Source organism: Microcoleus sp. Pol17C6 (assembly GCF_036701145.1).
GTDB lineage: Bacteria > Cyanobacteriota > Cyanobacteriia > Cyanobacteriales > Microcoleaceae > Microcoleus.
Genome location: NZ_JAUBQH010000048.1, coordinates 1 through 50,706, shown reverse-complemented (window position 1 = coordinate 50,706; position 50,706 = coordinate 1). Strand labels below are relative to the sequence as shown.

The 50,706-nt window shown below is 45.7% G+C and carries 41 protein-coding genes; 21 read left to right on the top strand and 20 right to left on the bottom strand.

All coding sequences use genetic code 11. The annotated features are described in order from the left end of the window. The coding region (locus QUA25_RS21280) for a helix-turn-helix domain-containing protein (protein ID WP_333041128.1) at positions 1-203 on the bottom strand (203 nt) is incomplete at its 3' end. A 244-nt stretch (positions 204-447) separates the two neighbouring features. Here QUA25_RS21280 and def point away from each other — a divergent pair. The 3 genes from def (at position 448) to QUA25_RS21265 (ending at position 2,723) form a co-directional block, all read left to right on the top strand. Next, on the top strand, positions 448-1,008 hold the full coding sequence (gene def, locus QUA25_RS21275; RefSeq protein ID WP_190659061.1) for a peptide deformylase: 561 nt from the start codon (positions 448-450) through the stop codon (positions 1,006-1,008). Continuing rightward, positions 1,008-1,208 carry a hypothetical protein gene (locus tag QUA25_RS21270; RefSeq protein WP_199292547.1) on the top strand — a complete coding sequence of 67 codons (201 nt, stop codon included), beginning with the start codon at positions 1,008-1,010 and terminating at the stop codon, positions 1,206-1,208. Before def ends, QUA25_RS21270 begins: the two co-directional genes overlap by 1 nt. 177 nt (positions 1,209-1,385) lie before the next feature. Beyond that, a complete protein-coding gene (locus QUA25_RS21265; protein WP_333041125.1) occupies positions 1,386-2,723 on the top strand; it encodes a PrsW family glutamic-type intramembrane protease in 1,338 nt (445 codons plus the stop codon). Between the two features lie 36 nt (positions 2,724-2,759). Here QUA25_RS21265 and QUA25_RS21260 read toward each other — a convergent pair whose 3' ends face one another. Further along, on the bottom strand, positions 2,760-3,413 hold the full coding sequence (locus QUA25_RS21260; RefSeq protein WP_333041123.1) for a hypothetical protein: 654 nt from the start codon (positions 3,411-3,413) through the stop codon (positions 2,760-2,762). 638 nt (positions 3,414-4,051) lie between these two features. Between QUA25_RS21260 and QUA25_RS21255 the strand changes: the two genes are divergently transcribed. Continuing rightward, positions 4,052-5,104: a Gfo/Idh/MocA family oxidoreductase gene (locus QUA25_RS21255; RefSeq protein ID WP_333041122.1), complete on the top strand. Its 1,053-nt coding sequence runs from the start codon at positions 4,052-4,054 to the stop codon at positions 5,102-5,104. A gap of 282 nt (positions 5,105-5,386) precedes the next feature. On the opposite strand, the gene QUA25_RS21250 is transcribed toward QUA25_RS21255, so the two are convergent. After that, positions 5,387-6,373, bottom strand: a complete 987-nt coding sequence (locus QUA25_RS21250) for a GDSL-type esterase/lipase family protein (RefSeq protein ID WP_333041121.1) — start codon at positions 6,371-6,373, stop codon at positions 5,387-5,389. Between the two features lie 407 nt (positions 6,374-6,780). On the opposite strand from QUA25_RS21250, the gene btpA reads away from it, so the two are divergent. The 4 genes from btpA to QUA25_RS21230 all read left to right on the top strand — a co-directional run bounded on the left by btpA (position 6,781) and on the right by QUA25_RS21230 (position 12,325). Beyond that, positions 6,781-7,668, top strand: coding sequence for a photosystem I biogenesis protein BtpA (gene btpA, locus QUA25_RS21245; RefSeq protein WP_333041132.1), 888 nt, complete (start codon positions 6,781-6,783; stop codon positions 7,666-7,668). Between the two features lie 260 nt (positions 7,669-7,928). After that, positions 7,929-8,852, top strand: a complete 924-nt coding sequence (locus QUA25_RS21240; RefSeq protein ID WP_333041119.1) for a vitamin K epoxide reductase family protein — start codon at positions 7,929-7,931, stop codon at positions 8,850-8,852. 517 nt (positions 8,853-9,369) lie between these two features. Next, positions 9,370-11,481 (top strand): CHASE2 domain-containing protein, encoded by a 2,112-nt coding sequence (locus QUA25_RS21235; protein WP_333041117.1) that lies wholly within the window; start codon positions 9,370-9,372, stop codon positions 11,479-11,481. A gap of 580 nt (positions 11,482-12,061) precedes the next feature. Beyond that, entirely contained in the window at positions 12,062-12,325 is a 264-nt protein-coding gene (locus tag QUA25_RS21230; protein WP_333041115.1) for a hypothetical protein, read from the top strand. Between the two features lie 21 nt (positions 12,326-12,346). Here the strand turns inward: QUA25_RS21230 and nadB are convergent, their stop codons facing one another. After that, complete coding sequence (nadB, locus tag QUA25_RS21225) at positions 12,347-13,999, bottom strand: L-aspartate oxidase (protein WP_333041113.1); 1,653 nt, start codon at positions 13,997-13,999, stop codon at positions 12,347-12,349. A 95-nt stretch (positions 14,000-14,094) separates the two neighbouring features. Here nadB and QUA25_RS21220 point away from each other — a divergent pair, with 95 nt between their 5' ends. Beyond that, positions 14,095-14,262: a hypothetical protein gene (locus QUA25_RS21220; protein ID WP_333041111.1), complete on the top strand. Its 168-nt coding sequence runs from the start codon at positions 14,095-14,097 to the stop codon at positions 14,260-14,262. Positions 14,263-14,336: 74 nt separating this feature from the next. On the opposite strand, the gene psbU is transcribed toward QUA25_RS21220, so the two are convergent. The 4 genes from psbU to QUA25_RS21200 all read right to left on the bottom strand — a co-directional run bounded on the left by psbU (position 14,337) and on the right by QUA25_RS21200 (position 17,513). After that, positions 14,337-14,771 (bottom strand): photosystem II complex extrinsic protein PsbU, encoded by a 435-nt coding sequence (gene psbU, locus QUA25_RS21215; RefSeq protein ID WP_006635850.1) that lies wholly within the window; start codon positions 14,769-14,771, stop codon positions 14,337-14,339. Between the two features lie 255 nt (positions 14,772-15,026). Then, entirely contained in the window at positions 15,027-15,986 is a 960-nt protein-coding gene (locus tag QUA25_RS21210; protein ID WP_333041108.1) for an adenylate/guanylate cyclase domain-containing protein, read from the bottom strand. 598 nt (positions 15,987-16,584) lie between these two features. Further along, complete coding sequence (locus QUA25_RS21205; RefSeq protein WP_333041106.1) at positions 16,585-17,043, bottom strand: zinc ribbon domain-containing protein; 459 nt, start codon at positions 17,041-17,043, stop codon at positions 16,585-16,587. A 230-nt stretch (positions 17,044-17,273) separates the two neighbouring features. Next, positions 17,274-17,513 (bottom strand): hypothetical protein, encoded by a 240-nt coding sequence (locus QUA25_RS21200; RefSeq protein ID WP_333041105.1) that lies wholly within the window; start codon positions 17,511-17,513, stop codon positions 17,274-17,276. Positions 17,514-17,840: 327 nt separating this feature from the next. Between QUA25_RS21200 and QUA25_RS21195 the strand changes: the two genes are divergently transcribed. The 5 genes from QUA25_RS21195 to QUA25_RS21175 all read left to right on the top strand — a co-directional run bounded on the left by QUA25_RS21195 (position 17,841) and on the right by QUA25_RS21175 (position 27,266). Then, positions 17,841-20,828, top strand: coding sequence for an amino acid adenylation domain-containing protein (locus QUA25_RS21195; protein ID WP_333041103.1), 2,988 nt, complete (start codon positions 17,841-17,843; stop codon positions 20,826-20,828). A 179-nt stretch (positions 20,829-21,007) separates the two neighbouring features. Continuing rightward, positions 21,008-23,854: an ATP-binding protein gene (locus QUA25_RS21190; RefSeq protein ID WP_333041102.1), complete on the top strand. Its 2,847-nt coding sequence runs from the start codon at positions 21,008-21,010 to the stop codon at positions 23,852-23,854. A 48-nt stretch (positions 23,855-23,902) separates the two neighbouring features. Next, entirely contained in the window at positions 23,903-25,135 is a 1,233-nt protein-coding gene (locus QUA25_RS21185) for a hybrid sensor histidine kinase/response regulator (protein ID WP_333041101.1), read from the top strand. A 557-nt stretch (positions 25,136-25,692) separates the two neighbouring features. After that, positions 25,693-26,484, top strand: a complete 792-nt coding sequence (hisF, locus tag QUA25_RS21180; RefSeq protein ID WP_333041100.1) for an imidazole glycerol phosphate synthase subunit HisF — start codon at positions 25,693-25,695, stop codon at positions 26,482-26,484. Between the two features lie 440 nt (positions 26,485-26,924). Beyond that, on the top strand, positions 26,925-27,266 hold the full coding sequence (locus tag QUA25_RS21175) for a low temperature-induced protein (protein WP_333041098.1): 342 nt from the start codon (positions 26,925-26,927) through the stop codon (positions 27,264-27,266). A 161-nt stretch (positions 27,267-27,427) separates the two neighbouring features. Here QUA25_RS21175 and QUA25_RS21170 read toward each other — a convergent pair whose 3' ends face one another. Further along, a complete protein-coding gene (locus QUA25_RS21170) occupies positions 27,428-28,444 on the bottom strand; it encodes a sulfate/molybdate ABC transporter ATP-binding protein (protein ID WP_333041096.1) in 1,017 nt (338 codons plus the stop codon). Positions 28,445-28,761: 317 nt separating this feature from the next. Here QUA25_RS21170 and argC point away from each other — a divergent pair, with 317 nt between their 5' ends. Next, the gene (gene argC / locus QUA25_RS21165; RefSeq protein ID WP_333041095.1) at positions 28,762-29,820 is read left to right on the top strand and encodes an N-acetyl-gamma-glutamyl-phosphate reductase; all 1,059 of its coding nucleotides are present in this window, start codon (positions 28,762-28,764) and stop codon (positions 29,818-29,820) included. 143 nt (positions 29,821-29,963) lie between these two features. Here argC and eno read toward each other — a convergent pair whose 3' ends face one another. Continuing rightward, entirely contained in the window at positions 29,964-31,244 is a 1,281-nt protein-coding gene (gene eno, locus QUA25_RS21160) for a phosphopyruvate hydratase (protein ID WP_445242244.1), read from the bottom strand. A gap of 302 nt (positions 31,245-31,546) precedes the next feature. On the opposite strand from eno, the gene QUA25_RS21155 reads away from it, so the two are divergent. Both QUA25_RS21155 and QUA25_RS21150 read left to right on the top strand, forming a co-directional pair. Further along, positions 31,547-32,452 (top strand): calcium-binding protein, encoded by a 906-nt coding sequence (locus QUA25_RS21155; RefSeq protein ID WP_333041094.1) that lies wholly within the window; start codon positions 31,547-31,549, stop codon positions 32,450-32,452. Positions 32,453-32,753: 301 nt separating this feature from the next. After that, positions 32,754-33,656, top strand: a complete 903-nt coding sequence (locus QUA25_RS21150) for a calcium-binding protein (protein ID WP_333041092.1) — start codon at positions 32,754-32,756, stop codon at positions 33,654-33,656. Between the two features lie 91 nt (positions 33,657-33,747). On the opposite strand, the gene QUA25_RS21145 is transcribed toward QUA25_RS21150, so the two are convergent. The 3 genes from QUA25_RS21145 to QUA25_RS21135 form a co-directional block, all read right to left on the bottom strand. Further along, the gene (locus QUA25_RS21145) at positions 33,748-34,395 is read right to left on the bottom strand and encodes a nucleoside triphosphate pyrophosphatase (RefSeq protein ID WP_333041088.1); all 648 of its coding nucleotides are present in this window, start codon (positions 34,393-34,395) and stop codon (positions 33,748-33,750) included. A gap of 175 nt (positions 34,396-34,570) precedes the next feature. Continuing rightward, complete coding sequence (psbP, locus tag QUA25_RS21140) at positions 34,571-35,110, bottom strand: photosystem II reaction center PsbP (RefSeq protein WP_333041087.1); 540 nt, start codon at positions 35,108-35,110, stop codon at positions 34,571-34,573. A 143-nt stretch (positions 35,111-35,253) separates the two neighbouring features. Beyond that, on the bottom strand, positions 35,254-35,466 hold the full coding sequence (locus tag QUA25_RS21135; protein WP_193973911.1) for a chlorophyll a/b-binding protein: 213 nt from the start codon (positions 35,464-35,466) through the stop codon (positions 35,254-35,256). Positions 35,467-35,792: 326 nt separating this feature from the next. Here QUA25_RS21135 and QUA25_RS21130 point away from each other — a divergent pair, with 326 nt between their 5' ends. Further along, the gene (locus QUA25_RS21130) at positions 35,793-36,404 is read left to right on the top strand and encodes a hypothetical protein (protein ID WP_333041085.1); all 612 of its coding nucleotides are present in this window, start codon (positions 35,793-35,795) and stop codon (positions 36,402-36,404) included. A 365-nt stretch (positions 36,405-36,769) separates the two neighbouring features. Here QUA25_RS21130 and larB read toward each other — a convergent pair whose 3' ends face one another. From larB to trmD, 6 genes are all read right to left on the bottom strand, one after another. After that, positions 36,770-37,573, bottom strand: a complete 804-nt coding sequence (larB, locus tag QUA25_RS21125; protein WP_333041084.1) for a nickel pincer cofactor biosynthesis protein LarB — start codon at positions 37,571-37,573, stop codon at positions 36,770-36,772. Between the two features lie 35 nt (positions 37,574-37,608). Then, positions 37,609-39,384 (bottom strand): ABC transporter substrate-binding protein, encoded by a 1,776-nt coding sequence (locus QUA25_RS21120; protein ID WP_333041082.1) that lies wholly within the window; start codon positions 39,382-39,384, stop codon positions 37,609-37,611. 28 nt (positions 39,385-39,412) lie between these two features. Then, positions 39,413-39,985: a PIN domain-containing protein gene (locus QUA25_RS21115; protein WP_333041081.1), complete on the bottom strand. Its 573-nt coding sequence runs from the start codon at positions 39,983-39,985 to the stop codon at positions 39,413-39,415. Beyond that, entirely contained in the window at positions 39,963-40,511 is a 549-nt protein-coding gene (locus tag QUA25_RS21110) for a hypothetical protein (protein WP_333041079.1), read from the bottom strand. Before QUA25_RS21110 ends, QUA25_RS21115 begins: the two co-directional genes overlap by 23 nt. Before the next feature lie 45 nt (positions 40,512-40,556). Further along, positions 40,557-41,036, bottom strand: a complete 480-nt coding sequence (gene ispF, locus QUA25_RS21105; RefSeq protein WP_015178243.1) for a 2-C-methyl-D-erythritol 2,4-cyclodiphosphate synthase — start codon at positions 41,034-41,036, stop codon at positions 40,557-40,559. Positions 41,037-41,595: 559 nt separating this feature from the next. Next, on the bottom strand, positions 41,596-42,291 hold the full coding sequence (gene trmD / locus QUA25_RS21100; protein ID WP_333041077.1) for a tRNA (guanosine(37)-N1)-methyltransferase TrmD: 696 nt from the start codon (positions 42,289-42,291) through the stop codon (positions 41,596-41,598). 331 nt (positions 42,292-42,622) lie between these two features. Here trmD and QUA25_RS21095 point away from each other — a divergent pair, with 331 nt between their 5' ends. The 3 genes from QUA25_RS21095 (at position 42,623) to QUA25_RS21085 (ending at position 50,387) form a co-directional block, all read left to right on the top strand. Further along, the gene (locus QUA25_RS21095; RefSeq protein ID WP_333041076.1) at positions 42,623-43,516 is read left to right on the top strand and encodes a cyanophycinase; all 894 of its coding nucleotides are present in this window, start codon (positions 42,623-42,625) and stop codon (positions 43,514-43,516) included. 335 nt (positions 43,517-43,851) lie between these two features. Beyond that, entirely contained in the window at positions 43,852-46,572 is a 2,721-nt protein-coding gene (gene cphA / locus QUA25_RS21090) for a cyanophycin synthetase (RefSeq protein WP_333041075.1), read from the top strand. Positions 46,573-46,967: 395 nt separating this feature from the next. Then, positions 46,968-50,387: a DNA methyltransferase gene (locus tag QUA25_RS21085; protein ID WP_333041073.1), complete on the top strand. Its 3,420-nt coding sequence runs from the start codon at positions 46,968-46,970 to the stop codon at positions 50,385-50,387. 17 nt (positions 50,388-50,404) lie between these two features. Here the strand turns inward: QUA25_RS21085 and QUA25_RS21080 are convergent. Next, positions 50,405-50,706, bottom strand: a 302-nt coding sequence (locus tag QUA25_RS21080) for a type II toxin-antitoxin system VapC family toxin (protein WP_333041072.1), incomplete at its 5' end; no start/stop codon positions are given.

Here is a 50,706-nt window from a genome sequence, read left to right as displayed (position 1 = left end):
AGTGTTTCTTCGGCTTTCTTTAGTTTTGGTAAAAAGGCATTGAGTGCTGACTGACCAAGGCTTTTACCCGTTTCTTTATAAGTCTCAATTGACTTATTTAGACCATAGTTCCACCACCATCTGGCACAGCCAAAGTGCTGAGACAGTAGGGCTTGTTGCTCTACTGTTGGATAAAGTCGAACCTTGATGGCAGTATGCAGCATTTCATTACCTCCTTACTGTATTATACATATTCCAGTAAAATATCTACAAAAATAAAGATTTGGAGATTTCCGTACCTACAATGTCCCTGCCTTTCATCCCGCCGAAGACACTGGGTACAGTTATAGCGGGGGACAACAGGAGCGAGGAGTTAAAATTAGATTAATATTGGAAATAATAGTATTGGTTCCAATTTCATTCCCCAACAGCTTTCGTTGGGGCTTTCCAAACATCCCGCGAGGTTCTATGACGGCTCAGGTCTTGATTGAAAAGAAAAAGTTAGAAAAACCGCCCCTAACAATACACACATTAGGCGATCGCGTCCTGCGGCAGCCAGCCAAGCGCGTCAAAAGCGTCGATGCAGAAATTCGGCAGCTAGTCCGAGAAATGCTGCAAACCATGTACAGTGCCGACGGTATCGGTTTGGCAGCCCCCCAAGTCGGAGTCCACAAACAAGTAATTGTCCTCGACTGTGACCCGGAAAACCCCGCCACACCCCCAATTGTTTTGATCAACCCCACCATCAAAAGTAGCAGCGGCGATATTTGCATCTTGCAAGAAGGGTGTTTGAGCATTCCGGGAGTTTATTTAGAAGTCAAACGCCCAGAAGTCATTGAAGTATCCTACCGCGACGAATACGGCCGCCCACAAACCCTGATAGCAACAGAGTTACTGTCGAGGGCAATTCAGCACGAAATGGATCACCTCAACGGAGTGCTGTTTGTAGACAGAGTAGAAAACAAGCTGGCACTGAATGAAGCATTAGTCAAGCATAAATTTTCGCCAAAGGCAGTAAAATCAGTATGATGGCAGGAACTCCGAAAAGTGGTTTACTCTTAGCTCTTTCGTGCATCACTGCGATCGCGGCAGTCGGCTCGATCTTTGAGCTGTCATCGGGAGAAGCTCAACTTGGCAATTTAGTCACGGGCATCATCCTCGCCTTGAGCGTACCGCTAACTGGCATATTTTTCTATGCAGCCGTTCAGGATGCCAGGGCAAATCTATAAGCAGAGTGATTAGTCATTAGTCATTAGTCAGCAGTTATTAGTAATTAGTAATTAGTAATTAGTCAGCAGCTAACAACCAATAACTGTGGAATAAAGACTGCTCAAAAATAACATCAGCTAACAGCTCGCGAGCTCATGACCAATGACTAATGACTAATGACTAATGACTCATAACTCATGACTAATGAAATCGGATTTCTGCGACAAGTGCCAGCCAAAGACGCTCTAGGAACCCCAGTATCCAAGTACCAACTTTCTGAAGAAGGGGAATTGCTCATCGGACGCGATCGCAATTGTCAAATAGCTTTAGAGTCGATCGGTCACGGCATGGTTTCCCGTCGCCACGCCATGATCCGTCCCCTAACTCAGGGTACTTTGACGAGATGGGAAATTTGCGACCTCAACAGCGCTAACGGAACTTATATCAACGGAAAAAAGCTCTCTGGCTGCCAAACTTTAGAAACAGGCGATCGCATCAGTCTCGGCCTTGACGGCCCTGAATTTATATTTGAATCTCCCGTAACCCCTTACCAAAATCAACCCGGATTAAGAGCACCACAAACAGGCAATTTTGCGGCTAGCGAAAAAGATGCTCTCACTTTAACTCAATTATTCCCCATCGCCTCGACGGGCAAACAATTAAGCCAAAAAGCTTACTTATATCCAGGTATTGCCACAGTTATTGTTGTCGTGTCGATGTTTGTCGCCGTTGGCAATTCTGCAGCGTTCAACTTGCTGCTGTCAGCTTACCTCGCCGGTGCGGCTTACTACTTTATCTATCAACTGTGCGGCAAACACAAACCGTGGTGGGTATTGCTTGGTTCGGCTTTAGCTACTGTCCTGATTGTGATCAGCCCCCTATTGATTGGATTTATATTAGTATTTAGAGAAATTTTGCCCGGTCGCCTGCCAGCCGAAGGCGAAGCAATCAGTTTTTTGCCTTTTTTGACCAGAATGTTTTTCGGGGCGGGTCTAATGGAAGAATTGCTGAAAGCCCTGCCCGTTTTGGGAGCGATGTTGCTGGGAAATTGGCTGCGAAATCCGTGGCGCGATCGAATCGGCGTTTGGGAACCTTTAGACGGAATTCTGTTAGGAAGTGCCTCGGCAGTCGGCTTTACACTGTTAGAAACTCTGGGACAGTACGTTCCCAATGTCATCCAAAATGTCACCCTGCAAGCAGGGCCCGACGCCGGACAATTAGTAGGATTGCAGTTGCTAATTCCCCGCATTTTGGGTTCCGCCGCCGGACACATGGCTTACAGCGGCTATTTGGGATATTTTATCGGTTTGAGCGCCCTCAAACCCAGGAAGCGCTGGCCTATTTTGGGCGTAGGTTATTTCAGCGCTTCGGCACTTCACGCTTTGTGGAATGCGTCAGGAGCAGCCAGCGTACTTTTGCTGGCGTTGGTGGGAGTTTTGTCCTATGCGTTTTTGGTAGCCGCGATTTTGAAAGCCAGAGCTCTTTCTCCGAATCGGGAGCAAAATTTTGCAACTCGAATATTCTTGGAAAAGTGACTTCTGAGTGCTTAATTGTTGATGTGCCAGGGCACCTCAAGCTGCCATTTTTTTCTTGTGTTTTAACCAGCTTAAACCTGCCAATGCTAAAGCTGCCGCCCCAGCAGTGAGAGGTTCGGGAACTGGTTCGGCTTCGGTATTCACTAGGGTGTAAGAAACATCAGAGTACCCCCACCCTCTAGAGTATGGAATATAGCTATCGACGATGAGCAATCCATCGTCTATATATGATTGATAGTTCATGTATCTGTACACAGTCTCGTGACTCCACGAGAAATATCTCAATCCCATAGACCAAGATTCGTAGCTCTCATACACCCAGTAAAAAGGCCCTCCTGGTTCGTCTGGAGGACTGATATATTCATTCATCACACTGTAGCCGCCACTTGCATACAGTCCGCGAAAAGCTCCTTGCTCAAAAGAAGCTGTAGCCCCTGCCAAATTGTAATCTTTTTCCCATCGTTCCAATCTTCCCTCGGAAACGGCAATTTCTTCAAATCCTATTCCTGTAAGCGAGGAGTTATTCAACTTAAAAAAACCGCTAGCTGTACTACCATTGTCCACATCGAAATTGTAGGTAAGTACGGCGGCTTGTACTTTGTCAACTTCTACCAATGACACGGCTGAAAACAAACTTAAAATGGTGCTAGCGATCGCACTTCCTAATCTGGGCCTTAGTTTGTGACTCATTGTTTTTTTTATTAATGTTTACCTAACAATACTTCGGACTGTTTTTGATTGCCAAGCGTATAATATGGGTTTCAAGGCGATGCTGCCATCGAGCTACCAACGGAAAATCGATTGTTTCAGACTAGGAACTAAAAACAGTCGGGACTATTGACGTAAGTCTAGTCTATTTGAGTGAGCGATCGCCCGTAATTATCCGCATTCTTAAAGTAAATTTTTTTGAAGTCAAAGATTGCCGAATGTAAACAACCGAGCTAATACGGATGCGTCACCTGTTGTAATTGTATAATTTATGACTTTCACTATTACTTTTGAACACAAACTAGAAAAATATTTGATCGTAATCGCCAAATATTCCGACGGGTTTGTGTTCTGGCGATGCAGCAGGCGATCGTCCCGCTTTGCATACACATTTAAAAATTTTTGTCAATACGCAATTTCCAGACATTTGACCCCTGTATTCTACCCTTGTGTATGACTAGCTTCTGCTTAATTGCCTGATGCGATAATCGCAACTGAACTTAGAAATTCTTCACAAATAGTTTGACTGTGGTACTATCTGGATGGCTGTGAGTAGCTGAGGGAAGCCAAGGGGCTTGATTCCTGTGGTGGTGGAGGAGAATCCAGGAGTGCTAGATAGGATGTCATTGGGATACGCAAACGTTTTCGCCCAGCGAAGTCAACCTGAACCCCTCCGCATTGGGGTGATTGGGGTTGGCAATATGGGCCAGCATCACACGCGAGTTCTGAGCTTGCTAAAAGATATCGAACTCGTGGGTGTTGCAGACATAAATGTAGAGCGGGGAATAGATGTAGCAAGCAAATACCGGGTTCGCTTCTTTGAAGACTACCGAGATTTGCTCGCCCACGTAGATGCAGTTTGCGTCGCCGTTCCAACTCGCCTGCATCACCCTGTGGGGATGTCTTGTCTCCAAGCGGGTGTTCACGTTTTAATTGAAAAGCCGATCGCGGCTAGCATTGCCGAAGCCGAATCTTTGGTCAACGCGGCTGCTGAGGCCCACCGGATTTTACAAGTGGGTCACATCGAGCGCTTCAATCCAGCTTTTCAGGAACTCGGCAAAGTGCTGAAAACTGAAGAGTTACTGGCATTGGAAGCTCACCGGATGAGTCCCTATTCCCAGCGGGCTAACGACGTATCGGTAGTTTTGGATTTAATGATCCACGACATCGACTTGCTTTTGGAATTGGCAGATTCCCAAGTGGTGAAGCTGACGGCCAGCGGCAGCAGGGCCTCAGATTCAGGTTATTTAGACTACGTGACAGCGACGTTGAACTTTGCTAACGGCATTGTCGCCACCCTGACTGCCAGTAAGGTGACGCACCGCAAACTCCGTTCAATCGTGGCTCACTGCAAGAATTCTCTGACAGAGGCAGATTTTCTCAACAACGAAATCTTGATTCACCGACAAACAACCGCCAATTACGTGACGGATTACGGTCAGGTGCTATACCGTCAAGATGGGTTGATAGAGAAAGTTTACACCAGCAATATTGAACCGCTCCACGCCGAATTGGAGCATTTTATTAATTGCGTGCGGGGTGGAAATCAGCCTTCTGTCGGAGGAGAACAAGCTCTCAAAGCTCTGCGGCTTGCGAGTGTGATAGAGCAAATGGCTCTCGACGGTCAAGCTTGGTATCCGAAAGAGCTAGAGTCTACTTTGCAAGTTAGCTAAATCGAGACAAATCCTGTCGTTTCCGGGTGCTTTTACAGTTTGGGTTTGTTGTTCGTTGAAGACGGTAACTGTTCCCATGCAACCGGATTCGATATCAGTCGATTTGAGATTGGACAATTCGGCGTGAGAAGTTCGGCGAGCGCGTGCGTGGAGTTGCGCTCAGTCGAACGATTTTAGGCTTTAGATTGACTCTGCAGATGAATCTGGGGGCTTGAACTAAGGTTTCAACTTTTTTGCTCTCGACAACAGGAGTCGTGGGCAAGTATCCGTCTTTAGGTGAAGTCACGATTTATGCCAAAAAAGAGCGACTATTTGACGACTGATGGTTTTGCTAACTAGCTGATTTCCTTGAGGACTCAGGTGAATGCTGTCTCGATACAAAGTTGGAAATTCGGCCGCACAATTGAAAATGGGAAGAAAATCTATGTAAGTAATTTTCTCTGTTTCTACGAGTTCGGCGAGACGCGCTCTAGCTTTGACTTCCCAGTCGCGAGGGCCCGGGCCGCCGAGTTCGCCTCGCTTGGGCGTGACGGCTAGCAAAAACTCGACGTTGGCGGATACAGCTATTTTCTGGATTTGGCGAATAGCTTCTAAGTTGCAGCCTACTACATCGCCGCTTGTGGCTCTGGGTGCTGCCAATTGGGGAGTTGGCACGGCAGGTAGCAGGTAGCGGCTCAATAACTCTAGCGTAGCCGATCGGGGTTTGTGATCCGGGTAAGATCGATCGCGACCCACAACCAGAGGACAAGGAGCCGATGCAAAAAAATCGTCCGTATTGAGCAGCAACACCACAGCATTTGCCCCAAAAACACCGAACCGCTTGGCGTAAGCAAGTTGATTCCTCGGCCCCCAAGAATTGGCTGAGGCGTTGAGAACTTCAAAATTTAAATAGTTGACTTGTGAACCTAATTGTGGAGTGCTCGCCAGATTCTGTACTTGCAGTCTCAAATTCCGAGCCATAATTTCGGAGATGGTATCTGTCTGATGTGTCCACCAACCGCCGTTGGCGACAGAATCTCCCAACAGCAAGACGCGCAGAGTTTCTGGAGGGGGTATCGGGGCGATCGCTGGGCTACGCATCGAATACTCGTTAATCTCAATGCGGTTGCCCAAGCGACGCACCTTCTGGTTGGGCGCCAACAAATAGCCGCACTCGGCATCGGCAATATAAATCAAGGGATTACCAAAACCCAGCAGCACCCGCAGCAGCACTTCGATTGCCGCCCCCAATCCTGCGGTGACAGCCAAAATTATGAGAACAAGTTTCACCACTTAACCTCGATAGAGAAGGATAAACCCCTGCCGACACCAAGGTATAAAAAAGAATGCAACTGCTGTCAAGCTTTCAACCCCGATTGTAGTCAGTCGATTTTAGATTAAAGATTAAAGCATTGACTCTACAGATGAATCTGGGATATCTCGCTAAAATCTAAACTTTTTTGCTTTCCAGGACTCCTGTCTAGAAGCAAGTATCCGTCTTTAAGTGAGGTGAGTAGGTCGCCTATGTAAAATCTAAAATCTAAAATCTAAAATCTAAACTGTTATGGCTGCGGGGTTTGAGCAACTTGGCGACCCGATTAAGTCAACCGAATCGCCCCCGTGGATATAGAATTCTAGAATATACCGTCAAAATCCGCCGTCAGCCGTCAGTGAACTTGGTGGTTTCAGGAAAATCCGTGGACTTAAAACAAATATTCAAAACGCCGAATCCCATAATCGGTGTCGTACATTTACAGCCTTTGCCAACTTCTCCCCGCTGGGGCGGAAACCTCAAAGCTATTATCGGAAGAGCCGAGCAAGAGGCTACAGCGCTGGCTTCTGGTGGCGCAAACGGTATCATTGTCGAGAACTTTTTCGACGCTCCTTTTGCCAAAGACAGCGTAGATCCGGCTGTGGTAAGTGCCATGACTCTGGTAGTCGAGAGGCTAACAAATCTCGTGACGCTGCCGATCGGCGTTAACGTGCTGCGAAACGACGCTCAAAGCGCGATCGCCATCGCCTCCTGCACAGGAGCTCAATTCATCCGCGTCAACGTCCTTAACGGCATCATGGCTACAGACCAAGGCTTAATTGAAGGCCAAGCTCACCAGCTTCTGCGCTACCGCCGGGAATTGGGCAGCGATGTCAAAATATTAGCAGACGTGTTAGTCAAGCACGGGCGACCCCTAGGCAGCCCGAACTTGACCACAGCCGTCCAAGAGACGATCGGGCGAGCTTTAGCCGACGCCGTAATCCTTTCCGGCTGGACAACTGGTAGCCCTCCCAATCTCGAAGACTTAGAACTTGCGAGTGCAGCAGCGGCGGGAATTCCTGTTTTCATCGGCAGCGGCGCCTCGTGGGAAAACATTTCCACCCTCATGCAGGCCGCTGACGGCGTAATCGTATCGAGTTCCCTGAAACGAAACGGCCGCATCGAGCAGCCTATAGATCCGATCCGCGTCAGTCAGTTTGTAGAAGCCGCCCGCCGCAGCTTGTCACAGAAAGAGCGCGAACAGGAAAATAGAGATGCTAATGGCTCAAGAGGGCCAACACCGGAACCGGGCAAAGTCACAAGTAAAACGTAAAATAGGAAGGGGTAATGGGTAATCGGTAATAGCTGCAAATGAAGAGCTAACAGTGAAAAAAGAACACTTATCAATCACCAATTCCCAATTTCTTTGATTCACGACACGGAAGTCACGGATACATGGATAGATTTCTTTTCTCTGACTTCTGACTTCTTCCCTCAACATCCATCCGTTAAATCCGTTAAAACCCTTACCTTGCTAGTTGCCCAAATTCCTTATTCTTTCAACGTCCCAATTATCAATTACCAAATCAAAAAATGATTCGCCGACGTTCAACCCCTTGGATTCATCGCTGGTCTAGGACTGTGATGGCAGCGATCGCAGCCATAGGCGTCGTAGAAACGGCCTATCTCACGATCGCTAAATTCACCAATGGCTCGGTCATTTGTCCCACCAGCGGCTGCGACAAAGTTCTTAACAGTCCCTACGCTACACTCTTTGGCACAGTGCCTTTAAGTTTGTTAGGTTGTCTGGCTTACCTGAGCATAGCAATCCTGGCATTGGCTCCCAAAGCGGTAAATCCCGCCACCAATAAAGGACTGCACTCTCAACTAGAAAAAAACACTTGGCAAGCGCTATTTATCATCACTGCTGCGATGGTAATTTTCAGCAGCTATTTGATGTATTTGATGGCTTTTGAAATTCAGGAACTGTGCATTTACTGCATCACTTCTGCCTTATTTTCGCTGTCGCTGTTTGTGCTGGTGCTAGTCGGGCGCGAGTGGGAAGATATCGGACAGTTGGTGTTTACAGGCATTTTGGTGGCAATGGTGAGTTCGATCGGCGCCTTGGGACTTTATAACAGTGTCAACTCACCTGCTCCTACTGTCTCTACCCCCGGACTTGCAGCCCCTGCCGTCACTACAACCTCCGGCCCGGCACAAATTGCTTTGGCCCGCCACCTCCGACAAATCGGCGCTAAAGAGTACGGCGCTTACTGGTGTCCCCACTGCCACGACCAAAAAATGCTGTTCGGCAAAGAAGCAGCCAAAATAATTGATTATTTTGAATGCGATCCCAGGGGGCAAAATTCCCGCGCTGAAATTTGCCAAGCTGCTGCTGCAAATGTTAAAGGTTTCCCGACTTGGGAGATTAATGGTCAGTTTTATGCGGGGACACAATCTTTGGATAAACTCGCTGATTTATCGGGCTACACCGGTCCGCGCAACTTTCAAAACTAACAGTAAATTGGGAGATGTTAGATGACAGATTTTAGATTGATGGGCAGGAAATATCCTGGCTTTTAACTTAGTTTATCGTTGGCTCGTGCTGCGAAATCAATCTAAAATCCTGCATCTATAATCAATAAAAAAATAGTAAAAATTAGTTAGAACGAAAAAAAATAAAACAAGTTGTGGGTCTCTACTATTTAGATGGGCGAATAACTACTAAAAATTTTACATAAAAATGCAAGAAACCGGGTTTCTGCTTCCAGAAGGATTGTTGAAATGACATATTTTGGTTGCGAAACCCGGTTTCTACTCTTGCAGCCCCCTCGCACCGAAAAACCAAAAAATTGGAAAATCTAAAATCTAAAATCTAAAATCTAAAATCTAAAATCGACTCGCCCGCACCGAAAAACCAAAAAATTGGATAATCTAAAATCTAAAATCGACTGAGCCGATCGCCCTGGAGATGTAAAACCTATAGGTAGTAGTAGTTTAGAGGCTCAAAGGGCGAGGCCCAAATCCCCAAAATATGCTAAAAACTATCAAAAAATGGGTCGATCGAGAACGCCGAGTATTGATTACTGCGAGTGCCGTTGCTAGTACGGTGATTGTAATGCGCTGGTTCGGATTTTTTCAGGTGTGGGAATGGGCTGCTTTCGACCAGTTTGTGCGCTGGCGGCCGGCCGAACCCATTGACTCGCGCATCGTCATTGTAGAAATTAAGGAAGCTGACTTGCAAAAATACGGCTACCCAATTTCGGATGCTGTATTGGCCCAATTGCTGCAAAAATTGCACGCTGGCAAGCCGCGGGCGATCGGCCTCGACGTTTACCGAGATTTGCCAACTCAACCGGGTAACGCCGAATTGGTCAACTCTTTTAAAAATATTCCCAACTTAATCGGCATTGAGTTGATGCCAGACGAAACCAGGTTCGGAGTTCGGCCACCTCCGGTACTTGACCAGCTCGATCGAATCGGTTTCAACAATGTTGTCATCGACGCTGACTCAAAAGTCCGGCGAACTTTGCTCTACGCTTGGCCCGGAGACGGCAAAACTCATAAAAGTTTTGCACTCAGACTGGCTTTGCTTTACCTTCAAACTGAAGGGATTTCCCCTCAACGAGCAAGAGTCAATCCTAAATACTTGCAGTTAGGCAAGGGGGTTTTTCGGCCTTTTCAACCGAATGACGGTGCTTACGTTCGATCGGACAGCCGTGGCTATCAAATTTTGACCAACCTGCGCGGCCCGCGAGGCAGTTTTCGCACTGCATCGATGAGCGATGTGCTTTCTGGCAAAGTACCCGCTGATTTTGTACGATCGCGCGTTGTCTTGATCGGCTCAAATGCCCCCAGCCTCAAAGACTTTTACCAAAATGCTTACAGTTCCGGTTGGTTTGGTCCTCCCCAGCAAATACCGGGAGTCGAGCTTCAGGCTCATTTCTTGAGCCAAATTTTGAGTGCGGCCCTCGACGGGCGCGGGGCTATCAATGTCTGGCCAGAGGCTGCGGAGTTGCTGTGGATTTTACTTTGGTCTTGGGCGGGAGCAAAGGTGAGTTGGAATTTGCGATCGCTTGGTCGATCGGCTTATTGTTTATCCAGTATCTGTCTCGGCCTGAGTGCCACTTTATACTTAGTCTTTTTAGCCGGTTGGTGGCTACCGTTAATTCCTCCCATCCTCAGTCTTTTGGGTTCTGGTGCTGCTGTTGTGGGTTATCTGGCTCACTTGCAAGAAGAATTAAAACGGTCTAAAGAATTTTTACAATCGCTAATCGATACAATTCCCGACCCGATTTTTGTCAAAGATCGAAATCACCGCTGCGTTGTTTTGAATCAGGCATATTGTCGGTTTATTGGCTATCCTTTAGAAATTTTAACTTGCCGAACCGATTACGAATTATTTCCCCAAGCCGAAGCCGAGATATTTTGGCAGCAAGACGAATTAGTATTGCAAACTCACCAGCCGCGAGAAAATGAAGAATATTTTACTGACGCTCACGGAATTACGCATCTGATTGCGACTAAAAGATCCCTGCATAAAGATGCTGCCGGCAACCTATTTTTAGTCGGAGCAATCAGAGATATTACCGAGCGCCAACTCCGGGCAAATGCCCTAGAACAAAAAAACGCTGAACTCAGCCACCAAGCTTATCACGATGCCCTTACCGGTTTGCCCAACCGCCAAAGGTTCTACGAATGCTTGCATCGGTCTCTAGAAATAGCCTCCAGCACTCAAGAATTGGTAGCTTTACTGTTTTTAGATTTAGATGGATTTAAGTCAATCAACGACAATCTCGGACACAATGTGGGCGATTTACTCTTAAAAACAGTTGCCAGTAGGCTCAAAAAATGCTTGCGTGGTAGCGATACAATCTCGCGGTTGGGCGGCGACGAGTTCACAGTCATTTTGCCCGCAATTCCAGGTCGCGAGGAAGCTGCGAAAGTAGCGGAAAAAATTTGCGACGCCATCATGCAGCCTTTTATTTTAGAAGAAAATACAGTTTCTGTAACTACAAGTATTGGCATTAGTTTATATCCCATTGACGGTCAAGAGCCAGAGATTTTAGTTAAGAATGCCGATGTTGCGATGTATCGTGCTAAGGAACGGGGGAAAAATCAATATCACTTTTATTATATTAATTAATACCAGTTAAAAACATAATGCAACTGTAGGTAAAGTCGCCACTCCAATCTTGATAAGTCATTTGTACTTCTTCTATTTTTTCATCTAAAATATCAATTATTTCAGACATAATTTGAGTAATTTTTATACTTCAAACCCTACTTGGGCTGTAAGGTAGATATTATTTCAGGCGTCCCGTATGCAGCTAACCCAAAAAAATAGCTCCCTCCTTAAACTGTAAGGCTTCTAAGCTTTTTGAAACCGTTCAAAAAAATGTCCAAAGTAGTGAAATCTAAAATCTAAAATCACACAAATTAAAATTCTTATATCTGTCATCTGCCATTAGATAGATTTAGCAAAATATAAAACTTATGAGAGCAACTTGCCGTCTTATCTAAATGTTACAAAATATTAAAATAAATCACAACCTGAAACCAAATTCAAATCGCCAAAAAGCCTTAATGTAAAAAAGTTTATGTAAACTTATGAAAGTTAATTAAAGTAAATGTAAAGATATCAGTGGAAATACGGAAATTGACAGATATAATAGGTGGTACAGACGTGGATCTATTGCGGTGATTTGAATAAGGCTGTGAATACTATGCGTACTTTGATTAAGCTCACAACAACGGCAACCCTGGCTGCCTGCCTGCAAGTGAATATAGTCGGCACCGCAAATGCGGCTCGACTTGCCAGCAACTCAACTAGCAACTTAACAAAAACCCGTAGCACGGGCAAGACTCCGACGCCATCGACGCCGAGAGTTTTGACAGTTGCACAAACCTCTAGGTTTCCAAATGACCCAAAACAATACGAACCACCCCCGAACGGGAGCCCCGAAAGTGACGGTACGGGAACGCGCTGACCCTAAATTTTCAATAAATTTTCAATCTTCTATTCGCGGAGATTTGTACCAATTCGATTGGTTAATTAAAGTATGGCTGCACCAATCCGGATCGGTGAGGGGATAGTCCACTCGGTAATGACCGCCGCGACTTTCGGTGCGAAACGCAGCACTTTTGACAATTAAATAGCCGATATCCAATAAATTCCCCACTTCTCCCCAATTTCGCAAAATCGAGCTATTCTCCGCCTCAGCAGGGGAAAAATCAATAATTTGTCCGGGCCGTAAATTATCAAGCGTTTGACTCAAAGGCAACGAAGCAAATTCTTGCCGCCAAATCTCAAGTTGGACGATCGCACTTTCCAAATCGCGTTGTCCCCGGCAAATTCCCGCACTCTGCCACACCAAATTCGGCAATTCGACCCGCAACTTTTCGATCGCCTCAATGTCCTTTTCAGAAATCGATTTTTCCAAGATTTCCCCCGCCTCGAACCGATCGGCGAATGCCTCGGGCGTTCCACCTTCTAGCTGCAAAAGTCCCATCTGCGCCCCAAAAACCAGACATTCCAGCAGCGAATTGCTCGCCAACCGATTAGCGCCGTGTACCCCCGTGCTCGCAGTTTCTCCCACCGCGTACAAACCCGGAATCGAAGTTTGGTTGAACTTGTCAGCGACAATCCCTCCCATCCAGTAATGGGCTGCGGGCGTCACCGGCACCGGTTCGGAAAAAATATCAATTCCCCAGTCAGCGCACACTTGAATAATATTGGGAAACCTGTAGCGCAGTCGATCGACCGCAATCGGGCGCAAATCCAGCCAAACATGAGGTTCCCCCGTCTTTTGCAAGTGGCGGAAAATAGCGCGGCTGACAACATCCCTAGGGGCGAGTTCCCCGCTGGGGTGAGAGTCAAAAGCAAAGCGATATCCCTTACTGTCAACCAAATGAGCTCCTTCTCCCCGCACCGCTTCGCTAATGAGAAACCGAGGCGCGCCCGCTGTGCTCAGTGCCGTCGGGTGAAACTGCACAAATTCTAAGTCTCGCAGCAGCGCCCCGGCGCGCCACGCAATTGCCACCCCGTCCCCGGTACTTACCGACGGATTGGTCGTTTGAGCAAAAACCTGTCCGCCGCCGCCTGTCGCCAGCACCACGGCTTTGGCCTGCAGCCACTTGACTCGTGAGCCACAAATCGAGCTAATCCCCTGGCAGCGCCCGGTTGCGTCTAGCCACAGACTCAAAGCAAAGGCAGGAGATACGAGTTGAATGTTTTTGCGGCTCAATACTTTTGCTGTCAGCGTACTGATAACGGCTTTGCCCGTAGTGTCGGCGGCGTGGAGAACTCGGCGGCGGGAGTGGGCTGCTTCTAGGGTGAGGGCTAAATCGGGGCCGGTGCGATCGAATGCAACGCCCATTTTCACTAGGGAGTCAATGCAGGCCGAAGCTTCCTCAACTAAAAATTTCACCGCATCCAAATCGCAAAGACCGGCTCCTGCAGCCAGTGTATCCTGAACGTGCAGTGCTGCCGAATCTTCAGGGGCGATCGCCGCGGCAATCCCTCCTTGAGCCCAATCGCTGGCAGAAACAGGCAGGGTATTTTTATTGATCAAGCCCACGTGCAAATGCTCTGGCAGGCAAAGTGCTGTGTACAAACCCGCCGCGCCAGCACCTATTACCAATACGTCAAATTTGTCAGTCATAAGTCTGCCGCCAGTCGATTTTAGATTTTAGATTTTAGATTTTAGATTTTAGATTTTAGAATTGAGTCTACAGATGAATCTGGGGACTTGAACTAATGTCAGTCGAGCGAGCTTATATTTTAGATTTTATATTAAAGAATTCAGTCTACAGAGGAATCTTGGGAACCCGCTTATTTCAATCTAGCGAATTTTGGTCGGCTTTTGCCCAATGGTGGTTGAAAGTAAGTGTTCAGAAATTAAAGGCAGAAGTCATCAGCCTATAGAAAAAAAAATATTTTCTTTCTGCCGAATGCCTTCTGCCCAATGACTTCTGCCTTCAAATGAGACCCGCTGCTACCTAGTCGTAGAGACCATTATTCAACCGGTTGTCTCCTTCAATAAAGACTGATTCAACATCAGTTACGGTGAATTTGTCCATGTTAGCTTGCAGCACTTTTTTCTGAGCATCCGTCAAGTCTGAAATATTGAGTACGTCCTCAACATTTTCGTAAGGAGCATTCTTAATAATTAGTCGAGCTAAAGTGGGATACAACCCTCGAAATTCCCGAAAGTCCCGGACGGCGCTGTTGTTCAAATCAAGTTTTTTGCCGTATTCTGTGGCAAGCTTCTCATCGGCGCGATTGGTTCTAGCCGGAGCTTCAACAGCTAGGAGCGAGGATGATGGCAAGACGATACGGCTTAATGACGCCGCGATCGCGCTTTGGTCTCCAGCCCATGCAAAGCAGCCCAGCACTAAGCCCAATACTGCCAATAGACGACCCAATCGTTTCATGAAGTTTTGTCTCCCAATTTCATACACAGCATTTATGTAGAGACTACCATTTTGCTTATGCAGTTTTTCAGATAAATCCGCAATAGGTAGAGGGCTGTTATAAAATTTACATTGGGGTATTGACAACGCGGACAATATATGATAATGACCGACTTTTGAGCATCGCAGACAAGTTTATATAAGGCCCTGCAAATGAAAAACTCGGACTGCTATTTTAAGGGGTTAATTTTTGCCCCGCACCCAATTTTCTCGCTATCAAGAACTTTTTCCTTTCGTTTTGAGAAAAGCATTCAAATCAGCATAAGTACCGCCGTAAGTCACGGTGGGAGTGTCGTAACCCTTTAAAGCAACGGTGTGCTGCTCGAAAGCGCCCTGGGCCCCCAATTGCGTCAGGTATTTGTAGGTAGTTTCTCCCACAGCGATATCCTTGCCGAGTTGCTTGGTGCAAGATTCCAGGCGAAATGCTGCGTTTACAGTATCTCCCAAGGCGGTATAGTCCGATCGGTCGCTGCTGCCAGAATTTCCCACCATTGCATAACCAGTATTGATGCCGGCCCCGACTCGCAAAGGAAAAGGCAGGGGGTAACGGCTGCTGAGTTCGTCTGTTGCCTTGTGCAGTTCGCTCAAAGCTTGGCAAATCCGCATCATTTCCTCGCTGCTGACACCGCTGGTTTTGTGGAACCAGACCGCCATGATGGCATCACCGATGTATTTGTCCACCCAACTGCCGTGTTCGCGAATGATCTGTCCTGCTTTGCGGAACCAATTGCCGATGACTTCCGAGAGGAGGGTTTCGTCTAGCTGCCTAGTCAAAACTGTAAAGTCTCGGATGTCCATTACCATGACGCTAATCAGGCTACGCACCGTCAAAGTCGCCGTAAAATCTTCAGAGTCTGTCTCGTGTATTGGTGGATCGTGCCGATGGCCGGCGGTTGGGTTGTAGAAGTCCAATTCGGTTTGACCGAAAATAATCCGATCGCCATTTCTGAGAGTGACAGGAATACTGACCCGCCGCCCGTTGACAAAGGAACCATTGCGGCTGCCCAAGTCGATCAGGTAGAACTCTCCTGTCTCCATTTGCTGTAACATCGCGTGATTACGGGAAATCCAGCGATCTGTCAGTACAAAATTATTGTCATCGCTCCGCCCTACTGTCCAGCAATTGCTGCCGGAGAGCGGCAAGTAGCGATTGCCGCCTTCTGTGCGAAGTACCATATGTGGATTGGGTTGCACTCGTCACAACAGTCCTAGAAACGACACAAAATTAACCGAATTGAGATTTGAGACTTCAGATTTTAGATTTTTTAGTCCATCGTCGATGCACCTAGCCTCTGCAGGATTTGTGAACCATAAATTCGATCGAGCGAGCGAAGGTATTTATGATTCGATCTACCAAAGCAGGCAGTAAAAACAGACTGTCTACCAAGATTGTACCTGATCATACTGCCTGCCCCGAAGGGGAGACAACTTTTATTTATTTTGATGGGCCAGAAAAAAGTGGGAAAATGGCTCTCTGGCTAGGGGGCTAGCGTGTAAACACAAGTCCGAAATCTTTCAACACCATTCCTGAAACCCAAGTTTCGCATGAATCTCAGAAAGGAAGCTTATTTTCATGAATTTTAAGTTATTGATTCGGCAAAACGAGAAATCAAGAATCCAGGAAACAGGGTTTCTACAATATGGGTCAGCGATCAACTTGTCTGTACACAGTAGAGCTAGGCGGGGGGTAGGGGGTGTGGGCTGGTATGCAGATCCAGAGTTCTGTCCACTACTCCCTATGGTGTAAGCTTCCAATTTCAACCGGAACAGCCGCTCATATCGAACATTTCCTTCCAAACGTCGAACTTACATTCTGTCCATGGGCAGTAGTGCTAGTTCCTAACGCTAATAATCCAAGCCCTTCATCGCCAATAATGATAGCAGAGTTCACATCTCTATCGTGCTTTGTTTGGCAATTGCAACAAGTCCAGCTACGCACTTCCAACAGAAGGCGAGCCACCTGATTCAGACCTACGTGGAAACTCTTACTCGATGGTGCAAAAAACCGACCAATGTCTAAGTAAGTTTTACCGTCTCTTTCAGCCTTGTATTTCAACGGTAGGGTCAATTTTGACCATCCGCAATCGCTCATTACTTTAGCTAAGAAGTGAGTTTTTACCCAGTTATTGACTGCCATATTTTCAACAACAATGACTTGGTTTTCCTGCACCACTTTTATAGAGAGTTTTTCCTGAAAGTTCTCTCTAGCATTTGCCATTTGTTCGTGATTCATGGCACTCCACAAGCTTGAAAACGATGATTTTAACCTTGATGTTTGCGAGAGAGTTGATGCTGCTTACGGTTTATGTTTTGTTTGAGATTTTGTGGTTAATACTAGCAAAAATAATCCCCAACTTACCAGGAAAATTGAGGAATTTATCACAAACAATTTGTATTTTTTGGGGGTAATGAATTGATTACTGGTCATGCGTTGACTAGAACTTCGGGAAAGATGCCCGTCCTTCAAAGAAGTTGATGAATGCTCTGCATAGGTTTAGTGAACTCAACTGATGCAGTTTTGGGTGGCAGGGCGATCGCATCTGGTAAATAGCACTTTCTGAAGCCAAACTGAGCTAGCGGGGTAACAAGCAAGCTGGAAAAGTTAGCAGGCAATGGTTTAAGGGAACCGTCTCTGAGCTGATATCTTTTACTGTGCATTGTCCGATCGTAATCATCGTCATTCTTCCTGGGAGTAATAATCATTCTAAACCAACTATTATTTTCAGTATTTTTACTTAAAAATCGGAGATTAATTTACCGCCATCAACTCGAAATAACCGATGTGACAGTTGAGTGTGCGGAAGGGAATTATAAATTTACCTAAATTTTCCTTTTATTCCGGATGAACATAATTAGGTCTAGTAAATTATGTAAGCCTCTACCACGACCAAAAGTTTGGTGTCATTGATGACTGGCTTTGCAAGCACAATAAAAACGGTAAAGCACCAGCAATGGCTACCTAATCAATGCTTAAAAGCCTACAGAGCGTCGTGAGCTAGGTTCGTAACAACTTATTTATCAAGATTTGTAATGAGAACCCCCGAAAACTTCTGCATTCATAAGTTAATAGAATTCCAAGTAAGGCAAACACCCAATACTGTTGCTGCTATTTTTAAAGCCGAGAAAATAACTTATCAAGAATTAAATAATAAAGCCAATCAATTATCACATTATCTGAAAAGCTTAGGGGTTAATTCAGAGACGCTTATTGGAGTATGCGTTGATCGATCGCTGAATATGTTAATCGGACTTCTGGGAGTCTTAAAAGCCGGTAGTGCTTACGTCCCTCTTGACCCAACTTATCCCGAAGACCGGTTAGCTTTTATGTTGGAAGACTCCCAGCTTCCGATACTAATTACCCAAACCCATCTTCTCAGCTCCCTACCTAAAAGAAATGGTATGCGAGTGGTATGTTTAGACTCAGATTGGCAAGAAATTGAGCAATTCAGCCCAGATAATTTAGATAGCGAAGTCACGCCAGATAATTTAGCCTATACAATATATACATCTGGTTCAACTGGTAAACCAAAAGGCGTGCAAATTATTCATGCTGCTGTAGTCAATCTTCTTCTCTCGATGAAAGCAGAACCAGGATTGACAGAACAAGATGTACTACTAGCAGTCACTACGATATCTTTTGATATTGCTGTTTTAGAACTTTTCTTACCGTTAATAGTTGGTGCTCGCGTTGTGATTGTTAGTCGCGCAGTCGCCATCGATCCAATGAAGTTATCTAAAACCATCACTGAATCGGGCGCTACAGTCATGCAGGCAACCCCTGCAACATGGAAAATGCTATTAGCCGTTAATTGGCAAGGCGATCGCAATTTAAAAATTCTTTGTGGAGGAGAACCTCTCAATCGACACTTAGCTAATCAATTGCTAGAGCGAAGTTCCTCCCTTTGGAATATGTACGGGCCGACTGAGACAACTATTTGGTCAACCATTCATCAAGTAGAAGCAGGTGAGGAAACTATACCAATTGGTCGCCCTATTTTAAATACTCAAATCTATCTGTTCAAGTATCCACGCCATTCTCACAATGATAATCTTGAGCTTGTTACTGACGGATCTGAGGGAGAGATTTACATTGGTGGTATGGGAATAGCAAGAGGTTATCTTAACCGTGCAGAGATAAATCAGGAAAGGTTTATTGAGGATACTTTTAACAATGAACCGGGCGGTCGTCTTTATAAGACAGGTGACTTAGCTCGTTATCTTCCAGACGGTAATATTGCGATTATTGGGCGCAGTGATTACCAAGTCAAAATTCAGGGACACCGAATTGAATTAAAAGATGTTGAAGCAGCCTGCTTCGATAATCCTGCGGTGAAGGATGTGGTAGTTGTTGTTAGTAATAATGCTCATGAACACGATTACTTAGTTGCTTATGTAGTGTTGAATTCACCAGAATTAAAGCAGAGTTCAGCAGCCTTTCGAGCAATGCTCAAAGAAAAATTGCCTGAGTACATGATTCCTGCGATTGTGGTCTTTATGGAGGCTTTGCCATTAACACCTAATTGTAAAATAGATCGGCAAGCACTACCGGCCCCAACTCTTGATAATGTTGAAAAATTTGTTGCTCCACGCACGGAAATAGAGAAACAATTGGTTGAAATTTGGGCCTCTGTTTTAGGAGTGCAAATTGGCATCCATCACAACTTTTTTGAGTCAGGCGGAAATTCATTACGCGCCGCCTTATTACTAAATCGAGTATCGCAAGCTTTCCCAGTAGAATTGTCTTTAGATTGCCTCTTCAAATCTCCGACAATTGCTGGATTAGGTGAAGTAATTGAGGCTGTGCAGTCTTCGGGATCTACGGCGATTTTTGAAACAAATATTGCTGACTTATCGGCTGATGCAGTCTTAGATGAAACTATTCACCCATTGACAATTACCCGATTTAGACCGAAGCACATTTTCTTGACAGGGGCAACGGGTTTTGTTGGTGCTTTTCTATTGCATGAATTGTTGCTGCATAATCCCCAAGCGACTATTTATTGTTTAGTTCGTGCTGATAATTTGGAATCCGCAACCTCTCGACTGTGTAGCACTCTGCAAAATTACGAAATTTGGGAAGAAGAATTTAGTAGGAGAATTATCCCCATAATTGGAGATTTATCAAAGCCATTTTTGGGACTATCGACACCAAATTTTAGTGAATTAGCAGATATCGTTGAAGTGATTTATCACTGTGGTGCTTATGTCAATTTGGTTTATCCCTACACGGCGTTACGGGATGCCAATGTGGGTGGGACAAAGGAGATATTGCGTCTAGCCACCATGACTAAAATTACACCTGTCCACTATATTTCTACTCTGGATATCTTTCAAGCGTCGAACTATGATGGTATGAAATTAATTGCTGAAACAGACGATTTACTTAGCGCTGAAGGATATTCCGATGGTTATGCTCAAAGTAAATGGGTGGCTGAAAAATTAGTTATGGCTGCCCGCAATCGCGGTTTACCAGTTTCCATCTATCGTTTGGGAATGGTGACAGGTCATAGCAAAACAGGTGCTTTTCAACTCAGTAATACGATTTGTTTGATAATCAAGGGGTTGATTCAATTAGGGTATGGCCCTGAATTAGATATCAAGATGAATCTCGCTCCTGTGGATTATATAGTTCAGGCGGTGCGGTATTTATCGCATCAACCAGAGTCTTTTAACAAGACATTTCATGTATTAAGTCCCCATGTATTAACAATGAACGAACTTATCTTGAATCTTAATACCCTTGGTTATGTCCTCCCTTCTATTCCTTACCCGCAGTGGCAGGCAAAACTACTGAATATGTCTCCCGATAATGCTTTAACTCCCATGGTTTCTCTCTTTATGAAAAAAATAAATAATAGCCAAAAAACTTTTATCGAAACCACATCTTTTGTATGTCAAAAATTTGATGACCGCAACACTCAGGATGGACTGGTAGCTACTGATATTATCTGTCCTCCCATTAATCATTCTGTATTAAATGCTTATTTATCCTACTTCCGTCGTCAAGGTTTTCTGTGATCTATTACCACTCAATGATTTGTGCAAATATTGTAGGTAGTGATCGGTGCATACCCCATTAATGGCAAAAAATACGGGGCAGTTACCATACAAAAATCTCACAATTAATTGAGAGTATTAGAGAATAAAGAGAATAAAAGTTTGACATAGTTTGATGGAAATTTACTAAAATACAAAAAATGAAAATACATTGGTTCCAAAAAATAAAATTATCTGACTCTATCATCTCCCAAAATCGTAACAAAAAAAATAGACCCCAAGAATCCCTGACCAAACAAACACTCTTGAAGATAGCTTTTGGCATGGGGATGGTTGTTATCGCATCCACCGCTATTAGCTACTTCCAAATAATCTCAAGGATTACTGCTAATTCACTCACGCAGTTAGAGCAATACATCAAATTACGCTCCAAACGCGAAAGAGCAATATTTACCTTAGCTGAAGATAACCATAAGTTGCTCAAACAAGCTTTATTAGATCAACTAAAAGCAGAAGCAGATAGCGATCCAAAAGTGGAATTTGATCAAAACTTTGTCAAATATCCAGATGGCTCAATTCGCAATCGGCCTGAACTATTTCAAATCGACAAAACTGGGGGCCTTTTCCTCGGAAAAAATGTTAATGTTGATACTGAGATGCAGCGAAGAATAGTGGCTTTATATAAAACAATAAATGCTTATGGCCCAGCATGGCGCAATCGCTTTGCTAACACCTATACGCAAATTCCTGAGAATGGTATGATTATGTATATGCACCAGTATCCCTGGTCGCTAAAAGCACCTTCTAGTGAATCGTTCCGCGTCACAGATGACGAGTCATTCCAAATTACCCGCCCTATCTACGATCCAGAACGCAAAACAGTCTGGACAGGCATTTATTACGACCAAGTAGCTGTAGCTTGGATGGCATCCTGTGTGACACCATTAGATGTGGATGGCAAGCATATTGCTACACTAGGCCATGATATTTTAATAGATGATTTGCAGAAACGCACTATTAATGAAGGACTGAAAGGCACATACAATATGATTTTTCGAGCCGATGGGCGGCTAGTAGCTCACCCAGAACTTATGCAAAATATTCAAAAGGGAAATGGGCAATTCTCCATCGCCCAATCAGGAGATGCTCATCTGCGGCGAATTTATGAATTAGTCAAGACTCATAAACAGGACAATATGATTATTGACAATCCTGACTATGATGAATACTTGGGTGTTACTAGAATTGATGAGCCAAATTGGTACTTGGTCACAGTTTTCCCTAAATCTCTACTCACCCAAGAAGCCTTGGCTACTGCTCGTATGATTCTAGTGCTAGGGCTAGGTGCATTACTGATTGAAATTATTATTGTGTTCTTAATTTTAGGGAGAGAAATTTCTGCACCCCTCAATAAATTAATGGCAGCAACTGAGAGTATAGCTGCTGGAAATCTTGATGTTCAAGTTAATGTAAACCGCCAAAATGAATTGGGCCGTTTGGGATATTTATTTAACAAAATGGCTCAGCAAGTCCGCGAATCTTTTGCTGCGCTTGCGAAAACTAATGAGGAATTGGAACTGCGAGTTGAAGACAGAACTGTAGAGCTTAAACACGCGAAAGAAGTGGCGGATACTGCTAACCGTGCTAAGAGTGAGTTTCTAGCTAATATGAGCCACGAACTGCGGACACCTCTCAATGGTATCTTAGGGTATGCCCAAATTCTCCAGCGCTCGAAACACATAGTTGAGTCAGATCAAAAAGGAATTAATATTATTAACCAATGTGGCTCCCACCTCCTGACTCTGATTAACGATATCCTTGATTTTTCTAAAATCGAGGCCGAGAAAATGGAAATATATGCTACAGATTTTCATTTTCCCGCTTTTCTGCAAGCAGTAGTTGAAATTTGTCGGATCAGGGCTGATCAAAAGGGAATTGATTTTATCTATACCATCGAAGGTGAACTCCCACTTGGGATTTTTGCGGATGAAAAACGATTGCGACAGGTATTGATTAACTTATTAGGCAATGCTATTAAGTTTACGGAACAAGGTAGCGTGAAATTTATAATTAAATCAAAACTCTTGGAAGATGAGTTTAGGGAAGTACCTTTATATCGAATTATATTCCAAGTTGAAGATACAGGAATTGGGATATCGAGCAATCATGTTAAAAATATATTTTTGCCCTTTGAGCAGTCTGGTACTATAAAAAAGCAATCCGAAGGGACTGGACTAGGATTAGCTATCAGCAAAAAGATTGTTGATATGATGGGCAGTACATTGGAAGTTGAAAGTGAATTAGGAAAAGGTAGTGTTTTCTGGTTTGAGATAGATTTACCCCAAGCTAAGGAATGGGCAAAAACTTCTAAAAGTTCTGAGCAGGGTGTTATTATTGGTTTTAAGGGCGATCCGCCCAAAGTTCTAGTAGTAGATGACCATTGGGAAAACCGTTCTGTTATTGTCAATTTACTCAGCCCTATTGGGTTTATACTTTTTGAGGCTGAAAATGGTCAAGAAGGACTAGATAAAATTGCTGAGGTTCAGCCAAATCTGGTTATTACGGATATTGTTATGCCGATTATGGATGGCTATGAAATGGTGAAAAGTTTGCGAAAATTAGCATCATCTGCTAATTTATCAGTTATCGTATCTTCAGCCAGTGTATTCGAGTCAGATATGCAAAAAAGTATAGAGATTGGAGCTAATGAATTTTTGCCCAAACCTATCGAAGCTGATAGCCTCTTAAATACGATCAAATCTCTCCTGAAATTAGAATGGATATATGAAGATAAGTTACAACCGCAAACCACAAGAGAATTGACAAAACAAGTGGTTGAGATTGTGCCACCTTCCCATGATGACTTGCTAATCTTGTATAATCTTAGTCGTAAGGGATTGATTAACGATTTACTACAAGAGTTGACGAGGATTGAACGTATAGACAAGCAGTTTATCCCTTTTATTCAAAATCTGCGCGAATTGGCTAAAGCTTTCAAGCTTAAACAGGTGCGAACTTACATAGAGAAATACCTAAATACTCCCTAACCCCAAAAATGTTGTAAATTTATGTATCCCATCCCCAGTAAATTATGTATGACTGAAAACTTAGACAATCAATCTATTTTGATTGTAGATGATAATCCCAATAACCTAGAAGTTCTAGCCCACATATTGACCGACGTGGGTTATCAAGTTTCCGTTGCTATTGATGGTGAAACGGCGCTTGAACAAGTAGAATATCACCCGCCCGAACTAATTTTATTAGATATAATGATGCCGCCCGGTATTGATGGCTTTGAGACTTGCCGGCGATTGAAAGCTAATCCCTTAACCTGCGAAATTCCAATAATTTTTTTAAGTGCTTTATCAGATTCACATAATAAAGTCAATGGATTATCTGTGGGAGGCGTAGATTATATTTCTAAACCTTTCCAAAGTGAAGAAGTTTTAGCGAGAATTAGAATTCATTTAAAATTATATAATTTAACTAAAAAGCTCGAACAACAGAAGCAACTCCTAGAAGAAAAAGTTGAATTACGGACTGTGGAATTATTAGCAGCTAAAGAAGCCGCCGAAGCCGCAAACATTGCCAAAAGCCAGTTTCTCGCCAACATGAGCCATGAACTTCGTACCCCTCTCAATGCGATTATTGGCTATAGCGAAATGTTGCAAGAAGAAGCCGAAGATTTAGAGCAAAATTTTTTTATCCCAGACCTGAAAAAAATTCACGGTGCAGGCACACATTTACTTGGACTAATTAACGACATTCTTGATTTGTCCAAAATTGAATCTGGGAAGGTTGAACTTTACTTAGAAACCGTTGATATCTCAGATTTAATTAGGGAAGTCATCATGATGATTAAGCCACTGGTGGAGAAGAATGCTAATATATTGGTAGTTAACTATGAAGACAATTTGGGAGATATGAAAACCGACTTAACTAAGGTACGTCAGAGCTTATTTAATGTGCTTAGTAACGCCAGCAAATTTACCAAAAAAGGTCAAATTACTATTAAGGTAGAAAAAAAATATAGAAAATCTGGAATAGCCGAGGGAGAAGAACAGAAATCAGCCATTCCCTATATTTTATTTAAGATAAGTGATACTGGCGTTGGTATAGCTCCAGAACGAATAGAAAAACTGTTTCAACCATTTACCCAGGCTGATGCTTCAACTACACGACAGTATGGGGGTACTGGATTAGGGTTAGCAATTACTAGAAATTTGTCTCGGATTATGGGTGGAGATACGTTCGTTGAAAGCGAGGTGGGTAAGGGATCTACTTTTACTATTATACTGCCAGCAGAAGTGATACTTCCAAAGTAAAACGAGTGTTCCTACTTTCCCTGTAAAAAACAATTTTTAGAAAAGTGCGTACTTGATATCCCGCCATTCTTATGACCATCAGCGATTTTTAATAAATCGGGTACAACAGCAAGGAGCGTGTCAAAGTCCATTCCAGCAGAAACGTTTTGAATAATTTTAATAATTTTCTAGCAGGCCCCGAATCAGACGGATTAAGGTCTTTTGTTCTGAGATTAACTGTTGGTGAGGAGCGTAGGGAACCACTAAGAGTAAAAATCCTCTATGCTAGAGTAAGCTGCTAAATGCCATAGATATCGCTTTTGACTGCTTGGTTGTGGCAATCGTTGCGAAATTTATGAGGATTTATCAAATTTTTAAAACGAATTTTATTGATTGTTACCGTCTTGTGATAGCTGAGAGATTGGTTAATTCTTGCCTGTTTAACTCGTTCTCCAGCTAGGAGTCCAGAACACAAACAGGACGGGAAAAAACTACCCTGGCTTTCATCTCACCGCTAAGATGAGTACAGTTATAGCGGGACACTTCCCGCCGAGTAAGTTAAATAGGAAGAGAATTGTATGTTGTCGAAAAGAATTTTACCTTGTCTGGATGTGAAAGCCGGTCGCGTGGTCAAAGGTGTCAATTTTGTCAACCTTAAGGATGCTGGCGATCCGGTAGAAATGGCTCAGGTTTACAATGATGCGGGTGCTGACGAGTTGGTGTTTCTGGATATTACAGCGACTCACGAAGACCGGAATATTATGATCGATGTGGTGTACCGAACGGCCGATCGAGTATTTATCCCTTTGACTGTGGGCGGCGGTATCCAATCCTTAGACACAATTAAAAGTTTATTGAGGGCGGGCGCAGACAAGGTGAGTATTAATTCGGCGGCGGTGCGCGATCCGAGTTTAATTGACAAAGCCAGCGATCGATTTGGTAATCAGTGCATTGTAGTGGCGATCGACGCTCGCAAACGGAAAGACGCAGATAATCCTGGTTGGGACGTGTACGTGCGCGGAGGGCGAGAAAATACCGGAAAAGATGCGATCGCCTGGGCAAAGGAAGCCGAACAGCGCGGCGCCGGCGAAATTCTGGTGACAAGCATGGACTCGGACGGCACTCAAGCAGGTTACGATTTGGAATTAACTCGAAGCATTGCCGAAATGGTCGAAATTCCCGTCATTGCTTCCGGTGGCGCCGGCAACTGTCACCACATCTACGAAGCCGTGACTGAGGGCAAAGCAGAAGCAGCCCTGCTGGCTTCCCTGCTGCATTACGGGCAACTCAGTGTAGGAGAAATTAAAACTTATCTAGCAAAATATCAAGTTCCCGTGCGACAGCAGCAGCCATTGGTTATTAGTCATTAGTCAGTGGATAGTCGGGCGCATCTCATATCTTGTATCTTGCAATATTTTCAACAAACCGCTCTGCGGGTTCACTCAAGCGCCCTCTCACATTGCAAACAGGCTAAATAAACCCGCCCCCACGCCACGATAAAACCAGTTACTGAGATTGATACCGCTATGTGAGGCGCATCCGAAGGCACTTATAGAGAATTTTTTTGATTCTACACAAGTGCCTTCTACATAAAGGTCTTGGGGCGACCGACGCCAGTCATCTAGAAATATTCCCTGAGAAGGATTTCAAATACCAGCTTTTTCAGCTAAATATTATATATTAGCTCAGTTTGAAAGAAAGCAACGGTTGCTTTTATCAAAATTGAGTTAAAGATTGTGCAGAATATGAGTGAGCTTCAGCCTGTTAACAATCTTAGCGATCAAAACTTCTAAAAACGGAGAAATTTTGTATGTCTTTTATCAGCTTTAACTTCCCTGCCAAGCGTTTAGTCCGCACTTTAATAGCTGTTTGTTTTTGTGCCTTGATGTTTGTTTCTAATGCTTTCCCGGCTTTTGCAGTTACTAGCAGCCCCACCAAAGGTGAAGACCAACTTTTAGGAATTGAAAAAGAATCTCAAGAAGCTGTACTGAAAAAACCAATGTCCTTGGAAGAAACTCAAGAAAAAGCCAGCAAAGGACCCAACGAAGTTCAGGGAGACGCTGACATTGAAAAAATGAAAAATCCTTCCAATACACAAGCTACATCTTTTGAGCAACAAGTCAAAAAAGCTGTCAACAAAATTAAAGACTAACTCAGCGCGCAGTAGTCAGCGGACACTTGTCAGTATAAAAGATTAGGGACAGGGCGCGGTGCCGTGTCCCTAGATTTTTTTTTGTAGAGACACCGCACCGCGCCACATTCTTGGAAAGGCAGTATCCAATCTAAATTTAGCTTGAGTTTTCAGAATTGCTCTTAGATGGAATAAAAAAGTGGAAAGGACTTGGCATCTTTCGGCTTTACGAACACTCTTTGCTGGGGCTGCAAGTTCAAGCTATCGAATCTTTCTCTAGTCAAATTAGCGTTTACTACTTGACCGTCATCTAAGGTTAATTCTACCTGAATTTCCCATCCCAAATGAATCAAGCGACTGATTCTTGCAGGCACTGTTGCGCTATTTTCTGTAGTTTCAATTACTACGTCGTGAGGGCGCAAGAAAATCTCTGGGTTGGCTGAGTCAAAGCCGTTGTCTTGAAACATTCTTGAACTGCTGGGCAATACATTGACGGGACCGATAAAACTCATTACGAAAGCACTAGCGGGATGGTCGTAAATTTCTGCGGGTGTGCCGACTTGTTCGATTTTACCTTTATTCATTACTGTAATTCGATCGGCAACTTCCATCGCTTCTTCTTGATCATGCGTCACAAAGACTGTGGTAACGTGTACTTCGTCGTGCAGTCGCCGCAACCAAGCACGCAAGTCTTTGCGAACTTTGGCATCGAGAGCTCCAAAAGGTTCGTCTAGCAGTAACACTTTCGGTTCCACAGCCAGGGCTCTGGCGAGGGCCACCCGCTGTCGCTGGCCTCCTGAAAGTTGCGACGGGTATCTATCGCCCAATCCTGCCAATTGCACTAAATTCAACAATTCTTCTACCCGGGATTTGACTTTCGCGGGTGGTGTTTTCTGAATTTGCATCCCGAAAGCGATGTTTTTTCGCACTGTCATGTGCTTGAATAGCGCGTAGTGCTGAAACACGAACCCAATTTTGCGGTCTTGGACGCTAGTATTGGTCGCATCTTGGCCTGTCAGCCAGATTTTGCCGGAGTCGGGCATTTCTAAACCCGCAATCAGTCGCAGCAGTGTAGACTTGCCGGAACCAGACGGGCCAAGCAATGCGACTAGGGAACCAGATTCAATTTCTAAGCTGACTCGATCGAGTGCTTGGAAACTGCCAAACTGTTTTGATACGTTTTCTACAACTATGCCCATAGGAAGTTCGGCAACGAAGCCGTGTACAAGATTTAACAGATTTAACGGATGGATGTTGAGCTTCGAGGTTCGAGCTTCGAGGGAAAAATGTTAATCTCCGGTTTGGGGATGGGTTAAAGTAAGTTTTTTATAGCACGATCGCACATCAGTTTGTTAATTTTAGGGTTTTGGCGATCGGTCAAACAGCCGAAAATTAACAAAAATGCACCTCCAAAACAAAACAACACAATTCTTTGCCACCAAAGTTGGCGTTTGGTACTACAATGCAGCAAAAGTTCAAGCGTTTTTGACTTCAACGGCTGAGGGGATAAAGGAAAATGGGAGATGTTGGACGTGTGCCTGTAGGAATTATCGGCGCTTCAGGGTACGGCGGCGTGCAACTTGTGCGACTGCTGGCAGATCACCCAGCGGCTGAAGTAGTCTATTTGGGCGGGGATAGCAGTGCGGGAAAACCTTTTTCCAGCCTTTATCCGCATCTGACTAACTGCATTGATTTGACAGTCGAGGCGATCGACCTCGACAAAATAGCGGCAAAATGTGAAGTTGTGTTTCTGTCCCTGCCGAACGGTTTAGCTTGCAAAATGGCACCGACGCTGATAGAAAAAGGCTGCAAAGTCTTGGATTTGTCGGCTGATTACCGATTTGAAAATCTGGAAACTTACAAAGCTTGGTACGGCGGGGATCGATCAGACGCTGAACTGGCTGCAACGGCTGTTTACGGTTTGCCAGAATTGTATCGCGATCGAATTAAAGATGCTCAGTTAGTAGGCTGTGCCGGCTGCTACGTCACTGCTAGTTTGTTAGCCCTGGCACCTTTGCTCAAACAAGGCCTCATTGTGCCAGAAACAGCAATTATCGACGCCAAATCCGGTGCTTCGGGAGGGGGCCGCAAAGCCGAAGTTAATCTCTTGTTGGCTGAAGCAGAGGGTTCTCTGGGCGCTTACGGCGTTGGCCGCCACCGCCACACGCCAGAAATCGAGCAAATTTGCAGCGATTTAGCGGGACACGATATTAAAGTTCAGTTTACTCCCCACCTCATTCCGATGGTGCGGGGAATTCTGGCGACTGTGTACGCAACTTTGCGTGATCCGGGTTTGGTGCGGGAAGATTTAATCACAATTTTCAGTGCTTTTTACCGCAATTGTCCTTGGGTAAAAGTGTTACCGGCTGGAGTTTATCCGCAAACAAAATGGGCTTGCGGCACGAATCTTTGTTATATCGGCATCGAAGTCGATCCGCGTACTGACAGGGTGATTGTGCTATCGGCGATCGACAATTTAATTAAGGGACAAGCCGGTCAAGGCATCCAGTGCATGAACTTGATGATGGGTTGGGAAGAAACTTTGGGTTTGCCACAATTAGCTTTCTATCCTTAATTGGTAATTGGGCATTGGGCATTGGGCATTGGGCATTGGTGATGAAAATTAAAAACTAACCGATTACCGATTACCGATTACCAATTACCCATTCCCAATTACCGATTACCAATTACCCATTCCCAATTACCGATTACCAAGTGTTATTTTGGCCCGTAACCGATCGACCCAGCATAAATTGCCCGATCGCCCAATTGGTCCTCAATCCGTAACAAACGGTTGTATTTAGCCACCCGTTCGCTGCGACACAAAGAACCAGTCTTGATTTGACCGGCGCGAGTCGCTACCGCTAAATCTGCAATTGTGGTATCTTCAGTTTCACCGGAACGGTGGCTGATGACCGCTCGATAGCTGTTCCGTTTGCCGAGGTCGATCGTATCCAAAGTCTCTGTCAAAGAACCAATTTGATTCAGCTTAATCAAAATCGAATTGCTAGCTTTCAAATCAATTCCTTTTTGCAGCCGCGTGCGATTAGTAACAAACAAATCGTCACCCACCAATTGAACTTTGCTGCCCATTTTCTGCGTCAGCGCTACCCAACTGTCCCAATCGTCTTCGTGCAAACCATCTTCAATCGAAATAATGGGATATTGACTCACCAAACCATCCAAATAATCGATTAATTCTGCCGGCGAATGAGCAACACCGTCGTAAGTGTACTGCCCATCTTTGTAAAATTCGCTAGCAGCAACATCCAAAGCTAAAGCAACTTGTTCACCCGGCTTATAGCCAGCTTTTTCAATAGCTGCAATCAACAAATCCAAAGCTGCTTGATTGGATTTAAGATTAGGCGCAAAACCCCCTTCATCACCCACACCAGTCAGCAAACCCTCAGCTTTTAAGACTTTACTCAAGGATTCAAATACCTCTGCACCCCAGCGTAAAGCTTCTTTAAAAGAAGGCGCGCCCACAGGGACAATCATAAATTCTTGAATGTCCACATTATTGTTAGCGTGAGAGCCCCCGTTGATCACGTTCATCAAAGGCACGGGTAAAACGTTAGCTAAGGGGCCGCCCAAGTAGCGGTAAAGGGGGAGTCCTAAAGTCTCGGCGGCGGCCTTTGCTGTGGCTAAGGAGACTCCGAGAATGGCATTTGCGCCGAGGTGGGATTTGTTCGGGGAACCGTCCAAGTCAATCATGGTTTTGTCTACCAGCGCTTGGTCGATCGCATCTAGATTAGCCAAAGCGGGGGCAATTTTGTGCTCGACGTTATCGACGGCTTTTAGGACTCCTTTGCCGCCGTAACGTTTGTTGTCGCCATCGCGGAGTTCGTGGGCTTCAAAAGAGCCTGTAGAGGCGCCGCTGGGGACTTGGGCGAGTCCTACAACACCGTTGGCTAGGTAAACTTCAGCTTCAATGGTGGGGCGGCCGCGGGAGTCGAGGATTTCTCTGGCTTGAATAGATTCGATCGCAGTGTCTAGCATATTAATTATTCCGAACTTAACTCAAGGTTTCATGACAATTAGCAGTCTCTGGGTTTTCCCACGCTGACTGCTGACGGGTAATAGAGTACGCGATCCCCAGAATTATTGGTATACAGTTCAAAATATTTGCGGATTTGGACGCGCAGATTGGTGTCAATAACCTAGGCTTGTTGAATAAAGACCTCCGGCAACTTTGACAATAATTGGATTGTTTTAACCCCTGATTCCCGCATATTTCTTAATTGGAACCTTTGTTAAAATCAGAATATCAACAAAGTCAATCAAAAAAGGAGAAAATTAGGATGTTAGAAACAAATCTCGGAGAAATTAGAGCATTAGCTGAAAATTCAGACCCAATTATTGCTGACCCCCCAAACACCAAATTACTCACAGGGCCATTGCCAAATCCAGCCAGCGACCCCAACTTTTTTGACTTAACTCCCACTGACGACGTATTTCAATTAGCAAATGGAATTCTGCGGAATACTCCCGGAGGTTTGCGGGCCTTAGCTGGCAACGATTTTGTCAGAGGTTCCGGTGGTGCGGAACTGATGAACGGTAACAGTGGCACAGATACTTTAATCGGAGGTTGTGGCAGCGATACTATTCGCGGCGGCCAAGATTTTGACATTGTTTATGGAGAATGTGGCAGCGATTTTGTCAGCGGAGATCAAGGTGATGACTACGTTTATGGAGGCACGGCCAATGACTTTATTCGCGGCGGTAAAGGAAATGATGCTTTAGTAGGAGAGAGTGGAAATGATACTGTAATCGGTGATGCTGGAATTGATAGACTTTGGGGAAGTGAAGGCGCAGATTTGTTTGTCCTCCGCACAGAAGTGGGAGCAACTTCGGGGGAAATTGGTTCGCTTCAACCGCCTCCTAGTGGAAATTTTGATGTAGAGGAAGTGCCTGCAGATTTTATTCTCGATTACAATCCGGCTGAAGGTGATGTAATTGGATTGGCGGGAGGATTGACGGGAAATGATATTGCTTTGAGCGAAAGGTTTTTAACAATTGGTGATGCCAGAGCTTACGACAGTAGCGGGCCTTATCCTCCGGGAACCCCTCAAACTCTGGAGTTTAGACTGTTGAATACTAAGGCGACGGTGATTAGAGAAGCTAGCACCGGCAATATCTTGGGTTTGGTGAAGGATGTTTCGCCGGATCAACTTCAGTTTATATCTGTATCGGAGGGGGCGCTCTAGGATAATTGCCAACTGGTGGGCAAGGCTAATCTGCATAGCACGGAGGGGCGGAACGAAACGCCCATCCGACAACAACAAGGCTCTCAATCCTCGTTCCCAGGCCGAGCCTGGGAAGACATATCAGCGAGGCTCTGCCTCCCGATTCCTGACATAAATTAAACAATATTTAAGATTCCCAAAAATCCGCCAGATCATATCCCATTTTAATTGTTTTAACCCCTGATTCCCGCATATATCTTAATTGGAACCTTTGTTAAAATCAGAATCTCAACAACGTCAATCAAAGCAGGAGAAAATTAGGATGTTAGAAACAAATATCGGAGAAATTAGAGCATTAGCTGAAAATTCAGACCCTATTATTGCTGATCCCCCAAACATCACATTACTCACAGGGCCATTGCCCAACCCAGGCAGCGACCCCAACTTTTTTGACTTAACTCCCAATAACGACGCATTTCAATTAGCAAATGGAATTCTCCGCAATACCCCCGGAGGTTTGCGCGCCTTAGTTGGTAACGATTTTGTCAGAGGTTCAGGTGGTGCGGAACTGATGAACGGTAACAGGGGCACAGATACTTTAATCGGAGGTTGTGGCAGCGATACTATTCGTGGCGGTCAAGGTTTTGATAAACTTTACGGAGAATGCGGCAGCGACATTCTCAGCGGCAATCAAGGCAATGACTACGCCTACGGAGGAACGGCAAATGACTTTGTTAGAGGCGGTCAAGGAAATGACAATTTAGTAGGAAACAGCGGCAACGATACTCTGATTGGTGATGCGGGAATTGACAAACTTTGGGGAAGTGAAGGTGCAGATTTATTTGTCCTCCGCAGAGAAGTGGGAGCAACTTCGGGGGAAATTGGTTCGATAGAGCCGGATTTTAATCTAGATAGAGTGCCGGCAGATTTTATTCTAGACTACAATACGGCTGAAGGTGATGTAATGGGATTGGCGTCTGGATTGACGCTAAATGATATTGTTTTGAGCGAAAGGTTGTTGAAGGTTGCTGATGCTAGAGATTTCGATAGCAGTGGCCCTTTGCCTCCGGGACAGGATCGAACTCTGGATTTTAGAGTGCTGAATACTAAGGCGACGGTGATTCGAGAAGCTAGCACCGGAAATATTCTGGGTTTGGTGAAAGATGTGTCGCCGACTCAACTTCAGTTTATATCTGTATCCGATGGGACGATCGCCCTTGGATAATCATCGTAGGTTTGTAGTAAGGACTAAAGTCCTGAGAGAAAATCTAAAGTCCTGACTACAAACCATTTCATTCGTTTCCAAATTCTGCATTTCAAGACCAAAAATCCGCCACATCATATCCCATTTCGGTGAGCATTTGTCGCAGCAGAGGTAAGCTCAAACCAATCACATTTGTGTGACATCCTTCGATTTGTTCCACAAAAAAGCCGCCTTTACCTTCCAGTGCAAAACAGCCTGCACAGGCGAGGGGCTCTCCGGTAGCGACGTAAGCCGCTATTTGGCGCGAGGTAACTTCCGCAAAATAAACTTTTGTAACTTGGCAGCGAATGACCGATCGCGACCTAGCCTCATCCAAGTCATCGAATCTAGTATCAATTAAAGCATGACCCGTATAGAGTTCGCCCACCTTACCGCGCATTTTCTGCCAGCGCGAGATTGCTTCTTCCGCATCCTTGGGTTTGCCGTGAATTTCGCCATCTATGAGCAAAATTGAATCACATCCCAACACCAAACACGATTTGGGATTGGAGATTTGCGGGTGAGAATTAGCCAGTAAAAACTTAGCTACAGCCTCAGCTTTTCCCTCTGCTAAAACCTGCACTAAATTAGTGGCATCTTTCATTTGTATTTGCCCTTCATCAAAGTCGCTGGGGCAAATCACAGCTTGAATGCCGGCATTTTCTAGCAGACGGCGGCGCGCTGGAGAAGCTGAAGCTAATACAAAAGTTGGAATTTTCATAAGTTAAGAAGTTCAGTTGACAGTTGACAGTTGACAGTTGACAGTTGACAGTTGTCAGTTGTCAGTCAACTGTGGTGAGGTTTCCAGCGAAGAGTCAACAGTCAACAGCGAACAGTCAACAGTCAACTGTCAACAATCCCCCATGCACCATGCCCAATTCCCAATTCCCAATTCCCTAATAAACAGAGAAAGATTTAACAACTTTCTCAAAAGCTTCTTTTACCTTGGGCCAGCGTTCTTCGGTAGTGGAAACGTTAAGCGTAAAAAGTTTGCCACGGCTGACGGCTACACTCGCTAAGTTGTGGCGTTCTTGGTTTGGCAACTTAACGGCGTATTCTAAAATGTAATAGTTTTTCGATCGCGATTCACGAGCTTCTGCATTGACTAATTCAGCTTCGCGGCCCGAATCAGCCGGGGCGATCGCACTTTTGCTGAGCTTGTATCCCACATCCGTCGGCGTTCCCAAATCCGCCAGAGTTTTGTCCTTGGCGACTGGACTGATTACCACGCTGACGTTCTCGGTTTGCTGAATCAAATCGCGGAACACCACATCGGGCCCGTTAGAAACCGCGATCGGCAGCCAGCCGTTAGGATAGAGAAATTGATAGCCGTCGCCAGTATCAACATAGCTTTTGAGTCCGGTGACTTTAGACACACAACCGGTTAATGTGAGGCTTAGAACCACCAGAAGTATTGCCGCAATTCGTTTGAGCATTCTTTTTACGGGTAGGGTAAAACAAAAATATTTAATTTTAATTGTCTCACCAAACCTTGCCCCTAAAAATAGTTAAGCTATGGATCGCTGTTTGTGTAACGCCAGCGATCCATAGCCATATAGTTTAATTGTTAACAAAATCATTACAGGTGAGTCAGCCAGCTAATCAGCCCGTGCTTGGTCGAAACTTCTAAAGCCAAGAGAGAAACAAAGCCAATCATGGCAAGGCGGCCGTTTAAGCGTTCTGCGTAGGGGGTAAAGCCGGTGCGGGGTTCGTCATCGATGTATACTGTCGGCTCGATCGCAAAATTGTTCATTTTGCCTTGGTCGTCCAGCATTAAGCCTCGGTTAGTCATCTTTTTTTTCCTAAATGGTTTTTAGTGTACTGTAAATAAATGTAACAGACTTGTGAAGATATGTAAAGGATTGTGAGAAATTTTTTTAAAAGACCTCGCTCTGACACCAGTTTTAAAAAAAATGCAACTGTAGGCAAGCTCTAAACCCTTATATAGTCAGTCTTTCCCAAGTCTAAAATCTAAAATCTAAAATCTAACAATGGTATGACTGTGGGTAGACTCTGGGCCCCGGAGGGGGGAGGATAGAGTGGAGAGGCACAAAAGTCGATGGTGTATGGCAAATCCAGTCTGGGTTTGACGAAAATTGTGGAACGGAGGAAAAATTTATGCGGGCCAGTCTGGAAATGCGGTGGTTTTATAGCGGTGCACTGCCAAAATCGCTCAATCAATGGTTTGGAAGCGAGAGTCTCGGCGCGTATCTTTCGCCTCCTGAAGAACGGGAAGACATATATTTGCTAGTACCTAACTGCGACTACTTGGGAGTGAAGCTGCGTGGGAAAACCTTGGAGGTAAAGTGGCGTCAGGCAGAGTTAGGGACGATGCAGTTCGCCAATCGCTGGGAAGGCAAAGCCGAAAAGTGGCTGAAGTGGGTTTGTGCGGACACCATGGCGCCGATACCGGCGGATATTGTGGCGACAGGAAAGTGGGTGGGAGTCAAGAAAAAGCGAGCGCAACGTCTTTATCAAGTTTCTGCGCCTGGTGTCCTGATATCTGTGCCTGTCGAAGCCCCAATTCCCCAAGGTTGCAGCGTGGAACTTACTCAGTTGAACATTAACGGCAGCGCGTGGTGGACTTTGGGATTTGAAGCGTTTGGCAGCGAAAGTTGTTTAACAGAAAGCCTGCAAACAGTTGCTAGTTGGACTAGCAAGAGTTATCAGGCCCAAAAGTTGAAAGCTGAGGATTCTTCTGCTTATCCGATTTGGCTGGGCAGCAAGTAATATCAAATCCGGCAATAATACCTCCTGTATTCTTTAGTCCTCCTATGCTGGGACGAGAAGCAAGTGTAGACGCAGTTTCAACCGCCGAGTCTGGCCGTCCTGGGCGCAACTGGCATATATGGTAAGGTGCTCTACTACCGGTAATCTTCAATAATCTTTCAATAACGAAGTCTGACGCACCTGAGATGTGGCACCATTTTCAATTAGGTTTTTTACGGGCGGGCAGGATGCCCACCCCACAAGAAAACTCACTCTTTGTGGAACACGCATCTTGCCTGTTCTTGAGAATGGTGCAAGATGCACCCTAAAAATTGATCGTCCTGTGACAGTTAGCCTTAGTCTGATCTAATCGAGGGGGTTTCTAACTATTCCCCCTCTCTCCCATTCACCCCCTCTCCTCTTCTTCCCACTCGGTCAGCACTTCTGAGAATTTGACAAGCCAAAATCGCAGCCCCAAATCCATTATCAATATTCACCACACCCACACCAGCGGCACAAGAATTGAGCATAGTTAAAAGAGGAGCAATCCCGCCAAAACTCGCGCCGTAACCTACACTCGTCGGCACAGCAATCACCGGACAATCTGCCAAACCCGCAACCACACTCGCCAAAGCACCTTCCATACCCGCAACCGCAATCAACACATCAGCACCGGCAATGACGTGCCGGTTGCTCAGCAAACGGTGAATGCCGGCAACTCCGACATCCCACAAACGTAGCACCTGAAAACCGCAAAGTTCCGCAGTAATTGCCGCCTCTTCCGCTACAGGCAAATCCGCCGTTCCCGCACTGATAATAGTCACAGTACCCGAATGCTGCGGAGTTGGGGAATTAGGAGAAATTGCACAAATTCGAGCCTTTTGGTAGTAGCACAAATCGGGTATTTTTTGTTGCAATTGCTCGAAAACTTCCGGTTCGATTCGCGTCGCCATCACCGCAGAATTTCGCCCGCGCATCGCCTCGATAATCTCAACAATTTGGTCGGGCGTTTTCCCCGGGCCCCAAATTACTTCAGGAAAACCCGTTCTTAAAGTACGGTGGTGGTCAATTTTGGCAAAATCGCCGACTTGTTCAAAGTCAAAATGCTTTAATTTATCCAAAGCTGCGATGGGGCTAATATCGCCGGCAGCCACAGATTCGAGTAACTTCTGTAAAATTTTAGGTTCCATTAATTAATGACTGACTAATGACTAATAACTGCTGACTATTCTGTTATTTGCAACTCGTACAAATTCCAAAAAGCACCGCCCAGAGCACTGTAGCGAATTCCCGAAACGCGATCGCGCACCGCCTCAAAAGTCAGCGGATTTACCATATAAACAAAAGGAACTTGTTCCGCTATAATCCGCTGCGTTTCTCCATAAAGCTCCTTGCGTTTCGCCTCATCAAGCTCCTGGGAAGCCTTCACATAAAGGTCATCGATTTTCTGCTCCCAGTCGTACACTTCCCAACCTTTAATCGGGGGTTCTCCGGATTGCGGGCCCTGGTTGAAACTGTGCAAAGTGCCATTGACTGACCAAATATTGTAGCCGCTGTGCGGTTCAGTACCTCCCGTAAAACCACCGAGGTAAGTATCCCAATTCCGCGTCAATCGCAGTTTTTCCACATAAGTGTTAAAACTGAGAAACTGCGTATCAATTTGCATCCCCAGTTTGCCTAAATCTTGCTTAATTTGCGTTCCCATTTGTTCCCTAACTTTTTTCCCGGCCGCCATCAACAAAGTAAATCGCACTTTGTTGCCTTCAGCATCCAACAATTCGCCGTTACTATTATACTTGAAGCCAGCACTTAACAGTAACTCTTTGGCTTTTTCCAGATTGTAACTGTAAGTTTTCAATCCCTGTTCTGGGGACAGATAGAACGGGCTTTGCGCCGGAATTGGGGAATGCAGCGGCGCGCCAAGTCCGCGATAGATATTGTTAGTCATCGCCTCGCGGTTGATGCCATAGGCGATCGCCTGCCGAAATTCCTTACTCGCAAACCAGCGAGACTTAACCGGGTCTACAAACGGCTGATTTTGAGCATTGCGCCCCTTATTCAGATTGAAACACATAAACACGCTGCCAGTATCCGGGCCGCCGTTGAAGACCGTATATTTGCCGCGTTTTTCCTCCCGTTTCAGCAGGGGAAACACTTCCGGTTCCACGTTCAGAGTATCCAAATCGCCCGATCGAAAATTCAGCAGTTGATTGTCAGTATTTTCGATAATTTGCCAAACAATTTGCTGGATGTAAGGCTGGACATTTCCCTCAGCATCTTTGCGCCAAAAATACGGATTTCTTTCCAAAACCACGCGCTGATTGGGAGTGTAGCTCAGCATTCTATATTGACCATTCCCCACAATTTTTTTAGGGTCAGTATCCGTCCCCCAAGTAGTCAGGAATTTAGGCTGACCATCGGCATCTGTATTTTCGACAGCTTCCTGTAAAATATGAGCTGGTAAAATTGGGATTCCCCCAGCATATCTAATAAATGGAGCAAAGGGTTCTGCAACGGAAAATTCAACGCGGCGGCTGTCTATTTTTTTTACTTTTGGGAATTGGCGACTCATGCCAACCCTCAGATTATCTTTCAAACCGCTAGGAATTTTATCATTGAAATAAATCTTTTCATAGCTGAAGATAATGTCATCAGTAGTCATCTGTTCGCCGTCCGACCATTTCAAACCCTCTCGCAGGGTGAAGACAATCTTTTTGCCATCTTTAGAAACTTCCCAGGACTCGGCTAAACCGGGTTCTAACTCCGAGGTCAAGCCGTTTTCGTTAATCAATCCCTCGTACATATAGCCAAAAACGCTGTATGCAGATTGGTTTAGCGGGTAGTTAAAGGTACCCGGGCCGCTAGGGGTGGGAACGATGAGTCTGTCTACTAAGTTAGTTGATCGCACGGGAGTACAAGCTGAGAGAGAGATCGCTGCAATTGCAGCCAGGAGAACAGCCAGCCAGCGGCGCTTTGAATGTAAAATAGGGAAATTTTTCATAATAATTTACTGTACCACCTACGTGCAATTATGACTGAGATTGTAGCCAACCTAGAAAGTTTTTAGTGACAGCGAAATACTTTGTAATCCCGGCTTCTCGCAAAACATCTTGAACTTCCGGTAGACCAAATTCTTTGACGTTACCGCTGAGAAATACTTTGGTTTCTGTAGAATGCGATCGGGCATGACTGAGGATACAGTGTAGAATCAAATTGTCTGTTGGGTCTTTTTCGATCAAAGTTTCGTTTAAGCTTGCTTCGACAATTTCTGGATTTAATGCAATCATTTCTGCATTTCTAGACATCCTACTTATCGCTTCATGCAAGCGAAATTTCATTTCATCTATTCGTTCTACATAGTAGAGTAATGACTCTTCTAAGTGAAAAAATAGAGATGCAGCCTGTTCAGATGTTACATCTCGCTTTGTTTCGCTAATTTTGCGGTTTAGCTGTTCCTTAAAATATTTTCGTCGCTTCAACTCGTCCTCGAAAGCTGACAAAGCCTCCATGTAACAAATGCTGGGTATGACCAACTGAACAGATGAGGACAAATCTCTGAGCAACATAATTGCTTCAGCCTCACGCCCTGTAGTAATACTCATCAGAAAGTTTGTCTCGATATATATAATTGCCACCTAATTCAACTCCTGATTTTGTTGTACCACCTGCGAGTAACGGGAGCAAACCGATGGCTGCTATCTCCTCTGATGCTGGCGGAATTTGGGATTTCCAGTTATAATCTAAGTCATGCAGCCACGACTGAATCACCCCCTCAATGGTACTTTCAGAGATCCATTTACTGCCAAAACTCGGCATATAATAGCGACATATTTCACCAGTATTGAGAGTGCAAACAGCCTCCGATAAATTCACACCATCCCATTTAAAAATCAGAATTTGTTCCGCGTCAATAAACATAGCATAGGGAACGATAGCGTTTTTTTCAGACAGCTTAGCTAACGTAGCTTTCAGCAAATCGATCGCCCGATCGACAATTTTCTGTTTTGCGTCTGCTTCTTGAGCTTGAATAATTTTAACCTCAATTAGCACGACTATGCGATCGTCCTTATCCAACGCGATGACATCCGCGTCTACAGGAAATTGTAATTCCCAAGTGTCAGTGTCCATGATTTCAGGCTTCCTAGCGATTTTGGATTAAAGAATTGTAGAGTTCTATTTTTTGCCCAGCAAAACTACAGCGTAGGCTGCAATTCCTTCTTCTCTCCCCACGGGGCCTAACTTTTCGTTGGTAGTAGCTTTGATGCCGATTTGGTCGGGTTTTAATTGTAGGACAGTAGAAAGCCGATCGCGCATTTGCTCAATATGCGGTTTCAGCTTTGGACGTTCTGCCACCACCACCGAATCAATATTGCCGATTTCCCAGCCTTTATCTAATATTAACTGATTCACTTGTGCCAGGAGTACGAGACTATCAGCACCTTTCCATTTCGGGTCAGTTGGCGGGAAATAAAGACCGATATCTCCTAAGCTGAGAGCTCCGAGCATAGCGTCCATGATAGCGTGGGTAAGTACGTCTGCGTCGCTGTGTCCTAATAAGCCTAATTCGTGGGGAATGTGGACGCCGCCAAGGATGAGGGGGCGTTCAGGAACTAAGCAGTGAATGTCGTAGCCGTTGCCGATGCGGATGTTCATGTAAAATTGAGGTTTGGGAAGTATAGCAAAAAACAATTATTTCATATTTGCGGGGAGATAGCTGAAAAAGAATAGTCTTGATTTACGGACTTTGCGGTAATTGTAGCAAAGACATACAGATGTCGGTTTGTCAGTCTGTCTTCGACAAAAAAGTTGTCTGGCATCTATCTTCTAGCTGTCCTTATTGCTCTCAGGCAATCGCGTTAGATAATACTGATGCTATACCTAAAGAAATGAGAAAATAAATTTTAGCAAAAGAAGGGAATTGGAACTTGATTGTATTGGAAGAATAACAACGTGCAACAGTTGTAACAAAAAGCCTGCGTCAGGCTATGGAATTGTCATTAGCTGAAGCGATGAACTTAAAAAAGAAGATGCCTGGTTCGGTTTTTGTCGGAACTAAAGCTGAGATCGAGCGACTAAGACATCTTTTAGCGGCTGAAGGCTTGAAAGCTTCAATAACCAAAACTGTAACTTAGTGCTGCCTGGGGAGTTCTATTAGCTTTAAATTGCTAATCATCCCTGAAGATCCAACTAATAACGGCTACATCCTCAAATCTTATTCTCCCCTCTCCTGCAACCACCGATCGTACAAATCCAGCCGGCGCGATCGAGTTCTTTCAATTTGCTGTTGCTTGCGCCAGCGAGCAATTTCTGCGTGATTACCAGACAGCAACACGTCGGGCACCTTCAATCCCCGAAAATCCGCCGGTCGAGTGTACTGCGGATAATCCAAAAGTCCGTCCTCAAAACTCTCAAACTTTAGGGAATCTTCCTTCGCCACAGTTCCTCGCAGCAATCGCAAAACCCCATTAATCAAAGCCAAAGCCGGAATTTCGCCCCCCGTGAGCACAAAATCCCCCAAAGACACCTCGCGAGTGACCAAATGCAGAACTCGATCGTCCACACCTTCATAATGACCGCAAATCAACACCAACTGATCGCGATCGGCCGCCAACTCCCGAAACATCGCCTGCTGCATCGGTTCCCCCTGGGGAGTCAGCAAAATCACCTCGCGCCGCGGCAAAACCGGCAGCGACTCCACCGCAGCAAAAATCGGTTCCGGTTTCATCAGCATCCCCACTCCGCCCCCGTAAGGCTCATCATCGACTCGCTGGTGTTTGTCTGTGGTAAAATCGCGGGGATTGACAAAATTCACCTCAGCAATCTTTTTAGCTAAGGCTTTGCCCATCAGTCCCGACTCTAGGGGAGCCCGGAAAAATTCTGGAAATAGGGTAACAACGTCAAATCGCACGATTATTGGAATTTCATTGATACATCACCTCTAGTTTGACCTTTAGAGGGAGTTCAGTTTTCAGTAATTGCTTTATTCTTTATAATTTCTTATAATTTCTGAAAATTTTGGCAAGTTAAATTCTCTTCCTGTGTCGGCGGGCCGATTTTGTACAAAAATAATCTGTTTTTCATGACACCGACTGCAAGTAAACTCGCCCCAAACAACTGCGGGATAGTGCGATCGGCGATCGCACCTCACTGGCACAAACAAAAATTTATTCTTAAAAAGCCCTATTGTACCCACAGCAACGGCAAAATTGAATTTCACATCCAACAGAGGAAGACACACCATGCAGCAGTTGACATCTCAAGCCCTTGAACACAATATTCCCCAGCGCACAAAAACCTCGATTATGGTCATCGGGGGAGCCGAAGACAAAGTTCACGGGCGAGAGATTCTGAACACCTTTTTTTGCCGTGCTGGGGGTGCAAACGCTCGGCTGGCGATCGTTCCGTGCGCTTCGCGAGATCCCGAAGGAATTAGCAACCGCTACCGCACAATATTTGACGAAATGGGCGTTAGCGCCGTCAAAGTAGTGGACATCCGCGAACGCGAACAAGGCGAAAACCCCGTCTGGAAAGATTACTTAGAAGACTGTACGGGCGTATTCATCACAGGCGGCGACCAACTACGGCTCTGTGGACTACTGGCGGACACCCCGCTGATGGAAAAGATTCGCAAAGAAACTCTCGAAGGCAAGATTACGCTCGCTGGCACCAGCGCGGGTGCTGCGGTGATGGGATATCACATGATTGCAGGCGGTGGGAGTGGGGCGTCACCAAACCGCTCTTTAGTAGACATGGCAAACGGACTTAACATTATTCCTGAGATCATCGTAGACCAGCATTTTCACAACCGCAACCGCATGGCTCGCTTGCTGTCGGCTGTGGCTTGCCATCCAGATCGCCTCGCTATTGGTATTGACGAAGACACGTGCGCCTTGTTTGAGGGAGACGATACTATGAAAATTCTTGGTAAAGGCACTGTGACTATTGTTGATTCTAGGGAAAATTTTTATACCAATGAGTCTATGGTAGGAGCGACAGAACCCTTAAGTCTGTTCAATATGCGCTTGCACGTTCTGTGTCACGGAGATTGCTACAATATGCCCCTCGGCAAACCAATGCCATCAGGAGCCTGTTCCGAGTCTGGCTGGCCCCCCGAATGCCGCACAGCCAACTAACGTAGAACATCTCTTGTCATTGATTCGGCAGAAATTAGGCGACATTCCGGCCGAATCATGGATACAAAAATAGAATAGATTCCGAAGCAGCCACGGTCTGACCCCAGGCCGAACCACAGAAAATTCTAGCTTCGGGCTTTGAGTTTTGGCTAGCCATTGGCCTGTACTTGTTTTTAGCCGATCGTACGGGCATGAATTTTCAATTGGGTAGCCCATAACTGGAAATTCACTCCCAAACTGTTCGCAGCGAACAGTCGATCGAGCAATCTAGATCGAAATTGAATAAATGCTCCAATTATCTATAAGATTTCGCGCCCCATACCCCTCTAACTGCCATGAAAATACTTAAAATCCAGACCTTACGCGGCCCCAACTACTGGAGCATCCGACGCCAAAAACTCGTCCTGATGCGTCTGGATTTAGAGGAGTGGGCAGATAAAACCACAGCGGAAATTCCTGGCTTCTACGAAGGGTTGATCGCCGCTCTTCCGAGTTTGAACGACCATCACTGTTCTCCAGGCCATCAGGGAGGATTCCTGCAACGGGTCAGAGAAGGGACAATGATGGGACACGTAATCGAACACGTCGCCCTAGAACTTCAGGAAATGGCAGGAATGCCGGTCGGGTTCGGTCGCACCCGCGAGACTGCGACCCCAGGCATTTACCAAGTAGTAATCGAGTATCAACACGAACAAGCAGGTCGCTATGCAGCCCGGGCGGGGGTGCGGATGTGCCAAAGCATTGCCGAGACAGGCACTTATCCAGCAGCAGAATTAGTCCAAGATTTGAGAGACCTGAGAGAGTTTGCTGCGTCGGCAGCCCTAGGGCCGAGCACGGAAACACTGATTAAGGAAGCAGAAGCGCGCGGCATTCCTTGGATACCTTTGAGCGCCCGGTTTATGATTCAACTCGGCTACGGGGTTCACCAAAAGCGGATTCAGGCAACTCTGAGCAACCGCACGGGAGTTTTGGGAGTAGAACTTGCCTGTGACAAGGAAGGTACCAAAAATATCCTCGCCAGCGCCGGTGTACCGGTTCCCAGAGGGACGGTGATTCATTATTTGGATGAACTGCGCGGGGCGATCGAAGATGTCGGCGGTTATCCGATCGTCCTCAAACCCCTAGACGGCAACCACGGCCGCGGCATTACGATCGACATCAATTCCTGGGAAGCAGCAGAAGAAGCCTACGACTTAGCCAGCGCGGCATCAAAAACAAAAAGCGTGATAGTCGAGCGCTATTACGTCGGCCGCGACCACAGAGTATTGGTAGTCAACGGGCAAGTCATAGCAGTTGCAGAACGAGTCCCCGCTAACGTCGTGGGTAACGGCAAGTTTACAGTAGAACAGCTTATTGAAGAAGTAAACCGCGACCCGCAGCGAGGAGACGGACACGACAACGTGCTCACCCGGATCACGATCGACAAATTGTCCCTGGATTTGCTGCAAAAACAAGGATACGCGATGGACTCCGTAGTGCCCGCCGGCGAAAGAGTATTTTTGCGCGCGACAGCAAACTTGAGTACCGGTGGAATTGCAGTCGATCGCACCGACGAAATCCACCCAGAAAACGTCTGGCTGTTTTCCAGAGTCGCCAAAATTATCGGTTTGGACATCGCCGGCATTGACGTAGTAACTCCCGACATTTCCCAACCCCTGCGCGATGTCAACGGCGTCATCGTCGAAGTCAACGCAGCACCGGGTTTCAGAATGCACGTCGCCCCCAGTCAGGGTTTGCCCCGCAACGTCGCCGGCGCCGTCTTCGATATGCTTTTCCCCTCGCCTCAACCCAGCCGGGTGCCGATTTTAGCGGTAACCGGAACCAACGGCAAAACGACAACCACTCGCCTGCTTGCCCACATTGTCAAGCAGACAGGTCAGATTACCGGCTACACGACTACCGACGGCACTTACATCGGCGATTATTTGGTCGAAAGCGGAGACAATACCGGGCCGCAGAGTGCTCAATTGATTTTGTCTGACCCGACGGTGGAAGTGGCGGTACTGGAAACGGCTAGAGGCGGAATTTTGCGATCGGGCCTCGGCTTCGATCAGTGCGATGTTGGCGTCGTCTTGAACGTCGCAGCCGATCACTTGGGAATTGGCGACATCGACACCGTGGAACAACTAGCCAAACTCAAGAGCGTCCTCGTCGAGTCGGTAATGCCCAAAGGCTATGCAGTTTTAAATGCAGATGACCCGCTAGTATCACAAATGGCGCAGCGTGTCAAGGCTCAAATTGCATATTTTTCGATGAACCCGGACAACGAACTGGTTGCCAAACATACCGCTGCCGGCGGGCTGGCAGCGATTTACGAAAATGGGTATTTGTCGATTTTGAAAGGCGATTGGACGCTGCGAATTGAACAGGCTGTGAACGTGCCGCTGACGATGGGCGGGCGGGCGCCGTTTATGATTGCTAATGCTTTAGCAGCTTGTTTGGCGGCTTTTGCCCAAGGATTGAAAATAGAAGATATTCGCGCTGCTTTGTCAAGCTTCCAAGCATCCGTCGGTCAAACTCCCGGAAGGATGAACTTGTTTAATTTGGGCAGCTATCACGCTTTGCTAGACTACGCCCACAACCCCCACAGCTACAAAGCTTTGGGCAGTTTCGTGCTGAATTGGCCGGGACGGCGGATCGGGGTAGTAGGTGCGCCCGGAGACCGCCGAGATGAAGATTTTGTCACGCTGGGCAAACTTTCGGCCGAAATGTTCGATCGTATTATTGTGAAGGAAGATATTGACAGGCGCGGGCGAGAACCCGGTGCTGTGGCCAAGTTAATTTGCCAGGGAATTGCAGAGGCGATTTCAGCAGGAACCGCAAAGAAATCTCAAGTTGAATACGAGTTGATTCTCGACGAAACAACAGCCGTTAACAAAGCTTTAGATGAGGCGCCGGCCGGCAGTTTGGTAGTGATTTTACCTGAAAGTGTCAACAAAGCTTTGACTTTAATTGAAGCCCGGAAACCGATTAAGGAATCTGTGGAAGTGCAAAATGGTTTAGATCGATCGAAGTCACAGGAAAGTTTAAAACCGACTGTGGTGAATCAAGGCTAAACTCTTAAGTCTCATTTAATTAATAGGTTGGGTTACTTGTGTTAAACCCAACCTATTTGTTTTAAAATCAATACTATTTTTGAAGATTTTTTTGTGTATTGCATTGAACAAAGGGTAGAGAGAGCGATCGACTTATATTAAATCGGGTACCATCGTCGGGCGTAAAATCCAGTCAACAGTCAACCACAGACGGTGCAACCGGATTCGATATAATTCATCTGCGTTAATCCGTGTCTATCTGCCCTCATCTGCGGTTAAAAAAAGATAATTTCTTCACCGCAGATGACAAGGGATTGACACAGATTCACGCAGATGAATAGCATAGATACATCAATAATTCCGATGCTAACAGAGAAGTATAGAATCAGGAAAAAGCAAGCAGCAGGGATTGAAGCATGAATGAAGCCGATCGCACGCGTGTCGAAACATTCATCACGCGCTGGGCAGGTTCTAGCGGTAACGAACGGGCAAACTACCAGTTGTTTTTTGCCGAAATGTGCGATGCGCTGGGAGTCGATCGCCCTTTTGATAAAGGCAGAATTCCCAACGATCCCTACTGCTTTGATAAAGATGTCAAAATTTTTCACCCCAGCGGCAAAGTAACTCCGGGGTTTATTGACTTTTACAAAGCCGAGCATTTTTTGATTGAGGCAAAACAGGGCGGAACAACGGGTAAAAAAGGAACGGCAAAGCGGGGGACAAATACCTATTTGCGAGAGATGGAAAAAGCGTTTGTGCAGGCGATCGCCTATACCCGCAGTCTCAGCAGCAAACCGCCGTTTTTGTTAACTTGCGATATTGGCGATCATTTTGAATTATGGATGGGGTTTAGTGGCGATTATGGCGGCTATGGGGCGCGGCGAGAAATTGCGCTGGCAGAGTTGCTAAAAGCCGATGTTTTCGATTTGTTTGTCGATATTTTTAGCAATCCCCAACAGCGCAATCCAGAGAAAATTGCGGCGCGGGTGACGCGGGAAGTGGCGGCGGATTTGGCAGAGTTGGCGAAGCGGATGGAGGCGAATGTCGATCCGCAGCAAGTCGCCCAGTTTTTGATGCGCTGTATTTTCACCATGTTTGCTGAGGATGTGGGGTTACTGAAGGAACACTTATTTACGCAGGCGCTGGAAACGCGGTGGATTCTCAATCCGAAGACTTTTAAGCCGGAGGTAGAGGCGCTGTGGGAGGCGATGAATGAGGGGACGAGTTTTGGCTTTCATGGCAAACTGTTGCGGTTTAATGGGGGATTGTTTGGGGAGTCGCAGGCGTTTGCTTTGACAAAGGCGCAGTTGGAGGTGTTGTTGCAGGCGGCGAAGCGGGATTGGTGCAATGTGGAACCGGCGATTTTTGGGACGTTGTTGGAAAGGGCGCTGGATTCGAGGGAACGGAGTAAGTTGGGGGCTCATTATACCCCGCGATCGTATGTGGAACGGTTGGTAAAACCTGTGGTGATGGAGCCTTTGGGCGATCGCTGGATTGCGGTACAAGCGGAGGTTAAACAGTTGCTGAACGCGGGGGAATCGGAACCGACTGCAAATCAAAGGAAAAAGGCGACATCAGTTTTAGAGGCATTTCTGACGGAGTTACAAGGGGTGAAGATTCTCGATCCGGCGTGCGGATCGGGTAATTTCCTCTATGTCACGTTGGATTTGTTGAAGGGGTTGGAATCGGAGGTGTTGCGGCGCTTGGAAGATGTCACCGGATCGGCGCAGTTGCGGTTAGATATTGCTCAAGTTAATCCGAGTCAGTTTTTGGGGATTGAGATCAATCCTAGGGCGGCGGCGATCGCAGATTTGGTGATTTGGATTGGATATTTGCAGTGGCATTTTCGGCGGTTTGGCGACATTCCGCCGATCGAACCTGTGTTGCGGGAGTACAACAATATTGAATGCCGGGATGCGCTGTTGGCCTATGACCGGAGGGAACCGGATGTGGATGCGGCGGGGAAGGTGAGAACTCGCTGGGGCGGGCGGATGATGAAAAGTCCGGTGACGGGGGAGGATATTCCCGATCCTACAAACCAAGTGACGATTTATCGGTATTTGAATCCAAGGGCAGCCGAGTGGCAGGAAGCGGATTATATTGTGTCGAATCCGCCGTTTATTGGGAATCGTAAAATGCGCGAAATTTTGGGAGATGGGTATGTCGAAACATTGAGAAAAGTTTATAAAGATGTACCGGATACAGTTGATTTTGTGATGTACTGGTGGCACAAAGCAGCAGAGGTAGTACGTGCTAGAAATGTTAACATATTTGGGTTTATCACAACAAATAGTATTCGTCAGGTTTGGCAAAAAAAAGTTATAGATTTTCACTTATTAAATCCGAAAAATCCACTTCGGTTAATTTATGCCATTCCCGATCACCCTTGGACTGATGATGGCGCACAGGTCAGAATTTCTATGACGGTCTGTGAACTTAGTAATTATGACACATCGAGACTAATTAAATTGGGACTCGTAATTCGTGAATCTGAAGCAGAAAAACCAGAAGATTCCGCAGGAGAAATTAAAATAGAGTGGAAAAATGCAGGAAAAATATTTAGCAATCTTCAAGCTGGAACAGATGTTTCTAGTGCCGCTTCTCTCAAGAGTAATCAGATGTTAGGTTGTCTTGGGGTAAAACTTCATGGTATGGGTTTTTGTTTGACAGAAGCAGAAGCAAAGAACTTGGAGACAGAAGTAATTCACCCTTATCTAAATGGTCGTGACTTGCTACAATTTTCAAGAAAAGCATTAGTCATAGATCTATTTGGACTAACAGAAAATGAAGTTTTTGCTCGTTATCCGAATGTCTACCAATGGATTTATGAGCGTGTCAAACCAGAGCGTGAAAAGAACAATCGTCCAGCCTATCGCGAAAAATGGTGGATTTTCGCCGAACCGCGTTCAAGTTTCCGCCCTGCTCTAAAAACGATATCTCGTTATATAGGTAGTACGCAAACCAGTAAGCATCGTGTGTTCAGTTTTATTGATACTAAAGTTATTCCCGATCAGAAAATTCTTGCGATCGCTTTAGATGATGCTTATTTCTTGGGAGTTCTTTCTAGTCAAATTCATGTTAAATGGGCATTAGTATGTGGCGGGCAGCTTGGTCCGACCCCTGTTTATGTCCAAACTACTTGCTTCGACCCCTTCCCCTTCCCCGACCCCACCGACACCCAAAAACAAACCATCCGAGAACTCGGAGAACGCCTCGACAGCCACCGCAAACGAGTCCAAGCCACTCACCCCGAAGTCACCATCACCGCGATGTACAACCTCCTCGAAAAACTCCGCCAAGGCGAACCCCTCGACGACAAAGACAAAGCCTTCAACCAAAAAGCCCTAGTCTCCACCCTCAAACAAATCCACGACGAACTCGATGCCGCCGTATTTGCCGCCTATGGTTGGGAATCCACCCTCACCGACGACCAAATCCTGGAAAACCTCGTCACCCTCAACGCCCAACGCGCCGAAGAAGAACGCAACGGACTGATTCGCTGGCTGCGCCCCGACTACCAAGCCCCCGGCGAAACCTACGTGCAACCATCCCTTGCAGGTATCACCACGGAAACCGAAACCTCTATCGCCCCCACGGAACAACAACCCTTCCCCAAAACCCTCAAAGAGCAACTTTCCGCCATCCGCGACTTATTCCGCACCCAAAGCGGCGAATGGACAGCCGCCCAAGTCACCGCCCACTTCAAAGCAGCCAGCCGCAAACAAAAAGTCATTCTCGACTGTCTGGAAAGCCTGGAAGATTTGGGGATTTTGCTCAGTCATACTGAAAATGGGATGACTTTCTGGCATCTCGCAGAAGTTGGAAATGCCGGATAAGCTTGGCTTGGCAATTGTTATGTCCAATCCTCCAAAACCAGTCCTGGGACTTGTGCAAAATCTTGTCGATTTCGCGTCACTAAAATTGAGTTATTAACCAAAGCAATGGACGCAATCCGCAAATCTTGTGTCCCAATTCGTATTCCCTGACGGCGCAGCGCCAAATATTGCTCGCAAGCTGACTCGGTAAAATCCAGAACTAGAAAATCGTTGAGAAATTTAACAGCCGATCTCAAACCCACATAAGAGACCTCCACAAAAAAAATGATCCAACAGCTATGTGGGTTTAGCGAAAATTTCCACGAACCATTTTTGAAGA

Excerpts from the sequence above, each read along its gene's own strand:
- psbP (WP_333041087.1), bottom strand. The coding sequence starts at position 35,110 with ATGCTCAAACGAATTGCGGCAATACTTCTGGTGGTTCTAAGCCTCACA.
- QUA25_RS21190 (WP_333041102.1), top strand. The coding sequence starts at position 21,008 with ATGAAAATACATTGGTTCCAAAAAATAAAATTATCTGACTCTATCATC.
- eno (WP_445242244.1), bottom strand. The coding sequence starts at position 31,244 with ATGCTAGACACTGCGATCGAATCTATTCAAGCCAGAGAAATCCTCGAC.
- QUA25_RS21265 (WP_333041125.1), top strand. The coding sequence starts at position 1,386 with ATGACTAATGAAATCGGATTTCTGCGACAAGTGCCAGCCAAAGACGCT.
- QUA25_RS21260 (WP_333041123.1), bottom strand. The coding sequence starts at position 3,413 with ATGAGTCACAAACTAAGGCCCAGATTAGGAAGTGCGATCGCTAGCACC.
- QUA25_RS21120 (WP_333041082.1), bottom strand. The coding sequence starts at position 39,384 with ATGAAAAATTTCCCTATTTTACATTCAAAGCGCCGCTGGCTGGCTGTT.
- QUA25_RS21270 (WP_199292547.1), top strand. The coding sequence starts at position 1,008 with ATGGCAGGAACTCCGAAAAGTGGTTTACTCTTAGCTCTTTCGTGCATC.
- QUA25_RS21210 (WP_333041108.1), bottom strand. The coding sequence starts at position 15,986 with ATGGTACTTCGCACAGAAGGCGGCAATCGCTACTTGCCGCTCTCCGGC.
- cphA (WP_333041075.1), top strand. The coding sequence starts at position 43,852 with ATGAAAATACTTAAAATCCAGACCTTACGCGGCCCCAACTACTGGAGC.
- QUA25_RS21255 (WP_333041122.1), top strand. The coding sequence starts at position 4,052 with ATGTCATTGGGATACGCAAACGTTTTCGCCCAGCGAAGTCAACCTGAA.
- argC (WP_333041095.1), top strand. The coding sequence starts at position 28,762 with ATGGGAGATGTTGGACGTGTGCCTGTAGGAATTATCGGCGCTTCAGGG.
- QUA25_RS21135 (WP_193973911.1), bottom strand. The coding sequence starts at position 35,466 with ATGACTAACCGAGGCTTAATGCTGGACGACCAAGGCAAAATGAACAAT.
- psbU (WP_006635850.1), bottom strand. The coding sequence starts at position 14,771 with ATGAAACGATTGGGTCGTCTATTGGCAGTATTGGGCTTAGTGCTGGGC.
- QUA25_RS21235 (WP_333041117.1), top strand. The coding sequence starts at position 9,370 with ATGCTAAAAACTATCAAAAAATGGGTCGATCGAGAACGCCGAGTATTG.
- QUA25_RS21185 (WP_333041101.1), top strand. The coding sequence starts at position 23,903 with ATGACTGAAAACTTAGACAATCAATCTATTTTGATTGTAGATGATAAT.
- QUA25_RS21205 (WP_333041106.1), bottom strand. The coding sequence starts at position 17,043 with ATGAATCACGAACAAATGGCAAATGCTAGAGAGAACTTTCAGGAAAAA.
- QUA25_RS21175 (WP_333041098.1), top strand. The coding sequence starts at position 26,925 with ATGTCTTTTATCAGCTTTAACTTCCCTGCCAAGCGTTTAGTCCGCACT.
- hisF (WP_333041100.1), top strand. The coding sequence starts at position 25,693 with ATGTTGTCGAAAAGAATTTTACCTTGTCTGGATGTGAAAGCCGGTCGC.
- QUA25_RS21085 (WP_333041073.1), top strand. The coding sequence starts at position 46,968 with ATGAATGAAGCCGATCGCACGCGTGTCGAAACATTCATCACGCGCTGG.
- QUA25_RS21230 (WP_333041115.1), top strand. The coding sequence starts at position 12,062 with ATGCGTACTTTGATTAAGCTCACAACAACGGCAACCCTGGCTGCCTGC.
- larB (WP_333041084.1), bottom strand. The coding sequence starts at position 37,573 with ATGGAACCTAAAATTTTACAGAAGTTACTCGAATCTGTGGCTGCCGGC.
- ispF (WP_015178243.1), bottom strand. The coding sequence starts at position 41,036 with ATGAACATCCGCATCGGCAACGGCTACGACATTCACTGCTTAGTTCCT.
- QUA25_RS21240 (WP_333041119.1), top strand. The coding sequence starts at position 7,929 with ATGATTCGCCGACGTTCAACCCCTTGGATTCATCGCTGGTCTAGGACT.
- QUA25_RS21130 (WP_333041085.1), top strand. The coding sequence starts at position 35,793 with ATGCGGGCCAGTCTGGAAATGCGGTGGTTTTATAGCGGTGCACTGCCA.
- QUA25_RS21110 (WP_333041079.1), bottom strand. The coding sequence starts at position 40,511 with ATGGACACTGACACTTGGGAATTACAATTTCCTGTAGACGCGGATGTC.
- QUA25_RS21115 (WP_333041081.1), bottom strand. The coding sequence starts at position 39,985 with ATGAGTATTACTACAGGGCGTGAGGCTGAAGCAATTATGTTGCTCAGA.
- QUA25_RS21220 (WP_333041111.1), top strand. The coding sequence starts at position 14,095 with ATGTCAGTCGAGCGAGCTTATATTTTAGATTTTATATTAAAGAATTCA.
- QUA25_RS21195 (WP_333041103.1), top strand. The coding sequence starts at position 17,841 with ATGAGAACCCCCGAAAACTTCTGCATTCATAAGTTAATAGAATTCCAA.
- QUA25_RS21095 (WP_333041076.1), top strand. The coding sequence starts at position 42,623 with ATGCAGCAGTTGACATCTCAAGCCCTTGAACACAATATTCCCCAGCGC.
- QUA25_RS21150 (WP_333041092.1), top strand. The coding sequence starts at position 32,754 with ATGTTAGAAACAAATATCGGAGAAATTAGAGCATTAGCTGAAAATTCA.
- nadB (WP_333041113.1), bottom strand. The coding sequence starts at position 13,999 with ATGACTGACAAATTTGACGTATTGGTAATAGGTGCTGGCGCGGCGGGT.
- QUA25_RS21145 (WP_333041088.1), bottom strand. The coding sequence starts at position 34,395 with ATGAAAATTCCAACTTTTGTATTAGCTTCAGCTTCTCCAGCGCGCCGC.
- def (WP_190659061.1), top strand. The coding sequence starts at position 448 with ATGACGGCTCAGGTCTTGATTGAAAAGAAAAAGTTAGAAAAACCGCCC.
- QUA25_RS21200 (WP_333041105.1), bottom strand. The coding sequence starts at position 17,513 with ATGATTATTACTCCCAGGAAGAATGACGATGATTACGATCGGACAATG.
- QUA25_RS21170 (WP_333041096.1), bottom strand. The coding sequence starts at position 28,444 with ATGGGCATAGTTGTAGAAAACGTATCAAAACAGTTTGGCAGTTTCCAA.
- QUA25_RS21155 (WP_333041094.1), top strand. The coding sequence starts at position 31,547 with ATGTTAGAAACAAATCTCGGAGAAATTAGAGCATTAGCTGAAAATTCA.